General features: G+C 70.7%; 44 protein-coding genes and 1 tRNA gene (1 of these 45 running past the window's edge). 19 read left to right on the forward strand and 26 right to left on the reverse strand.

Annotated elements, in window-relative coordinates:
- Nucleotides 1-73 precede the first annotated feature (73 nt).
- The 10 genes from MFF04_RS12365 to MFF04_RS12410 all read left to right on the forward strand — a co-directional run bounded on the left by MFF04_RS12365 (nt 74) and on the right by MFF04_RS12410 (nt 11,161).
- Nucleotides 74-1,285, forward strand: a complete 1,212-nt coding sequence (locus tag MFF04_RS12365) for an aminotransferase class V-fold PLP-dependent enzyme (RefSeq protein WP_238276177.1) — start codon at nt 74-76, stop codon at nt 1,283-1,285.
- A 103-nt stretch (nt 1,286-1,388) separates the two neighbouring features.
- Complete coding sequence (locus MFF04_RS12370) at nt 1,389-2,333, forward strand: D-2-hydroxyacid dehydrogenase (protein ID WP_238276179.1); 945 nt, start codon at nt 1,389-1,391, stop codon at nt 2,331-2,333.
- Between the two features lie 65 nt (nt 2,334-2,398).
- Complete coding sequence (locus MFF04_RS12375; RefSeq protein WP_238276180.1) at nt 2,399-3,259, forward strand: NADP-dependent methylenetetrahydromethanopterin/methylenetetrahydrofolate dehydrogenase; 861 nt, start codon at nt 2,399-2,401, stop codon at nt 3,257-3,259.
- 11 nt (nt 3,260-3,270) lie between these two features.
- The gene (fchA, locus tag MFF04_RS12380) at nt 3,271-3,897 is read left to right on the forward strand and encodes a methenyltetrahydrofolate cyclohydrolase (protein ID WP_238276181.1); all 627 of its coding nucleotides are present in this window, start codon (nt 3,271-3,273) and stop codon (nt 3,895-3,897) included.
- A 190-nt stretch (nt 3,898-4,087) separates the two neighbouring features.
- Nucleotides 4,088-5,281, forward strand: coding sequence for a malate--CoA ligase subunit beta (locus MFF04_RS12385; RefSeq protein ID WP_238276182.1), 1,194 nt, complete (start codon nt 4,088-4,090; stop codon nt 5,279-5,281).
- Between the two features lie 22 nt (nt 5,282-5,303).
- Nucleotides 5,304-6,191, forward strand: a complete 888-nt coding sequence (gene sucD / locus MFF04_RS12390; RefSeq protein ID WP_238276183.1) for a succinate--CoA ligase subunit alpha — start codon at nt 5,304-5,306, stop codon at nt 6,189-6,191.
- 248 nt (nt 6,192-6,439) lie between these two features.
- Nucleotides 6,440-9,202 (forward strand): phosphoenolpyruvate carboxylase, encoded by a 2,763-nt coding sequence (locus tag MFF04_RS12395; RefSeq protein WP_238276184.1) that lies wholly within the window; start codon nt 6,440-6,442, stop codon nt 9,200-9,202.
- Between the two features lie 130 nt (nt 9,203-9,332).
- Nucleotides 9,333-10,307: an HpcH/HpaI aldolase/citrate lyase family protein gene (locus tag MFF04_RS12400; RefSeq protein ID WP_238276185.1), complete on the forward strand. Its 975-nt coding sequence runs from the start codon at nt 9,333-9,335 to the stop codon at nt 10,305-10,307.
- Between the two features lie 151 nt (nt 10,308-10,458).
- On the forward strand, nt 10,459-10,893 hold the full coding sequence (locus MFF04_RS12405; RefSeq protein WP_238276187.1) for a GlcG/HbpS family heme-binding protein: 435 nt from the start codon (nt 10,459-10,461) through the stop codon (nt 10,891-10,893).
- Nucleotides 10,894-10,984: 91 nt separating this feature from the next.
- Complete coding sequence (locus tag MFF04_RS12410) at nt 10,985-11,161, forward strand: hypothetical protein (protein WP_238276189.1); 177 nt, start codon at nt 10,985-10,987, stop codon at nt 11,159-11,161.
- A 9-nt stretch (nt 11,162-11,170) separates the two neighbouring features.
- Here the strand turns inward: MFF04_RS12410 and MFF04_RS12415 are convergent, their stop codons facing one another.
- The 6 genes from MFF04_RS12415 to MFF04_RS12440 all read right to left on the reverse strand — a co-directional run bounded on the left by MFF04_RS12415 (nt 11,171) and on the right by MFF04_RS12440 (nt 24,054).
- Nucleotides 11,171-11,509 carry a hypothetical protein gene (locus MFF04_RS12415; RefSeq protein WP_238276191.1) on the reverse strand — a complete coding sequence of 113 codons (339 nt, stop codon included), beginning with the start codon at nt 11,507-11,509 and terminating at the stop codon, nt 11,171-11,173.
- Nucleotides 11,510-11,625: 116 nt separating this feature from the next.
- Nucleotides 11,626-12,993: an aminotransferase class I/II-fold pyridoxal phosphate-dependent enzyme gene (locus tag MFF04_RS12420; RefSeq protein ID WP_238276192.1), complete on the reverse strand. Its 1,368-nt coding sequence runs from the start codon at nt 12,991-12,993 to the stop codon at nt 11,626-11,628.
- Nucleotides 12,990-20,414 carry a type I polyketide synthase gene (locus MFF04_RS12425; protein WP_238276193.1) on the reverse strand — a complete coding sequence of 2,475 codons (7,425 nt, stop codon included), beginning with the start codon at nt 20,412-20,414 and terminating at the stop codon, nt 12,990-12,992. Before MFF04_RS12425 ends, MFF04_RS12420 begins: the two co-directional genes overlap by 4 nt.
- Nucleotides 20,415-20,727: 313 nt before the next feature.
- Nucleotides 20,728-22,032, reverse strand: a complete 1,305-nt coding sequence (locus tag MFF04_RS12430) for a UDP-glucose dehydrogenase family protein (RefSeq protein WP_238276194.1) — start codon at nt 22,030-22,032, stop codon at nt 20,728-20,730.
- Between the two features lie 85 nt (nt 22,033-22,117).
- Nucleotides 22,118-22,942, reverse strand: a complete 825-nt coding sequence (locus MFF04_RS12435; RefSeq protein WP_238276195.1) for a hypothetical protein — start codon at nt 22,940-22,942, stop codon at nt 22,118-22,120.
- A 239-nt stretch (nt 22,943-23,181) separates the two neighbouring features.
- Complete coding sequence (locus MFF04_RS12440) at nt 23,182-24,054, reverse strand: class I SAM-dependent methyltransferase (protein ID WP_238276196.1); 873 nt, start codon at nt 24,052-24,054, stop codon at nt 23,182-23,184.
- 401 nt (nt 24,055-24,455) lie between these two features.
- Between MFF04_RS12440 and MFF04_RS12445 the strand changes: the two genes are divergently transcribed.
- A tRNA-Val gene (locus tag MFF04_RS12445) sits at nt 24,456-24,530 on the forward strand.
- A gap of 580 nt (nt 24,531-25,110) precedes the next feature.
- Here the strand turns inward: MFF04_RS12445 and MFF04_RS12450 are convergent.
- From MFF04_RS12450 to MFF04_RS12480, 7 genes are all read right to left on the reverse strand, one after another.
- Complete coding sequence (locus tag MFF04_RS12450) at nt 25,111-25,710, reverse strand: hypothetical protein (RefSeq protein WP_238276197.1); 600 nt, start codon at nt 25,708-25,710, stop codon at nt 25,111-25,113.
- A gap of 18 nt (nt 25,711-25,728) precedes the next feature.
- Nucleotides 25,729-26,904, reverse strand: coding sequence for a zinc-dependent alcohol dehydrogenase (locus MFF04_RS12455; RefSeq protein WP_238276198.1), 1,176 nt, complete (start codon nt 26,902-26,904; stop codon nt 25,729-25,731).
- A gap of 483 nt (nt 26,905-27,387) precedes the next feature.
- Nucleotides 27,388-27,840, reverse strand: a complete 453-nt coding sequence (locus tag MFF04_RS12460) for a cupredoxin domain-containing protein (RefSeq protein WP_373320036.1) — start codon at nt 27,838-27,840, stop codon at nt 27,388-27,390.
- A gap of 209 nt (nt 27,841-28,049) precedes the next feature.
- Nucleotides 28,050-30,248, reverse strand: a complete 2,199-nt coding sequence (locus MFF04_RS12465; RefSeq protein ID WP_238276200.1) for a 3-hydroxyacyl-CoA dehydrogenase NAD-binding domain-containing protein — start codon at nt 30,246-30,248, stop codon at nt 28,050-28,052.
- Nucleotides 30,249-30,297: 49 nt separating this feature from the next.
- The gene (locus MFF04_RS12470) at nt 30,298-30,789 is read right to left on the reverse strand and encodes a DUF2059 domain-containing protein (protein WP_238276202.1); all 492 of its coding nucleotides are present in this window, start codon (nt 30,787-30,789) and stop codon (nt 30,298-30,300) included.
- A gap of 112 nt (nt 30,790-30,901) precedes the next feature.
- Nucleotides 30,902-32,110 carry an acetyl-CoA C-acetyltransferase gene (locus tag MFF04_RS12475; protein WP_238276204.1) on the reverse strand — a complete coding sequence of 403 codons (1,209 nt, stop codon included), beginning with the start codon at nt 32,108-32,110 and terminating at the stop codon, nt 30,902-30,904.
- 267 nt (nt 32,111-32,377) lie between these two features.
- A complete protein-coding gene (locus tag MFF04_RS12480) occupies nt 32,378-34,171 on the reverse strand; it encodes an acyl-CoA dehydrogenase C-terminal domain-containing protein (protein ID WP_238276205.1) in 1,794 nt (597 codons plus the stop codon).
- Between the two features lie 258 nt (nt 34,172-34,429).
- Between MFF04_RS12480 and MFF04_RS12485 the strand changes: the two genes are divergently transcribed.
- Nucleotides 34,430-37,621, forward strand: a complete 3,192-nt coding sequence (locus MFF04_RS12485) for an SEL1-like repeat protein (RefSeq protein WP_238276207.1) — start codon at nt 34,430-34,432, stop codon at nt 37,619-37,621.
- Nucleotides 37,622-37,719: 98 nt separating this feature from the next.
- A complete protein-coding gene (locus tag MFF04_RS12490; RefSeq protein WP_238276209.1) occupies nt 37,720-38,157 on the forward strand; it encodes a DUF3429 domain-containing protein in 438 nt (145 codons plus the stop codon).
- Nucleotides 38,158-38,163: 6 nt separating this feature from the next.
- On the opposite strand, the gene pdeM is transcribed toward MFF04_RS12490, so the two are convergent.
- From pdeM to MFF04_RS12505, 3 genes are read right to left on the reverse strand one after another with little or no spacing between them, the layout of a single operon-like run.
- On the reverse strand, nt 38,164-38,877 hold the full coding sequence (gene pdeM / locus MFF04_RS12495; RefSeq protein WP_238276211.1) for a ligase-associated DNA damage response endonuclease PdeM: 714 nt from the start codon (nt 38,875-38,877) through the stop codon (nt 38,164-38,166).
- A gap of 50 nt (nt 38,878-38,927) precedes the next feature.
- On the reverse strand, nt 38,928-41,576 hold the full coding sequence (locus MFF04_RS12500) for a ligase-associated DNA damage response DEXH box helicase (RefSeq protein WP_238276353.1): 2,649 nt from the start codon (nt 41,574-41,576) through the stop codon (nt 38,928-38,930).
- Complete coding sequence (locus MFF04_RS12505) at nt 41,573-42,535, reverse strand: alpha/beta hydrolase (protein WP_238276213.1); 963 nt, start codon at nt 42,533-42,535, stop codon at nt 41,573-41,575. Before MFF04_RS12505 ends, MFF04_RS12500 begins: the two co-directional genes overlap by 4 nt.
- Before the next feature lie 309 nt (nt 42,536-42,844).
- Between MFF04_RS12505 and MFF04_RS12510 the strand changes: the two genes are divergently transcribed.
- Together MFF04_RS12510 and MFF04_RS12515 are read left to right on the forward strand one after the other, a co-directional pair.
- Entirely contained in the window at nt 42,845-43,180 is a 336-nt protein-coding gene (locus tag MFF04_RS12510) for a DUF6460 domain-containing protein (RefSeq protein ID WP_373320037.1), read from the forward strand.
- Nucleotides 43,181-43,190: 10 nt separating this feature from the next.
- Nucleotides 43,191-44,558, forward strand: coding sequence for an MATE family efflux transporter (locus MFF04_RS12515; RefSeq protein WP_238276214.1), 1,368 nt, complete (start codon nt 43,191-43,193; stop codon nt 44,556-44,558).
- Here the strand turns inward: MFF04_RS12515 and MFF04_RS12520 are convergent.
- Both MFF04_RS12520 and MFF04_RS12525 read right to left on the reverse strand, forming a co-directional pair.
- Nucleotides 44,523-44,846 carry a hypothetical protein gene (locus MFF04_RS12520; protein ID WP_238276216.1) on the reverse strand — a complete coding sequence of 108 codons (324 nt, stop codon included), beginning with the start codon at nt 44,844-44,846 and terminating at the stop codon, nt 44,523-44,525. The two genes, MFF04_RS12515 and MFF04_RS12520, sit on opposite strands and share 36 nt — an antisense overlap.
- Before the next feature lie 78 nt (nt 44,847-44,924).
- The gene (locus tag MFF04_RS12525) at nt 44,925-45,314 is read right to left on the reverse strand and encodes a tautomerase family protein (RefSeq protein ID WP_238276218.1); all 390 of its coding nucleotides are present in this window, start codon (nt 45,312-45,314) and stop codon (nt 44,925-44,927) included.
- Nucleotides 45,315-45,531: 217 nt separating this feature from the next.
- Here MFF04_RS12525 and MFF04_RS12530 point away from each other — a divergent pair, with 217 nt between their 5' ends.
- The gene (locus MFF04_RS12530) at nt 45,532-46,416 is read left to right on the forward strand and encodes an HpcH/HpaI aldolase/citrate lyase family protein (protein ID WP_238276219.1); all 885 of its coding nucleotides are present in this window, start codon (nt 45,532-45,534) and stop codon (nt 46,414-46,416) included.
- 48 nt (nt 46,417-46,464) lie between these two features.
- On the opposite strand, the gene MFF04_RS12535 is transcribed toward MFF04_RS12530, so the two are convergent.
- From MFF04_RS12535 to MFF04_RS12550, 4 genes are all read right to left on the reverse strand, one after another.
- Nucleotides 46,465-46,746 carry a GCG_CRPN prefix-to-repeats domain-containing protein gene (locus MFF04_RS12535; RefSeq protein ID WP_238276221.1) on the reverse strand — a complete coding sequence of 94 codons (282 nt, stop codon included), beginning with the start codon at nt 46,744-46,746 and terminating at the stop codon, nt 46,465-46,467.
- Nucleotides 46,747-46,832: 86 nt separating this feature from the next.
- On the reverse strand, nt 46,833-47,921 hold the full coding sequence (locus MFF04_RS12540) for a quinone-dependent dihydroorotate dehydrogenase (protein WP_238276223.1): 1,089 nt from the start codon (nt 47,919-47,921) through the stop codon (nt 46,833-46,835).
- Nucleotides 47,918-48,265 carry a DUF952 domain-containing protein gene (locus MFF04_RS12545; protein WP_238276225.1) on the reverse strand — a complete coding sequence of 116 codons (348 nt, stop codon included), beginning with the start codon at nt 48,263-48,265 and terminating at the stop codon, nt 47,918-47,920. The genes MFF04_RS12540 and MFF04_RS12545 overlap by 4 nt, the downstream gene beginning before the upstream one ends.
- 72 nt (nt 48,266-48,337) lie before the next feature.
- Nucleotides 48,338-48,661 carry a hypothetical protein gene (locus MFF04_RS12550; RefSeq protein ID WP_238276226.1) on the reverse strand — a complete coding sequence of 108 codons (324 nt, stop codon included), beginning with the start codon at nt 48,659-48,661 and terminating at the stop codon, nt 48,338-48,340.
- Nucleotides 48,662-48,878: 217 nt separating this feature from the next.
- Here MFF04_RS12550 and MFF04_RS12555 point away from each other — a divergent pair, with 217 nt between their 5' ends.
- The 3 genes from MFF04_RS12555 (at nt 48,879) to MFF04_RS12565 (ending at nt 51,957) form a co-directional block, all read left to right on the forward strand.
- Nucleotides 48,879-49,511, forward strand: coding sequence for a S24 family peptidase (locus MFF04_RS12555; RefSeq protein ID WP_238276227.1), 633 nt, complete (start codon nt 48,879-48,881; stop codon nt 49,509-49,511).
- Between the two features lie 281 nt (nt 49,512-49,792).
- Nucleotides 49,793-50,896, forward strand: a complete 1,104-nt coding sequence (locus tag MFF04_RS12560; protein WP_373320047.1) for an ATP-binding protein — start codon at nt 49,793-49,795, stop codon at nt 50,894-50,896.
- 71 nt (nt 50,897-50,967) lie between these two features.
- A complete protein-coding gene (locus MFF04_RS12565) occupies nt 50,968-51,957 on the forward strand; it encodes a Tim44 domain-containing protein (RefSeq protein ID WP_238276229.1) in 990 nt (329 codons plus the stop codon).
- Between the two features lie 37 nt (nt 51,958-51,994).
- Here the strand turns inward: MFF04_RS12565 and rsmA are convergent, their stop codons facing one another.
- The 4 genes from rsmA to lptG all read right to left on the reverse strand — a co-directional run.
- Nucleotides 51,995-52,855, reverse strand: coding sequence for a 16S rRNA (adenine(1518)-N(6)/adenine(1519)-N(6))-dimethyltransferase RsmA (gene rsmA / locus MFF04_RS12570; RefSeq protein ID WP_238276356.1), 861 nt, complete (start codon nt 52,853-52,855; stop codon nt 51,995-51,997).
- 2 nt (nt 52,856-52,857) lie between these two features.
- Nucleotides 52,858-53,988: a 4-hydroxythreonine-4-phosphate dehydrogenase PdxA gene (gene pdxA / locus MFF04_RS12575; RefSeq protein WP_238276230.1), complete on the reverse strand. Its 1,131-nt coding sequence runs from the start codon at nt 53,986-53,988 to the stop codon at nt 52,858-52,860.
- Nucleotides 53,989-54,027: 39 nt separating this feature from the next.
- Nucleotides 54,028-56,619, reverse strand: a complete 2,592-nt coding sequence (locus MFF04_RS12580) for an LPS-assembly protein LptD (RefSeq protein ID WP_238276231.1) — start codon at nt 56,617-56,619, stop codon at nt 54,028-54,030.
- A gap of 107 nt (nt 56,620-56,726) precedes the next feature.
- Nucleotides 56,727-57,671, reverse strand: partial view of an LPS export ABC transporter permease LptG gene (gene lptG / locus MFF04_RS12585; protein WP_238276358.1) — the 3' portion only. The gene runs 144 nt beyond the window's last position; the window shows 945 of its 1,089 coding nt (coding positions 145-1,089); its start codon lies off the right edge, out of view; its stop codon occupies nt 56,727-56,729.

A 57,671-nucleotide genomic window follows, 5' to 3' on the forward strand; every position in this document is an offset into this window, starting at 1 on the left:
ATCGAACGCACGCGTGCGGGCCAAGCCAGAGGCACCGCACGCGGACCTGGACACGGTACCCGGAGGAAACACCATGGCGGAATACAAGAGGCCCGGCCGCAACCACCTGTTCGTGCCCGGCCCGACGAACATCCCCGACCGCGTGCAGCGGGCGATGCTCGTGCCGTCCGAGGACCACCGCTCGGTCGACTTCCCCTCTCTGACGAAGCCGCTCTTCGAGGAGACCAAGAAGGTCTTCGGCTCGAAGGAGGGCACCGTCATCCTGTACCCGTCCTCGGGCACGGGCATCTGGGAGTCGGCGCTCAGCAACACGCTGTCGCGCGGCGACAAGGTGCTGACCTCGCGCTTCGGCCAGTTCAGCCACCTCTGGATCGACATGGCCCGCCGCCTCGGCCTCGACGTGATCGTGCAGGAGGAGGCCTGGGGCACCGGCGCCGACCCGGCCAAGATCGAGGAGGTGCTGCGCGCCGACAAGAACCACGAGATCAAGGCGGTGATGACGGTCCACAACGAGACCGCCACCGGCGTCACCAGCGACATCGGCGCCGTGCGCAAGGCGCTCGACGCCGCCGGCCACCCGGCGCTGCTCTTCGTCGACGGCATCTCCTCGATCGGCTCGCTGCCCTTCAAGATGGACGAGTGGAAGGTCGACTGCGCCATCGCCGGCTCGCAGAAGGGCTTCATGCTCCCGGCCGGCCTCGGCCTGATCTGCATCAGCCCGAAGGCCCTCAAGATCGCCGAGGGCGGCGCCGGCGGCAGCAACGACCGTCTCGCCCACGTCTACTTCGCCTGGGCCGACCACCTGAAGCAGAACCCTTCGGGCTACTTCCCCTACACGCCGTCCCTGCCGCTGCTCTACGGCCTGCGCGAGGCGCTCGCCTGCATCAGCGAGGAGGGCCTGGAGAACGTCTACCACCGTCATCACGTGCTCGCCGAGGCGACCCGTCAGGCGGTGGCGGCGTGGGGCCTGAAGACCTGCGCCAAGGATCCGAAGTGGAACTCCGACACCGTCACCGCCATCGTGGTGCCGGAGGGCGTCGACGCCGCCAAGATCATCAAGCACGCCTACGAGCGCTACAACCTCGCCCTCGGCGCCGGCCTCTCGGAGGTCGCGGGCAAGGTGTTCCGCATCGGCCACCTCGGCGACCTCAACGAGCTGTCGCTGCTCGGCGCCATCGCGGGTGCCGAGATGTCGATGCTCGACAACGGCGTGAAGGTCACGCCCGGCTCCGGCGTCGCCGCCGCCTCGAGCTACCTGCGCGAGAACCCGCTGCGCAAGGCGTGATGGACGATCGGGGCCGGCCTCGCGCCGGCCCCGCTCTCCCGTGATACGACAAGAACAGGGGCCGTCCGACGCCGGGACAGGCCGAGATCACAGGGCCGGATCCATGACGCAGAAGATCGTCTTCCTCGACCGCGAGTCCCTCGACGCGAAGGTGCGGGCGTTCAGCTTCCCCCACGAGTACAAGGAATACGACTCGACCTGGACGCCGGAGGAGATCGTCGAGCGCCTGAAGGACGCCGAGATCGCGCTCATCAACAAGGTTCCGATGCGCGCCGAGACCCTGAAGCAGTTGCCCAAGCTGAAGCTGATCGCGGTGGCCGCCACCGGCACCGACGTGGTCGACAAGGCTGCCGCCAAGGCCCAGGGCATCACCGTCTCCAACATCCGCAACTACGCCTTCAACACTGTGCCCGAGCATGTGATCGGGCTGATGTTCGCCCTGCGGCGCGCGATCGTGCCCTACGCGAACTCGGTGAAGCGGGGGGATTGGAACAAGTCGACCCAGTTCTGCTACTTCGACTACCCGATCCGCGACATCGCCGGCTCGACGCTCGGCATCGTCGGCTACGGGGCGCTCGGCAAGTCGATCGGCAAGCGCGCCGAGGCGCTCGGCATGAAGGTCATCGCCTACGACGTCTTCCCCCAGGAGGGCCTCGTCGACTTCGACACGATCCTGCGCGAGTCGGACATCATCACGCTGCACGTGCCGCTGACGCCGGACACCAAGAACCTCATCGGCCGCGACGAGCTCGCGAAGATGAAGAGCCACGCGCTCCTCATCAACACGGCGCGCGGCGGCCTCGTCGACGAGGCGGCGCTGCTGGAGGCGCTCAAGAACGGCACCATCGGTGGCGCCGGCTTCGACGTGGTCGCCCAGGAGCCCCCGAAGGACGGCAACATCCTCTGCGAGGCGGACCTGCCGAACCTTATCGTCACGCCGCACGTCGCCTGGGCTAGCAAGGAGGCGATGCAGATCCTCGCCGACCAGCTCGTCGACAACGTCGAGGCTTTCGTCGCCGGAAAGCCGCAGAACGTGGTCGAAGCCTGAAGCGCTGCGATCCCCCGATACAGAACAACAACGCCGCGCCCGTCGCGGGTCACAGGGTAGAAACGATGAAGAAGCTGCTGTTCCTCTTCGACACGGATGCGGTGCCGAGCGTGTTCGACACCGTCGTCGGCTACGACGGCGGCGCGGACCACATCACCGGCTACGGCAACGTGACGCCGGAGAATGTCGGCGCGCTCGTCGACGGTACGATCTACACCCGCGGCGGCTCCGAGAAGAAGTCGACGGCGATCTTCGTCGGCGGCGGCAACCTCGTGGCCGGCGAGGCGGTGCTCGCGGCGGTCCGCAAGCGCTTCTTCGGGCCCTTCCGCGTCTCGACCATGCTCGATTCGAACGGCTCCAACACCACCGCCGCGGCGGGCGTGGCGCTGGTCGCCAAGGCCGCGGGCTCGCTGGAGGGCAAGCGCGCCATCGTGCTCGCCGGCACCGGCCCCGTCGGTATGCGCTCGGCGGCGCTGCTCGCCAAGGAGGGCGCCGAGGTGACGATCGCCGCCCGTCAGCTCGCCCGCGCCCAGGACGCGGCCGATGCCGTCAACAAGCGCTTCAATGTCGCCGTGAAGGCCGCCGAGACGCCGGATGCCGGCTCCCGCGCCGCCGCCGTGAAGGGCCAGAACGTCGTGTTCTCCGCCGGCGCCATCGGCCTGGAGCTGCTCTCCGAGGACGCCTGGAAGGACGAGGCGGGCATCGAGTTCCTGGCCGACTACAACGCCCAGCCCCCCATGGGCATCGGCGGCCTCGATGCCATGGACAAGGCCAAGGAGCGCCACGGCAAGAGGACCTTCGGCGCACTCGGCATCGGCGGCCTCAAGCTGAAGCTGCACCGAGCCTGCGTCGGCCAGCTCTTCGACAACACCGAGCAGGTGCTCGACGCCGAGGAGATCTACGCCCTCGCCAAGAAGATGGCCTGAGGGGGAGCGCGATGGCCGCAAACGAGACGATCGCAGCGTTCCTCGACGGGCTGGCGAGCTCGGCCCCGACGCCGGGAGGCGGCGGCGCCGCCGCCATCTCCGGCGCCATGGGGGCGGCGCTGGTGTCGATGGTCTGCAACCTCACCATCGGCAAGAAGAAGTACGTCGAGGTCGAGGCCGAGCTGAAGGAGGTTCTGGCCAAGTCCGAGGGCTTGCGCGCCACGCTTACCGGCATGATCGCCGACGACGTGGAGGCCTTCGACGCGGTGATGGGCGCCTACGGCCTGCCCAAGGACACCGACGCGCAGAAGGCGGAGCGGGCCGAGCGCATCCAGGCGGCGCTGAAGACCGCCACCGACGTGCCGCTCGCCTGCTGCAAGGTTTGCCGAGAGGTGATCGACCTCGCCGAGATCGCCGCCGAGAAGGGCAACCTCAACGTCGTCTCGGACGCGGGCGTCGCCGTGCTCTCGGCCTATGCCGGCCTGCGCTCGGCGGCGCTCAACGTCTACGTCAACGCCAAGGGCCTCGACGACCGTGCCTTCGCGGAGGAGCGGCTGAAGACCCTCGAGGGCCTTCTCGGCGAGGCCGGCGCGCTCAACGAGAAGGTCTACGGCATCGTCAAGGGCAAGGTGTCCTGACGATCGCCCTGATCAAAAGCTCTCCGGCGAGGCTCTTTCCGGAGAGTGTTATGTATTCAAAAGGAATTGACTGCGTGTTCAAGGGGCGGTTGACGACGAATTAAAAAAATATGACCGCCGGCGGGCATTTTCGTGAACGAAACTTTGCGGGATAACCCTCGCAAGGCATGGAAACGTCGGGAGGTCTCAGATGGACGTGCACGAGTACCAGGCCAAGGAGCTGCTCGCGAGCTTCGGTGTGGCCGTCCCCAAGGGCGCCGTCGCCTTCAGCCCCGATCAGGCGGTCTACGCGGCGACCGAGCTCGGCGGGTCCTTCTGGGCGGTGAAGGCCCAGATCCACGCGGGCGCCCGCGGCAAGGCCGGCGGCATCAAGCTCTGCCGCACCTACAACGAGGTGCGCGACGCGGCCAAGGATCTCCTCGGCAAGCGGCTCGTCACCATCCAGACCGGCCCCGAGGGCAAGCCTGTCCAGCGGGTCTACATCGAGACCGCCGACCCCTTCGAGCGCGAGCTCTATCTCGGCTACGTCCTCGACCGGAAGGCCGAGCGCGTGCGCGTCATCGCCTCGCAGCGCGGCGGCATGGACATCGAGGAGATCGCGGCCAAGGAGCCCGAGGCCCTGATCCAGGTGGTCGTGGAGCCGGCGGTCGGCCTGCAGCAGTTCCAGGCCCGCGAGATCGCGTTCCAGCTCGGCCTCAACATCAAGCAGGTCTCGGCGGCGGTGAAGACCATCATGAACGCCTACCGGGCGTTCCGCGACTGCGACGGCACCATGCTGGAGATCAACCCGCTCGTCGTCACCCGCGACGACCGGGTGCTGGCGCTCGACGCCAAGATGAGTTTCGACGACAACGCCATGTTCCGCCGGCGCAACATCGCCGACATGCACGATCCCTCGCAGGGCGATCCCCGCGAGGCCCAGGCCGCCGAGCACAACCTCAGCTACATCGGCCTCGACGGCGAGATCGGCTGCATCGTCAACGGCGCCGGCCTCGCCATGGCGACCATGGACATGATCAAGCATGCCGGCGGCGATCCGGCGAACTTCCTGGACGTCGGCGGCGGCGCCTCGCCGGAGCGCGTGGCCACCGCCTTCCGGCTCGTGCTGTCCGACCGCAACGTCAAGGCGATCCTCGTCAACATCTTCGCCGGCATCAACCGCTGCGACTGGGTCGCGGAGGGCGTCGTGAAGGCCGCCCGCGAGGTCGAGATCGGCGTGCCCCTCATCGTGCGGCTGGCCGGCACCAACGTCGAGGCCGGCAAGCGTATCCTGGCGGAGAGCGGCCTCGACCTCATCACCGCCGACACCCTGTCGGAAGCCGCCCGCAAGGCCGTGGAGGCCTGCAACGCCGCCAAGGCCGGCGGCGACCACGGCAACCCCTGAGCGAAGAGAGGGAGATCACGCCATGAGCATCCTCATCGACGAGAAGACCCCGATCATCGTCCAGGGCATCACGGGCGACAAGGGCACCTTCCACGCCAAGGAGATGATCGCCTACGGCTCCAACGTCGTCGGCGGCGTCACGCCGGGCAAGGGCGGCAAGACCCATGTCGGCGTGCCGGTGTTCAACACCGTCAAGGAGGCGGTCGCGGCCACCGGCGCCACCACCTCGATCACCTTCGTGGCGCCCCCCTTCGCGGCGGACGCGATCATGGAGGCGGCGGATGCGGGCCTCAAGCTGGTCTGCTCGATCACCGACGGCATCCCCGCCCAGGACATGATGCGGGTGAAGCGCTACCTGATGCGCTACCCCAAGGACCGGCGGACCATGGTCGTCGGCCCGAACTGCGCAGGCATCATCTCGCCGGGCAAGTCGATGCTCGGGATCATGCCGGGCCACATCTACCTGAAGGGCAATGTCGGCGTGATCTCACGCTCGGGCACGCTCGGCTACGAGGCGGCCTCCCAGCTCAAGGCGCTGGGGCTCGGCATCTCGACCTCGGTCGGCATCGGCGGCGACCCGATCAACGGCTCCTCCTTCCTCGACCATCTCGCCCTCTTCGAGAAGGACCCGGAGACGGAAGCGGTGCTGATGATCGGCGAGATCGGCGGCCCGCAGGAGGCCGAGGCCTCGGCCTGGATCAAGGAGAACTTCTCCAAGCCCGTCATCGGCTTCGTCGCCGGCCTCACGGCCCCGAAGGGCCGCCGCATGGGGCATGCCGGCGCCATCATCTCCGCGACCGGCGACAGCGCCGCCGAGAAGGCCGAGATCATGCGCTCCTACGGCCTCGCCGTGGCACCCGATCCCGGCTCCTTCGGCGAGACCGTGGCGAAGGTGCTGAAGGCCGCGTGACCGCCCTCGGAACAGCGCGCGCCGCAGGCCCTCCCCCCCTTGCGGGGGAGGGCGGCGGCCGAAGGGCGACGGGAGAGGGGCACCCGGCCTCCGGAAGAGGTGCGACCGGCGGGACGGGCCCGGCCTTCGACGGCAGCCTCGCTCCCCTCTCCCGATCCCTGCCGACGCAGGGGCCACTCTCCCCCGCAGAGGGGGGAGGGAATGCACCTGGTTTCGTCTCGATAGAACATGCGCCACGAGGTGGCCCGATGCCCCACACGCTCCACGCCTCCCCCGGCCTCGCCGCCGAAAACACCTTCGCGCCGCCGGTGATCACCGGGACTTCCTCGAAGGAGGCGCTGGACATCCTGTTCCACGCGCTCCTCGAGGTGGCGCGCCGGCACGAGCCGGAGCTGGAGGACGTGCTCCACGGCAACGCCGACATCTCCGCCTTCACGCCCCAGCTTCTCGCCCGCGCCCTCCAGGTGCAGGGCATCTGGTTCCAGCTTCTCTCCATCGCCGAGCAGAACGCGGCCATGCGCCGGCGCCGGCAGATCGAGCGCACGGAGGGCCGCGGAGCGCTGGGCGGCAGCTTCGCCAAGGTGCTCGCCGATGCGAAGGCGGCCGGCCTGAAGGCCCCGCAGATCCAGGGCCTGCTCAAGGACCTGCGCATCCGCCCGACGATCACCGCGCACCCCACCGAGGGCAAGCGCGTCACGGTGCTGGAGAAGTTCCGCCGCATCTACCTCGTGCTGCGCGAGCTGGAGCTGCCCCGCTGGACGGAGCGCGAGCGCAACGGGCTCATGAACGAGCTGCGCGACCAGATCGAGCTCGTCTGGATGACGGGCGAGCTGCATCTCGAGAAGCCGACCGTCGAGCGCGAGGTCGCCTGGGGCCTGCACTTCTTCGACGAGACGCTCTTCGAGATGCTGCCCGAGGTGCTCTACTCCCTCGAGGAGACCCTGGCGCATCTCTATCCCGACGACAGCTTCGAGGTGCCGCCCTTCTTCCAGTTCGGCTCCTGGATCGGCGGCGACCGCGACGGCAACCCCTACGTGACCTCGGCGGTCACGCGGACGACCCTGCAGCGCAACGCGCTCGCCTCCCTCTGCCGCTACCGTGAGGGCGTGAACGGGCTCGGGCGGATGCTCTCGATCACCGAGCGCTCGCTGCCGGTGCCCGAGCGCTTCCGCGAGGAGCTGGCCGCGCAGCTCGCCGAGAGCGGCGACGCGAGGGCCATCGCCGGCCGCAACCCCGGCGAGGCCTACCGGCAGTTCCTCACCTGCGTGCTGCGCAAGCTCGACGCGACCATCGCCCGCAACGAGGGCCAGCCCTTCAAGGGGCCGGACTATCCGAGCGCCGACGGGCTCATCAACGACCTGCGCACCCTGGAGCGGGGGCTGACCGACGCGAAATGCGCCTCGCTCGCCGTCGACCTCGTGCGGCCGGTGCGGCGCATGGTCGAGATCTTCCGCTTCTCGACGGTGCGCCTCGATCTGCGCGAGAACTCCACCCGAACGACGCGGACGCTGGAGGCGCTCTGGCGCCGGCGCAATCCCGGCCGGGGCGAGTCGCCGGCGGTCGACTCGGAGGCCTGGAAGTCCTGGCTGCTGACCGAGCTCGCCCGCCCCCGCGACCGCGATCAGAATTTCGACGCCCTCCCCGAAGACGCCCGCGAGACGCTCGCCACCTTCGCCCTCGTCGGCGAGATGCGCGACACCCTCGACCGGGAGGCCTTCGGCGCCTTCATCCTGTCGATGACCCGCTCCGTGCAGGACGTGCTCGGCGCCTACCTGCTGGCCAAGGAGGCGGGCATCTTCCTCGACGGCGCCGGCACCGAGATCTGCCCGCTGCCGATCGTGCCGCTGTTCGAGACCATCGAGGACCTGCGCGCCGCCCCCGTCATCATGAAGGAGCTGCTCGCGGTCCCCGTCGTGCGCCGCTCCACCCGCTGGCAGGGCGGCGTGCAGGAGGTGATGATCGGCTACTCGGATTCGAACAAGGACGGCGGCTTCGTCGCCGCGAACTGGGAGCTGTACAAAGCGCAGGCGAAGCTCACCGTGCTCGGCAAGCATGTCGGCGTGCCGATCGCCTTCTTCCACGGCCGCGGCGGCTCCGTGAGCCGGGGCGGCGCGCCGACGGCGCGCGCCATCGCCGCCCAGCCTGCCGGCTCCATCAACGGCCGCTTCCGCACCACGGAGCAGGGCGAGGTGGTCTCGTTCAAGTACGCCAACCGGGGCACGGCCGCCTACCAGATGGAGCTTCTGGCCTCCTCCGTCTTCGAGCACGCGCTCGCCTCCGAGCGCGAGAAGGAGGCGCCGGCCCGCGGCGAGTTCGACGACGCGCTGGAGGCGCTCTCCGGCGCCTCGCGAGCGGCCTACGTCAACCTCATCCAGCACCCGGACCTCGTGACCTACTTCGGCGCGGCGAGCCCGCTCGACGAGATCGCGCTCCTCAACATCGGCTCGCGGCCGGCAAGGCGCTTCGGCGCCCGCTCGCTGGGGGACCTGCGCGCCATCCCCTGGGTGTTCGCGTGGTCGCAGAACCGCCACGTCGTTACCGGCTGGTACGGCGTCGGCTCGGGCCTCCAGAGCTTCCTCGACGTGCGCGGTGCGCAGGGGGAGGCGCTGCTCCGGCGGATGTTCCACGAGTGCAAGCTGTTCCGGCTGATCCTCGACGAGGTCGAGAAGACGCTGCTCATGGTCGATCTCGACATTGCCCGCGACTACGCCGGCCTCGTCCCCGACGAGGCCGCGCGGCAAAACATCTTCGCGCTGATCGAGGCCGAGTACGCGCTCACCCGCGCGATGGTGCTGCGGATCAGCGGGGCCGAGCGGATCGCCGAGCGCTTCCCCCTCTACCGGGAGCGCCTGGAGGAGCGGCTGCCGACCATCAACCAGGTCAGCCGGGAGCAGGTCGAGCTCCTGCGCCGCTTCCGGTCGGAGGAGGACGAGGACGAGCGCGAGGCGGTCAAATCCGCCCTGCTGCTCTCCATCAACTGCATTGCCGTGGGCTTCGGCGCCACCGGCTGAACGAGACGCGGGACGGCATCCGTCACGGATCGGCGCCGTCCCCGCGTTGCAAGCCCACCGACAAGCGCCCTAGCTGCCCGCCTGCGCGGGACAAGGGGCCCGAGATCCCGTCTCAGAGGAGAGAAACGACATGAGCTTCACGCTGATCCCCCAGGCCAAGGCGCGCCTGCACCGCTCCGAGCTGGCGGTTCCGGGCTCGAACCCGACCTTCATGGAGAAGGCCGCGAGCGCCAAGGCCGACGTGATCTTCCTCGACCTCGAGGACGCTGTGGCCCCCGACGACAAGGAGAAGGCCCGCACCAACATCATCCAGGCGCTCAACGAGATCGACTGGGGCAACAAGACCATGATGATCCGCATCAACGGTCTCGACACCCACTACATGTACCGCGACGTCGTCGACATCGTCGAAGCCTGTCCGCGCCTCGACATGATCCTGATCCCCAAGGTCGGCGTGCCGCAGGACGTCTACGCCATCGACGTGCTGGTGACGCAGATCGAGCAGGCCAAGAAGCGCGACAAGCAGATCGGCTTCGAGGTGCTGATCGAGACCGCCCTCGGCATGGCCAACGTCGAGGCCATCGCCCAGTCCTCGAAGCGCCTGGAGGCGATGTCCTTCGGCGTCGCCGACTACGCGGCTTCCGTGCGCGCCCGCTCGACCGTGATCGGCGGCGTCAACCAGGACTTCTCGGTGCTCACCGACAAGGACGAGGCCGGCAAGCGCGAGACCCACTGGCAGGACCCGTGGCTGTTCGCCCAGAACCGGATGCTCGTCGCCTGCCGCGCCTACGGCCTGCGCCCGATCGACGGCCCCTTCGGCGACTTCTCGGACCCGGACGGCTACATCTCGGCGGCCAAGCGCTGCGCGGCGCTCGGCTACGAGGGCAAGTGGGCGATCCACCCCTCGCAGATCGAGCTCGCCAACGACGTGTTCACCCCCTCCGAGGCCGAGGTGAAGAAGGCCCGCCGCATCCTCGAGGCGATGGAGGAGGCCGCCCGCGCCGGCAAGGGCGCCGTCTCCCTCGACGGCCGCCTCATCGACATCGCCTCGATCCGCATGGCCGAGGCGCTGATCGAGAAGGCCGACGCCATGACGGGGAACTGAGGACGGCCCCGCCGCCCTCGCTTCGAGGCCGTCCCGGACCTGCCGGGGCGGCCTTTTCTTTCACAACGCCGCGCTTGTCAGTCCCGGCGCCCGGCGCCATCTCGCGTTCGCTACGCGGCCGGTCGGCCGCACAGTCGCAGGAGAAGCATCCATGCACGTCACCATCGAGCAGGCCGACAAGGCCATCGCCGCCGCCCGCGCCAAGGCCGCCGAGCTCGGCACGCAGATGTGCATCGCGGTCGTCGATTCCGGCGGCAACCTGAAGGCGTTCCACCGCATGGACGGCGCCTGGGTCGGCTCCATCGACATCGCGCAGAAGAAGGCCAAGACCGCCGTGTTCTTCGGCATGAAGACCGGCGCCATCGGCGCGCTCTCCCAGCCCGGCGGTCCGCTCTACGGGATCGAGCACTCGAACGAGGGGCTCATCACCTTCCCCGGCGGCATCCCGATCGTCGACGCGGACGGCGAGATGTCCGGCGCCATCGGCGTCAGCGGCTCGACGGTCGAGGACGACCACGCGGTCGCCGAGGCCGGCGCCAGCGCCATCGGCGCCACCGAGCTGCCGGCCCATCCCTGGCGCACCTGAGCGCCTCTGGCGCTCCCCCGGAAAAGCAGGTGTTAAGCATGAGGCCCTATCAGGGCCTCACTGCTTTCATGGCCACCAGCGAGGAGCGCCGATGACCCGCGAACAGCTCGCCGCCGCACTGAGACGCATCGCCGCCGAGCAGGTCGAGGACATCGAGCGGGCCGTGCGCGACGGCCACAAGACCATCGCGCTGAACGAGCTGGCCGACCTGACCCGCCAGTTGAAGGGCCTGTCCGCCGCCCTCAAGAAGGCGCCCGCCCGGGCCTGACTGTGCGCCCTACCAGCGCGGCCCGTCCCAGGGCCGGGCCGGCGGAGGCCCGTCGAAGCCCTCCGGACCGTGCCGGGGCCCGAAGGCCGGGCGCTCGTCGCAGATGCGGACCCGGCGCAGCACCGGCTCGCCGTCCTCGTCGTAACGCCGGCGCACGAAGGTCCGGCAGCCGCCCTCGCGGGGCCCGAAGCCCTCGCCGGTGAAACGATGCCGATGAGGCGGCGCCTCGTAGCCCGGCACCGGGCCGCGGGGCGGGCCGTAGGGCCCGTCGAAATCGGCGGCGAGCGCCGGCGTCGCGGCGAGCGCGAGCCCGGCGAGACCGATGCGGGAGAGGGTTGGGAACGGCACGGCGGCGCATCCTTCGCGAGCGGGCCCGCGATGACGGGCCTCATGATCGCAGGATGCGCGCCGGGGCCTGAACCGCGCCGCGCCGGCGGCGACAGCGGCGGTTCAGGATCGAAGGCTCAGCCGCGCTTGGCCAGCAGCTGCTCGATCAGCGAGCCGCCCTTCTCGATCTCGCGCAGCTCCTCGGCGACCGCCGTCACCGTCTCGCGGATCTGGTCGGGCGTGTGCTCCGAGGTCATGAAGAAGCGCAGCCGCGAGGCCCGCTCCGGCACGGCCGGATGGATGATCGGCTGCACGTTGATGCCGCGCTTGAACAACCTATCGGAGAGCGTCACCGACTTCAGCGAGTCGCCGACGATCACCGGGATTACGGCAAGCCCCAGGCTGGTGCCGGTGTCGAGCCCGACCTTGCGGGCGAGCGCCAGGAACATGTTGCCGTTCTGGCGCAGGCGCTCGACCCGCTCCGGCTCGGCGTGCATCACCTCCAGCGCGGCCTCCGCCGCGGCGGCGAGCGGCGGCGACATGCCGACGCTGTAGAGGAAGCCGCCGGCGGTGCACTTCAGGTACTCGATCAGCGCGCCCGCGCCGCAGATGTAGCCGCCGCAGGTGGAGAGCGTCTTCGAGAAGGTGCCCATCCAGATGTCGACGGCGGTCGGATCGACGCCGCAATGCTCGAACAGGCCGGCGCCGGTCGGGCCGAGCACGCCGAGCCCGTGGGCGTCGTCGACCATCAACCAGGCGTTGTAGCGCTCCTTGAGGGCGACGAACCCGGCGAGGTCCGGCGCGTCGCCGTCCATGCTGTAGAGACCCTCGATCACGATCAGCGCCCGGCGATGCTCGTGGCGGGTCGCCGCAAGCAGGCTCTCCAGGGCGTCGAGGTCGTTGTGGGCGAAGGAGCGCCGCTGGGCGCCGGAGAGCTGCGCGCCGGTGACGACGCTGTTGTGGATCAGCGCGTCGTGGAAGATCACGTCGCCGGGCTCCATCAGCGCGCCGATGGTGGTGACGTTGGTGGCGTGCCCGCTCACCATGACCACGCACGCCTCGGTGCCGTAGTGGCTGGCGAGCGCCTTCTCGAGCGAGAGATGGCCCGGCCGCTCGCCCGCGACGATGCGGCTCGCGGAGGCCGAGGTGCCAAAGGCGTCGATCGCCGTGCGGGCCGCTTCGTTGATCCGCGGATGACCGTTGAGGCCGAGATAGTCGTAGGACGAGAAGTTCGTGAACGAACGTCCGTCGATCCGGGTCGTGGCACCGGCCCTGGTCTCGTGCACCCGGAAGAACGGGTTGCCGAGGCCGATCAGCTCGGCGGCCGAGCGCTGGAGCTTCAGCTCCTTGTAGCCCGGCAACGACTCGAAATCCTGGACGTCCGGCTCGCCGGTCTTGGGCTGGGCGCGGGCCGGCGCGGGGCGGGTCGAGCCCCGGCCGAGCCGGTTGGTGACGAAGCCGGCGAGTGCCGCGCGTCCGCCGTCCGGTCGTGTCGACTGGGTCATCGGGTGATCTCTTTGATCTCCAGGCTCTTCTCTTCGACCATCGTCTGGAAGGGCGCGAGCGCCTCGGCGCCGAGGTCGCCGACATGCTTCTGGGCGAGGGTCGCCGCGACGCCGGCCGACTCGTCGACGGGTGCGGAGACGGACTGGATCAGGGTTTCGGAGAGTTCGTTGACGGTCAGCCCCGAGGAGATGCCCGACGGCGGCGCCTCGAGGGCGAAGCGCTCCTGGAGGCTCGCGCCGAGCTCGACGCCCATCAGCGAGTCGAGGCCGATCTCGGAGAGCTGGCGCACGCGGCTGATGTCGTCCTTCGGCAGGCGCAGGATGCGGGCGATCTCCTCGACGATGGCGTCGGCGACCGTCTTGCGGACGGTGTCGACATCGGCCGCCTTGAGGAGCGCGGCGATGTTGATCGCCGCGACCGCGCCGGTCTCCGCCTGCCCCTCGCTGCCGAGCTCGGCATAGCTCGGGGAGCGCATGGTGGCGAGGCGCTCGCGGGCCTTACCCCAGTGCATCGCCGCGATGGCGATGACCGCCTCGTCCGGGTCGGAGCCCTGGCCGCCGAGCGCCTCGGCCATGAGGTCGAGGCACTTGCGGGCCTCCATCGGCGTCACGCCGACGCGGCCGGCCAGCGTCTCCATGACCGCCTTGTTGCGGGCGAGCACGCCGACGTCGCCGATGGCGCCCCAGGCCACCGCCATCGCCGGCAGGCCGAGCCGGCGGCGCTGGCGGGCCAGCCCCTCCATGAAGCCGTTGGCGGCGACGTAGGCGCCCTGGCCCGGGTTGCCGATGAAGGTCGTGGCCGAGGAGAACAGCACGAAGTAGTCGAGCGTCCTGCCCCGTGTCGCGGCGTCGAGGTGCTGCGCGCCGACCACCTTCGGGCGGATCACCGCGTCGAGCGCCTCGGCGTCGACGTTGGCGATGAGCCCGTCCTGAAGGACCATGGCGCCGTGGATGATCCCGGCGAGCCGCCGGCCGCCCTTCTCGATCCCCGCGATGAGGGCATCGACCGCCTCGCGGCGGGTGATGTCGCAGGAGGCCGCGTCGACGTTCACGCCGCGCGCGGTCAGCTCGGCGACGAGGGCCTTGGCGGTCTCGGTGTTGGCGCCGCTGCGGCCGACGAGGACGATCTCGCGGGCGCCCTTGTCGGCGAGCCAGCGGGCCGCCTCCAGGCCGAAGCCGCCGAGGCCGCCGGTGACGAGGTGCACGCCCTCCGCCGAGACCGTGAAGCCCTGCGACGGGCTCGCCGTCACGCGGCCGGGGGCCGGCGGGGCGATGACGATCTTACCCACGTGGCCGGACTGCTGCATCAGCCGGAAGGCGTCGGAGGTCTCCTCCGCCGTGAAGGGCTGGTAGGGCAGGGGCTTGAGGCCGCCGTCGTTGAACAGCGCCATCACCTCGCGGAACATCTTGGCGCCGTCCTCGCCCTGGTGCTGGAGCACCTGATCGAGGTCCACGCCGAAGTAGGAGAGGTTCCGCCGGAACGGCCGCAGGCCGATATGGGTGTTGGCGACGTAGTCGCGCTTGCCGAGCTCGATGAAGCGCCCGAAGGGCCGCAGCACGTTGAGGCTGCGCTCCATCGCCTCTCCGAAGAGCGAGTTCAGCACCACGTCGACGCCCGCGCCGGTGATGCGGCGCACGTCGTCCACGAAGGCCAGCGAGCGGGAGTCCAGCACGTGCTCGGCGCCGAGCGCCTTCACGAGCGCCCGCTTCTCGCGGGAGCCGGCGGTGGCGATGACGCGGGCGCCCTTCAGCTTGGCGATCTGGAGCGCGGCGAGGCCGACGCCGCCGGCACCGCCATGGACGAGCACCCACTCGCCGCGCCGCAGGCGGGCGCAGGAGACGAGGCCGTAATAGGCGGTGAGGAAGGCCACCGGCACGGTCGCCGCCGCCATCGGGTCGAGCCCGCGGGGGCAGGGGGCGACGACGAGCTCCGGCACGACGATATGCGTGGCGAAGCCCGACTGGGCGAAGGCCACGACGGGATCGCCGACCCGGAACGCCCGGACGCCCTCGCCGACCGACACGACCCGGCCCGAGACCTCGAGGCCGAGGCGAGGGCCGGCGAAGCCGTCCTCGAGGATCTCCTCGGGCAGCATCGAGAGCGCCCAGAGCACGTCGCGGAAGTTGAGGCCGGTGGCCTCGACCGCGATCTCGACCTCGCCGCGGGCGGGCGCCCGGCGCTCGGCCGGGCCCCAGGCCATCTCGTTGAGGCCGCCGGTGTTGCTGCGCTCCAGGCGCGCGGCCTCGGCGGGCTCGGCATCGCGCTGTCCGCGGCGGGCGACCTGGCCGGGCGCGAAGCGGACGACGCGGGTGCGGTCCTCGTCGAGGATGATCTCGGTCTCGGCGGTGCCGGAGAGGATCAGCTCGCGCAGGCGCTCGGCGGCCCGCTTCGAGGAGAGGCTGCCGGCGATGTCGATGCGGCGCACGTCGAGGTTCGAGACCTCGTTGGCGAGGGTCCGGGTGAAGGCCCAGACGCCGGCCTCGACGGAGGCGGCCGAGCCGCCCTCGTCGCGGGTCGCACCGGGGGAAACCACCCAGAGGCGGGTCTGGCGGCTGCCGAGATGCTCGACGCAGCGCTTGAGGCTGAGGCAGCGGTCCCGCAGGCGGCCAGCCGCCTCGCCGCGGGTGAAGGCGCCTGCCAGGAACACCACCGTGTCCGGGGTCTGGCGCTCCAGCTCCTGAAGGCAGGATTCGGAGTCGAGGATGATCGAGACGTGCACGCCGCTGGCGACGAGGAGCGTCGCGAGGGAGGAGGCGGTCTCGGCGCCGAACTCGTCCTCGGAGCCGACCACGAAGGCGAAGCTCTGCGCGGGCGCCGGCACCGGCCGGGCCGGGGCCTCGGCGACGAGCAGCAGGTCGTCGCCGTTGCCCGAGGCGGCGCGGTCGGCCGAGACGCTGACGAGGCCGTTGGCGCTGAGCGAGCGCTGCCAGCCCTCGATGTCGTCGAGGCGGCCGATCGGCATGCCGTCGACGCTCTCCTCGAACCAGTCGGGCCTCAGGCCGAAGACGAGGTCGCGGAACAGGGAGGCGCCGGGCTCGACGGCGACCAGCACGCCGCCGGAAGCGAGAGACTCGCCGAGGCGGGCGAGGACGGTCCCGTCCATCAGGTGCAGCACGCCGCTGGCGAGCATGAGATCGTAGGCGTTGGCCGCAAGCTCCTCCGCCGCATCGATCACGGCGACGCCGCGGGGAAGCGACAGGCGTGCCCGCTCGGCGAGGCGACGGTCCGCCTCGAACAGGCTGAGCTGCGCCTCCACCGAATCCGCGAAGGCCGCGACCTGCGCGGAGAGGGGCCCGAAGCCGACCTGAAGGATGCGCAGCGCGCGGTCCTTCGGCAGCCGGCCCTTGGCCGCCTCGACGATCTTCACCGCCGTATCGGCCGAGGCGCGGGCAGTGGCGCTGCGCAGGGCGAAGGCGTCCAGCGCGTTCTGGTTGAGGGTCGGATGCTCGGTCAGCTCACCGGCGAGCAGCTTGGCCGTCAGCGCTCCGACATCGGCGACGAGCACCAGCTCGGCCGACAGCTCCGGATGGTCGGCCGCGATCCAGCGGACGATCTCTTCGACGGCCGGCAGCGACACGTCCTCGCGAAGCGTCCAGCGGTCGCCGTCGCGGGTGGCGAGGTCGCTGCTCTCCAGCGCGTAGAGGGCGTTCGTGACCCAGGGACGCATGTCGTCGGGCACGCGGGCGTCGAGGACGATGCGGCCGCCCTTCTGGAGGCCCGAGGCGAGGCGGTAGGCGAGCGAGGTCGCCCAGCCCTCCAGCAGCAGATGGCCCGGCGAGAGCGGCGCCTCGGCGGCGGCGCGGGCGGCGCGGGCCTTCGGCTGGATCACCGCGGCGAGGCTCGGCCGGCGCTCCATGGCGATAGCGGTCGGCTCGGTGGCGAGCTCCGCCCGCTGGCTGATGGCGAAGGCGGCGAGATCGCCGCCGCCCTTGGCGCGGAGCGCCTGGAAGCGGCCCTCGCGGATCGTGGCGATCACCTCGCCCTCGGCGTCGAGGACGGTGAAGTCGGCCAGGATGCTGCGCTCGTTGCAGCGGCGGGTGCGGATCACCGCCCGCGCGATCGAGGCGCCGGGCTTCAGCAGGCGAACCTCGCCGAAGCGGACGGGGATGTAGGCCTTGGTCGAGCCCTCGCCGAGAAGGTCGGTGAAGAGCAGGATCAGGCCGTGGAAGCAGGCGTCGAGCCGCGCGGGCAGGAGCCCGTAACGGGCGTCGGCCTCGGCGGGGACCAGCTCGGAGACGATGGTGGTCTCGTCGAGCCGGGCGCTCAGCGCGACCTGGCGGAAGGACGGGCCGAAGCCGAGGCCGGAGGCGAGCGCGCGGGCGTAGAGCTCCTCACCGGCCACCGCGTTCTCGGCCGGGATCTCGATCGACTGCCGCTCGGGCGCCGGGAAGGTGCCGTCGACGATCTTGGCGGAGGCGTGGAGCTGCCAGGGCGCCTGGGTGAGACGCGGACGGCTGAGGATCTGGATCCCGTTGCCGCTTCCCGAAAGACGGGTCGAGACCTCGCGCAGCGCGTCCTCGGCGAAGACCATCGGCGCGTGGATCTCGAACTCGGCGAGCACCACGGTGTCGTCGCGGGCGGCCTCGCGGGCGGCGGCGAGCGCCATCTCCACGAACCCGGCGCCGGGCATGATCGCCTGGCCCTCGATGCGGTGGTCGTCGAGCTCCGGCACCGTGGCGACATCGACGTAGCCGTGCCAGTCGAGGCTGTCGGGGGCGACGCGGGCGCCGATCAGCGGGTGATAGCTGCGGGCCGCCGTGCCGCCGACGCTCTCCGTGGTGTCGGCGAGGCGGAAGCTGCGGCGCTGCCAGGGGTAGGTCGGCAGGTCCACGACGCCCTTCGGCGCGGCACCGAACACGGCGGACTCGTCGATGCGGGCGCCCTGGACGAGGGCGGTCGCCAGCGTGCGGCCGATCGGGTCGATACCGGCATCCTTGCGGGGCATCACGCCGATCGTGGCGATGTCGATGCCGAGCGGCTCGACGGAATCGCCGATATGCGAGAGCAGCACCGCGCGGGGGCCAACCTCGATGAAGACGCGGGCGCCCTGGCGGGTCGCCTCCTGCACAGCCTCGCTGAAGCGCACCGGCTCGCGGATGTTGCGCCACCAGTAGGTCGCGCCAAACTTCGACCCTTCGAGCACCTTGCCGGTCACGGTCGAGACCATGGCGACGCTACCGGCGGAGGGCTTGAGACCGGAGAGATCGCGCAGCAGCGGCTTCTCGGTCGGGTCCATGATCCGGCCGTGGAAGGGGTATTCGAGATCGAGCTTGCGGCCCCGGCGGCGCTTGCGGGACAGCGCCTTCATCGCGGCGTCGATGTCGGCCTCGGGGCCGGCGACGACGACGGCCTTCGGGCTGTTCCAGCCGGCGATGTCGAGGGTCGGGAAATCCTTGAGGAAGGCCTCCGTCTCCTCGGCCGGCGCCAGCAGCACCGCCATGGTGCCGGTGCCCCGCGTCGTCTCCTGGTGGTGGCTGCGGTAATAGATGACCCGGACGGCCTGCTCCAGGCTGAGGATGCCGGCGGCCTCCGCGGCGGCGATCTCGCCGACCGAGTGGCCGAGCACGTAGTCCGGGCGAAGGCCCTTGGCGCGCAGCGCCGCGGTCGAGGCGGCCTGGATCGCGAAGATCAGCGGCTGCGAGACGCTCGTCAGCGCGAGCCGCGCCTCGAGGTCGTCGGCCTCCATCGCCGCCCTGAGCGACCAGTCGGCGTGCTTCGAGAACAGGGCGTCGACCCGGTCGAAGGTCTCGCGGAAGGTGTCGTTGAGGGCGTAGGCCTCGCGGCCCATACCCGCCCACTGGCTGCCGTTGCCGGAGAAGACGAAGGCGACCTCGGCGTTGCGCTCGACGGCGGTGCCGGAGACGGCCGCGGCGCTCTCCTCGCCCTCGCCGACGGCGCGCAGCGCCTCGACGAGGGTGTCGGCGCCGGCATCGAGGGGGAGCGCGAGGCGGCTGTTCTGCCGCTCCCGGCGGTGGGCGGCCGCCGCCGCGATGCGGGCGGCCTGGGCCGGCGCGGCGCCGTCGAGGCGCTCGGCGTAGTCGAGGGCGAGTTCGGCCAGCGCCGCCTTGCTCTGGGCGGAGAGCAGCAGCACCTCCGGCGCCTTGCCGGCCTCCGCCTTCGCGTCGGCGCGGACGGGCTTGGGGTCCGTGAGGACGACGTGGGCGTTGGTGCCGCCGAAGCCGAAGGAGTTGACGCCTGCGAAGCGTTCCTTGCGGCCGCGCTCCAGCCTGCGGGGCTCGCGCACCACGTCGAGGTTCAGCTCGCCGAAGGGGATCTCCGGGTTCAGCTCGGCCGCGTGCAGCGAGGGCGGCACGAGGTCGTGCTCGAGGGCGAGGCTGGCCTTGAGCAGGCCGGCGAGGCCGGAGACCGGCTCGGTATGGCCGATATTGGTCTTGATCGAGCCGATCGGCAGCGGAGCGGAGCGCTTGCGGCCGATGCGGCCGCCGATGGCGCTCGCCTCGATCGGGTCGCCGACCGGCGTGCCGGTGCCGTGGGCCTCGACAAAGGCGACGCGGTCGAGGTCGATCCCGGCCTCGCTGTAGACCTTCTCCAGGAGCGCCCCTTGCGCATAGCCCGAGGGCAGGGAGATGCCGGTGGTGCGGCCGTCCGAGTTGACCCCGCTCGCAGCGATGACGCTGCGCACTGTGGTGCCGGCGCGCCGTGCGGCCTCCGCCGTCTGCAGGACGAGCACGACGCCGCCCTCGGAGCGCACGTAGCCGTCGGCGTTCGCCGAGAAGGCCTGGCAGAGGCCGGTGCGCGAGAGCATCTGCGCGCTGGAGAAGCAGATGAAGTTGAACGGGCTCGCCAGCACGTTGACGCCGGCCACCACCGCCGTGTCGACCCTCCCCGAGTGCAGCGCCGCGACGGCGTTGTCGAGGGCGACGAGGGACGAGGAGCAGGCGGTGTCGACCGTGAAGCTCGGGCCCTTCAGGTCGTAGATGTAGGAGATGCGGTTCGAGAGGATCGAGAGCGTGTTGCCGGTGGCCGCGTAGGCGTCGCCGGAGGCGGCGTCGAGGATGCGCAGGTTGCCGTAGTCGAGGGAGGAGGCGCCGACGAAGACGCCGATAGGCTCGCCCGCCACCTGCGACGGGCGCAGGCCCGCATCCTCCAGCGCCTCCCAGGTCAGCTCGAGCAGGAGCCGCTGCTGCGGATCCATCTGCTCGGCCTCGCGGGGCGAGATGCCGAACACCGCCGGATCGAAGGACCACACGTCCTCGATCGTGCCCGCCGCCCAGGTGTAGCTCTTGCCACGCTCGTGGGCGCGGGGGTGCCCGAAGCGTTCGAGGGACCAGCGCCCTTCCGGGATCGTGGAGACGGCGCACCGCCCTTCGGAGAGAAGCTGCCAGAGGCCGCTGACGCTCGGAGCGCCGGGAAGCCGGCAGGCCCGGCCGACGATGGCGATGTCTGTCCGCTCAGTCACGTTCGATTCGCACACGCTGTTGGCAGGTGGCACGGCGCCCGGCCGGCATCAGGCTCCATCGCCCCTTAGTGTGGCGCCATTGCGGTGTCCAACCGCGCCCGGCGCCTTTCCGGGGTGGAACGATTCGATTGTACCCGCCTGTGTCCTGTATTCCTCGGATCACAGGAAAACTGACGCTTGAGGAAAGCACGGCCGTTTCTGATCTGGTCGTGCAGAAATGAACCGACATCCTCGGGCCGCGAGCGTTTTCGGCGACGATGCGGCGGCGCTCATCTGGCGCGGACAACGCGATTTCCCTTCTCGACCTCAAGGTTCAGGGGCGGCCGATGCTGGTGTAGCGGAAGCCCCGGCGCTCGAGCTCGTCCGCGCGGTAGACGTTGCGCAGGTCGACCACGACCGGTGCCGCCATCGCGGCACGCAGGGCCTCCCAGTCCAGCGCCCGGAAGGCGTCCCACTCGGTGACGAGCACCAGGGCGTCGGCGCCCTCCGCACAGGCGTAGGGGTCCTCCGCGTAGGCGATCTCCGGCAGCAGCGGCCGGGCCTGCTCCATCCCCTCGGGATCGTAGGCGCGGATGCGGGCGCCGGCATCGGTCAGGCCTGTGATGATCGAGAGCGAGGGCGCGTCGCGCATGTCGTCGGTGTTCGGCTTGAAGGTGAGGCCGAGCACCGCGACCGTCTTGCCGCGCACGCTGCCGCCGCAGGCCTGGACCACCTTGCGAGCCATGGCGCGCTTCCTCTGGTCATTGACCGCCACCACGGTCTCGACGAGGCGCACCGGCGTGCCGGCGTCCTGGGCAGTCTTGACCAGCGCCAGGGTGTCCTTGGGGAAGCAGGACCCGCCGTAGCCGGGCCCCGCGTGCAGGAACTTGCCGCCGATGCGGTTGTCGAGGCCGATGCCGCGGGCGACCTCCTGAACGTTCGCGCCGACCTGCTCGCAGAGGTCGGCGATCTCGTTGATGAAGGTGATCTTCGTGGCGAGGAAGGCATTGGCCGCGTACTTCGTCAGCTCGGCCGTGCGCCGGCCGGTGACCAGGATCGGCGCCTGGTTGAGGTAGAGCGGCCGGTAGACCTCGCGCATCACCATTTCGGCGCGCTCGTCCTCGGCGCCGATGACGATGCGGTCGGGGCGCTTGAAGTCCGAGATCGCCGCGCCCTCGCGCAGGAATTCCGGGTTCGACACCACCGAGAATTCGGCCTCCGGCGCCGTCTCGCGGATCGCCCTCTCGACCTCGTCGCCGGTGCCGACGGGGACGGTCGATTTGGTGACGATCACCGCGTAGCCGGTGAGCGCGCCTGCGATCTCGCGGGCGGCGGCATAGACGTAGCTGAGATCGGCGAAGCCGTCGCCGCGCCGCGACGGCGTGCCGACGGCGATGAACACCGCCTCGGCCCCGGCGACCGCGGCCTTGAGGTCCGTGGTGAAGGACAGCCGGCCCTGGCGCACGTTGTCGGCGACGAGCGCCTCGAGCCCCGGCTCGTAGATCGGGATGCGCCCGGCCCTCAGCGCCTCGATCTTGGCGGGATCGCTGTCGACGCAGACGACGCTGTGCCCGAAATCGGCGAAGCACGTCCCCGAGACGAGCCCGACATAGCCCGAACCGACCATCGCGATGCGCACAGGCTGTCACCCTCCGCTGGTGCGCCGCGGCCGCCGCCTCGACGCTGCGGCGCACACATATCGGGGAACCGACCGCCGCGCGAGCCTATCGGCTCCAGCTCTTCGACACCGAGGAGAGCACCGCGTCCGCCATGGCGATGTCGAAGACGAGCATGTCGGCGACTGCCTTCACGCCGCGCAGCCGGTCGGCCAGGGCCAGCACCTCGGCCGGGATCGGATCCGGCTTCGGCACGGTGTCCTGGATGCCGAGCTCGTCGAGCAGCGTGGTCGCGAAGGCCTCGAAGTAGCTGCGGTGCCCGACGATGCCGACGCGTGCGAGAATCTCGATCGCCACGATCGAGTTGCCCGGATGCACGCGGTCGTCGGGAAGACGGGTGCCGAACTGGCGCGTCAGGGGGTTGTAGAGGAAGTGGTAGGCGGGCTCCGGCAGCATCCGGAACAGGCGCTTGAGGCTCTTCACATCCGCGAGATCGTACTCGGTGGTGAAGGCGGCCGCCTCCGCGAGACGTCCGAGACGCCAGCGCCGCCCCGGGTCGGCGGCGGCCTCGGCGCGGTCCCGCAGCCAGCACAGGCGCGTCGCCATCTCGACATGGGGATCGTGGATCAGCGCCGTCGAGAGCATCAGATCCGGCGGGAACAGGTGCTCGTAGCGCGGGATCGAGAGGGCGCCGGAGAGGAAACACGAGCTGAGCGCCCGGCCCTCCAGCGTGCTCTTGAGGATCTCCTCGCTCATCGCGCCGATGCCGAAGGAGGATTGCTGGAAATGCCGGAAGAGCATCCCCTGGAGGGCGGTCTCAGGGTTCACGCTGGTGTTGATGAGCAGCAGCCGGCGCTGCACGCACTCCGCCGCAGGCTTGCGGCGGTAGAGCAGCACGTTGGTGTCCGCCTCGTAGATCTCGAGATGGGACAACTGCGGCAGGCCTGGCACATGCGCTTCAGTGATGTGAAAGGCGCATTGTCCTGTCGAATGCCAGCCCATCGCCCTGAAGGCGTCTTCCGTCAAGGACGCCTCAAGAGGGACATTGCGGCGCCCGTCGATCTTGATCACGATCCGGCTTATTGCGATCGGATTGTCCGGCACGACCCAGCAGCGGATCATGTCACCGGTATCGAAATCAACACAGAACTTCATCGCCAACCGTCGCCACATCAGGCTCCGGCGACACCTCTCCACCAGGCGGCGGCAGCCTCGCGGAACCCCAACTTGAGCCGCTCTTCTACCGCGGGCTCGGGAGATGCCAACACCAGCAGCCGATCCGCCTCTACCCGACGCACGAACCAGACGTCGTGGAGACCGAGACCGGGCGACCTCAGGCCCTCGACATGAACCGGCAATCCCGCGAGTTGCCCGATGACGAAGCCCGCGCTCGTCACCGTGTTACCATACTCTTCGACGTCAAGATCATGCTGCTCACTTTCCGCACGGAAGAAGAAGCCGTCCGGTTCGAGCGTCGGCCGTCCCATAAGCGGCCAGATGGCTTGGCCGTGGGTCGTGAAGATCAGCAATCCGTTGATGTCCAGGCTCGAGACGAGCGCCGTCAACCAGCGGCCCCAACTCGAACGCGGCATATGCGTGAAGAACGAAATTGAGAAGATGACGTCGAATTTCCTCGGCCCCTGAAAATTCTCGGGTACGGAACTCGATACGAATGCATCAGAGCCGAGGGACCGAATGAAATCGACGGCATCAGGATGGATATCGCTTGCGCAAACCCTGGCCGCGGGCATCGCCTCGTTCAGGAATCGCGTTACGCGGCCATACCCGGACGCAAAATCGAGAATGGAAAAGTCTTCGCGCGAAGGACGATGCGCCTGCAGCCAATCTCGGATGATATGAGCCGAGGCCCGGCCGCCCTGGATATACGAACGAGCCGCATGAGCTTGATCATGTTCAGGAGAAATCTTGCGCTCGTGCCAGTAGATGAAATCACGATCGTGAATAGTGCCGTCCACACCAAATTCGGATGCCATATTCTTGGCAATCCTCTGGTGCTCATCGGGAATGGAACCCCAGTCCGTCATGGTTTCCCCTCATAGAGACCTATAGCCTAAATGAAAGATCCGCTTCGTAAGCATGAGTCTACGACGAAAGCTTCACTCAAATCTCTTCTGAATTCAATTGTATTGATGAAGCTCGATGGAATTAAAAAAATATGATACGTGACATTTTTCTTACGCACGTTGTTATGACCTTGAAACTCAGACCTCTCATCGGCAAAGGATATCCATTATACCCGTTAAAACGCAAGACAATATCGTCTTCTTACATGAGCTATCTTTGCTCGTAGGGCTGAGCTAGGGTCGAGAACGTATGGCGGGGCGCCTTCACCCGGAGTTATCAACGGTGAAAGAATCGCGCTTGCGCCCCCTTTTGGCAGAGGCTATAGCGCCCTCCTCGCCGGAGCCGATGGGTTCCGCCGGAAGGGCGCGTAGCTCAGCGGGAGAGCACTACCTTGACATGGTAGGGGTCACAGGTTCGATCCCTGTCGCGCCCACCATCCCCAGATGACTGGGATGGTTGAGAGAAACAGCGGCCTTTCGTGGAGGCCTCGTTCCTTCGATCTGAAAGTTGCCTGCGCAACGCCGCGCGGACCGGGTCCGGCGGGGTTTTCGTCGCCACGGACGGGGGCCCAGGGCCCTGACGGTCACGCGCCAGGCTGCTCAACCGCCGCTGGCAGAGCCAAGCCCGGACATGTCCGTTTTTCGCGCAGACGCCGCCCCTTGCTCGGGCCGCTGCCGAAGCGCATCCCCTACGGCCTCGGGCACCGGCTCCGCACATGTGCCCGAACACTCCCCCTGTCGCGCCGGGCAGGAGCCGTCCCGTGCGGACCACCGACGTCGAGGCCTTCGTCCGCGAGGTTCTGCTCCTCGCGGCACCTGATGCGCTAAACCCGATCCTTGCGCGCCTGCCGACCGCCCCCCCGCGCAGCAGCGCGGCGACAGGGTGATGGCCGTAGCTTCCGTACCCGGACACCAGGGCGATGACGGACGGCGCGGGCCAGTACGGCCCTCGCCGCCCGGCATGGCGGGCGGCCTTCGGCGACGCCCGATGCCGCGAGGATCGCGATCGGGCCGGCCTCAGGCGGCAGAGGTATGCTGCGAGACCGCCGCGAGGGGCGGGGCATGTCGCAGGTCGGGCGGCGTCTTGAAATCCCGGGCGGCGCCGCGGGACGCCTGGACGCCGCGCGGAAAACCGCTGCGATCCTGGTAGGATCTCTGCCGACCCACCTTACGGCTGTGCCGTGCCGTGCTGGACCGAGCATCGATCAGATCGATCGCCGTGATGCCGACCAGCAGTGCCAGGGCGATGCCGACATTGTCGCGCTTCGGGTTGTCGGACCGCAGCGCCGTCAACACCGTCGCGATGTCGAGGCCGTCGCCTGCGACCCGGCTCCAGAGGCCGAGATTCTTGTCGACGGAGAGCGAGAGGATGCCGCTCCCGATCTCGCGGGCTCCATAGACGCGTACCAGGGCCTCCTTCCCCTCCATCCCGAGCGCCTGCGTGATACGCCGGGGCGCCAGGAGCTCGGTCAGGCCGAGGCCGAGACTGAACCAGCCGAGCGCCTTGGCGAGGCTGTCGGGCACGCCGCGCGAGCTCGGTCCGGAATGGATGACCTTCGGATCGCCCTCGGACCGCGTGATGTTCGAGAGGCTCGTGATGCTCAAGATGTTCGTCATGATCTCTCTCTCGAAATGTCAGGGGTTGAGAACGACCTTGATGCAGCTGTCCTGCTTGTCCCGGAAGGTCCGGTACATCTCGGGTCCCTGGTCGAGCGGGACCTCGTGCGTGATGACGAACGAGGGATCGATCTGCTCCTCCTCGATCCGGCGCAGGAGATCGGCGGTCCAGCGCTGGACGTGGGTCTGGCCCATGCGGAAGGTGAGGCCCTTATTCATGGCCGCGCCCATCGGGATCTTGTCGACCAGGCCGCCGTAGACCCCCGGGATCGAGATCAGGCCGCCCGGTCGACAGACGTAGATCATCTCTCGCAGCACGTGCGGCCGGTCGCTTTCGGCCAGCAGGATCTGCTTGGCCCGGTCGTAGACCGTGTCCGGCATGGTGGGCGTGACGTGGCTTTCCATGCCGATGCAGTCGATGCACTTCTCCGGGCCCTCGCCCTCCGTCAGCTCGTTGAGCCGTTCGACGACGCTCTCCTCGTCGAAATTGATGGTGATGGCGCCCGCGGCCTCGGCCATCTCCAACCGCTCGGGAATATTGTCGATGGCGACCACCTGCTCGGCGCCCAGGAGGATGGCCGAGCGGATCGTCATCTGGCCAACCGGACCGCACCCCCAGATCGCCACGGTATCGGTCGGCTGGATGTCCGCCTGCACGGCCGCCTGCCAGCCGGTCGGGAAGATGTCCGAGAGGAACAGGAGCTTCTCGTCCGGGATGCCCTCCGGCACCTTCTGGACGGTCGTATCGGCGAACGGCACGCGCAGATACTCGGCCTGGCCGCCGGGATAGCCTCCGGTGAGGTGCGAGTATCCGAACAGCCCTGCGGTGGCATGACCGAAGACCTTGTCGGCGAGGTGCTTCTTGCGGTTGCTCTTCTGGCACACGGAGAAGTAGCCGCGCTTGCACTGATCGCACTCGCCGCAGACGATGGTGAAGGGCACTACGACCCGATCACCCTTCTTCAGCTTCCCTTTGACCCCGCGGCCGGTCTCGACGACTTCGCCCATCGTTTCATGACCCAGGACGTCGCCGGGCAGCATGGCGGGAATGAAGTTGTGGAACAGGTGCAGGTCCGAGCCGCAGATCGCGCAACTCGTGACCTTCACGATCACGTCTCGCCCGTCCTCGATTTCCGGATCGGTGACGGTATCGCAGCGAATGTCCTCTTTCCCGTGCCAGACCAAAGCGCGCATGGCTTTCTCCCGTCGCCTAGATGCGGAAGTCGAGTTCCAGATTTCTTAATCTAGGTAAGCCATGCCCCGGTCAGGCTGATGGCTGAGCTTGTATTCGGAACGCGTCAGGCTCTCGTCGAAGGTGCGTCAACTACACTTGGAACGCGTATCACACGGGTCCAACTACGGCAGGGCCTGATAGTTTCCGATGAGATCATTTTGATTTCAGAGAAGGAACACAGGGCGAACGCGACTTTCATGCCCATATCCGCAGCGATAACATGCGTTAGTGCTCTATGATTTCCCTTGGACTGGCGATCGCTGCGGATCGCTCCCGTCTGGCGAGGAGAGGGATCGTCGGCCACGACGTCACGGCCGGTGCTGCCGCGAAGGCGACAGCTCTTTCGGGTCAGCCCCGAATGGCGCCCGACACGAATTCGGGCCGCTCACAGTCACCCGCGACGTCGCGGTTCGCATCCACGGTCTGGGATCGGCCGATCCGCCTCACCCGGCGGGCGGGGTGAGCACGAGCTTGCCCTTGGTCGGCGCGCTCTGGTTGCGGGTGCTGGTGCAGGCGTACTCGTAGGTGCCCGCGCCCATGGTGCGCAGGCGGAGCGTGCCCCGGCCGTTCTGCTTCACCGTGAAGCCCTTCTCGCTCATCACATGGCCGAGGTCGCCGTCGTGATGGAGGACGCGTCCGTTCTCGAACTGCTCGCCCATGGTGAGGACGACCGGCGCGTCGGCGGTGCTGGCGATCGTCAGCGCGACGTTCGTGTCGGCCGGAAGCCGCAGCTCGTTCGGCTCGCAGACCGGCTTGCCGTCCTTGAGCGAGATCGCAAGCTCCGTCGGCGGCATCGCGTCGGAGGCGGGCGGCGGCAGCGGCTTGCCCTGCGCGAGGGTGGGTCCGCCGAGGATCGACAGCGAGGCGATGCAAAGTCCGAGACGTGCCATCCGCATGGGGTCCACTCCGAGCGATCAGTCACCGGAGGAATCGAGCGGAAGACGACAGGTTTCCGGGCTGCGCGCACGCGTCGCGACGCGTGGCCGACGGCCGTCCTGCGCCGGGAGGCAAAGCTGCGCTGCCGGGCGCGATCCGAAATGCCCAGAAAACGAAAGGGCTCGCGATCGGGGATCGCGAGCCCGGGAAGCGGTGCCGCCCTGATCGCTCAAGCCGCCTGGGCGGGCGTGTCGTAGAAGCGGCCGCCGCGCTCGGCCATGTCGAGGAGGTTCTGCGGGACGGCGAAGCGCGCGCCGTGCCTGGCCTCCAATCCCCGGGCGATCTCCACGAAGCGCTTCGCGCCCATGAAGTCGATGTAGGAGAGGGCGCCGCCGGTGAAGGGCGCGAAGCCGAAGCCGAGGATCGAACCGACATCGGCCTCCCGCGGGTCCGTGACCACACCCTCGCCGACCGTGCGGGCCGCTTCCAGCGCCTGCACCACGAGGAAGCGGTGCTTCAGCTCGGTCACGTCGAGGCTGTCCGGGTCGAGGCGCTCCGGCTGGAATTCGGAGAGGCCCGGCCAGAGCCGCTTCGGCGCACCCTCGGGGTAGTCGTAGAAGCCCTTGCGGTTCTTGCGGCCGAGCCGTCCGTGTCCTTCCACGAGGTCGGTCAGGAGCTTCTTCTGGCGCTGGTCGACGGCCTCCGGGCCGAGCTGCGCCTCCGCGGCGCGGGCGATCTTGAGGCCGAGGTCCAGGGCGACCTCGTCGTTGAGGGAGAGCGGCCCGACCGGCATGCCGGCCATGCGGGCGACGTTCTCGATCATCGCAGGCGGCACGCCCTCGAGCAGCATCTTGTGGCCTTCGAGGAGGTAGGCAGTGACGCAACGGTTGGCGAAGAAGCCTCTGCTGTCGTTGACGACGATCGGCGTCTTGCGGATGGCCCGCACGTAGTCGAGGGCGGTCGCGATCGCACGGTCGCCGGTGGCGCCGCCCTTGATGATCTCGACGAGCATCATCTTCTCGACGGGCGAGAAGAAGTGGATGCCGACGAACTGCTCCGGCCGGGCGCTCGCCTTGGCGAGGCCGGTGATCGGCAGCGTCGAAGTGTTGGAGGCGAAGATCGCGTCCTCACGGATCACGGCCTCGACACGCGCGATGACCTCGGCCTTCACCTTCGGATCCTCGAACACCGCCTCGATCACGAGGTCGCAATCCTTCAGGTCGGCGTAGTCGGCGCTCGTGGCGATGCGGGCGAGCAGCGCGTCGCGGTCGGCGGTCTTGGCGCGGCCGCGGTTGATCTGGTTGGTGACGAGGGTATGCGCGTAGGCCTTGCCCTTCTCGGCGGCCTCCGCCGACTGGTCGACGAGCACGACCTCCATGCCGGCATTGGCCGTCACGTAGGCGACGCCCGCGCCCATGAAGCCGGCGCCGACGACGCCGACCTTGCGGATCGCGGTCTGCGGGACGTCCTTCGGGCGGCGGGCGCCCTTGTTCAGCTCGCCCATGGAGATGAACAGCGTGCGGATCATCGCCGCCGCCTCGGTGGTGCGCAGGATGTTGGCGAAGTACCGGCTCTCGACCCGCAGGGCGAGGTCCATCGGCAGCTGCAGGCCCTCGTAGACCGAGGCCAGGATGGCCTTGGCGGCGGGGTAGTTGTCGTGGGTCTCGCGGCGGTAGATGGCGTTGGCCGGCGGCCAGATCATCATGCCGGCGGGCGAGTAGACCTTGCCCGAGGGCGCCTTGAACTTCGGCACGTCCCAGGGGGCCACGGCCGAGCCGCCGCCCTTGATCCAGGCCTTGGCCCGCTCGACGATCTCGGCCTTCGGGGCGACGTCGTGGACAAGGCCCATGCCCTTGGCCATCGCCGGGCGGATCTGCTCGCCCTTGAACAGCATCTGCAGGGCGTCGCCCGTCTGCATCAGGCGCGCGACCCGCTGCGTTCCGCCGCCGCCGGGGAAGAGGCCGACCTTGATCTCGGGAAGGCCGACGCGGGTCTTCTCGTCGTCGGAGACGACCCGGTGATGGCAGGCGAGCGCCAGCTCGAAGGCGCCCCCGAGACAGAGCCCGGTGACGGCCGCCGCGAAGGGCTTGCCGCAGGTCTCGAGCTTGCGGAACACCAGGGAGAGCCGACGGGAGCCGCCGAAGAGCGCCTGCATGGCCGCCTCCTCGCCGCTCTCCCGCTTCATGCGCTCGAAGGTGCCCCCCAGGCTCTGGAGCATGGTGAGATCGGCGCCGGCGGAGAAGTTGTCCTTCCCCGAGGCGATGACGCAGCCCTTGATGGCGGGGTCGGCCACAACGGCGTCGACGATCTTTTCGAGCTCGTCCATCACCTCCATGGAGATGACGTTCATCGAGCGGCCCGGCATGTCCCAGGTCGCCAGCGCGATCCCGTCGGCGTCGGTCTCGAAGCGGAAGTTCGTCAGGTTCATCGCTGGTCCTGGGGTTCGAGAGCCTTGAGGGATCGCGCCGGGCCTGCGCTCAGCGCGGCGGCATCGGCGCGGGGGAGGGGCCCTTGTCGCCGGCCGCGGCGACGGAGAGCATGTTGATGAGCTTGGCGACGGCGTTCTGCGAGATGCCGGTCACGGTGGAGTTCGGGTCGGCGTTGATCGCCTGGAACTTCTGGTAGACCTTGTCGTCGTAGATGCCGTTCAGGTGCTTCAGCTCGTCGAGGCTGAACTTGTCGGCGTATTCCTTCGACAGACCCTCGACCATGACGTCGCGCTGGCGGCCGAACTCGGCGTTGATCTCGGTGCGGACGGCGGTGGCCTTGTCGTCCGGCATCGCGGCCACGGTCTTCTCCAGGGCGCCCGCGAAACCGGTCTCCAGGTTCTTGATGACGGTCTTCTGTACGAGGGTCTTGGCCTCGGCGAGCTTGTCGGCCGCCTCGTCGGCGCGCGCCGTGAGAGGCAGGGTCACCGCGGAAATAGCGAGGGCGGTCGTCAGGCAGAGCGTGGCGAGGAGGCGGTTCATCGGGGCGTTCTCTCCGGGTGGTTCCTGAGCCGGCCGCCCGCGGGGGCTTGGCCGGCGCGCCCTCTTACAGCCTTCCGCCGGGATTGGGACACGCCCCGCCGAAGGCCGCCCATCACACCCGCTCGATGATCGTGGCGGTGCCCATGCCGGCGCCGATGCAGAGGGTGACGAGCGCCCGCTCCTTGCCGGTGCGCTCCAGCTCGTCCAGCACCGTGCCGAGGATCATCGCGCCGGTGGCGCCGAGCGGATGGCCCATGGAGATGGCGCCGCCATTGACGTTCACCTTGGCCGGGTCGAGGTCGAAGGCCTGCTGGAAGCGCAGCACTACGGAGGCGAAGGCCTCGTTGATCTCGAAGAGGTCGATGTCTGAGAGCTGCATCCCGGCCCGGGCCAGGACCTTCTTCGTCACGTCGACGGGTCCGGTGAGCATCAGGGCCGGATCGGAGCCGATATTGGCGAAGGCGCGGATCCTCGCACGCGGCTTGAGGCCCGCACCGTCGCCGGCCTCCCGCGATCCGATCAGCACCGCGGCGGCGCCGTCGACGATGCCCGAGGAGTTGCCGGCGTGGTGGACGTGGTCCACCGCCTCGACGTCGGGATGCGCGTCGATCGCCACCGCGTCGAAGCCGCCCATCTGGCCCATCTGCACGAAGGAGGCCTTGAGCTGCCCGAGGGACTGCATGTCGGTCGAGGGCCGCATGTGCTCGTCCCGGTCGAGCAGGGTGAGGCCGTTCACGTCGCGCACCGGCACGACCGAGTCTTTGAACAGGCCGGCCTCCCAGGACTTCGCCGAGCGCTTCTGCGACTCGACGGCATAGGCGTCGCAATCGTCGCGGGTGAAGCCGTACTTGGTGGCGATGAGGTCCGCCGAGACCCCCTGCGGCATGAAGTAGGACTTCACGGCGATGGCCGGATCGACCGGCCAGGCGCCGCCGGAGGCGCCGAGGCCGATGCGGCTCATCGATTCGACGCCGCCGCCGACCGTCATGTCGTGCTGGCCCGACATCACCTGCGCGGCGGCGAAGTTCACGGCGTCGAGGCCGGAGGCGCAGAAGCGGTTGATCTGCACGCCGGGGACGTGGATGCCGTAATCGGCCACCAGCGCCGCGGCGCGGGCGATGTCGCCGCCGGCCTCGCCCACGGGATCGACGCAGCCGAGGACCACGTCGTCGACGCGCCTGGTGTCGAGGCCGTTGCGGTCCTTGATCGCCCGCAGCGCCGTCTCGGCGAGGCGCAGCGCCGTCACCTCGTGGAGGGCGCCGTCCGGCTTGCCGCGGCCGCGGGGGGTGCGGACGTGATCGTAGATGTAGGCGTCGGCCATATGAGCCTCCAATTAGCGCAACAGGACCCAAACACCGCGCGGACTGTCGTCGACTGGCAGCAGTCGACGCTCATTCCTCAGTACGTTTGCAGCCCACCGCATTTCGTATTGCCACGTGTAGAAGCGATCACCCGATCCCTTAAGATCAGATTCGTGCTTCTCCCAAATGTGTTTTGCCACTTGGACGATCGTAGCCTTACCACCGTAATGGCTTATCGCAGCGACAACAGCTTCCTTTAGATCGTCCTTCGTCAAAGTCAGTCCCCGTCAGAACGCCTCGACCGGCAGCGCCATCGTGGTCTCGGCGCCGGCCTTGATGCGGGCGAGCCGCAGCGCCGTCTCGGGCAGCATCCGCTCCATGTAGAAGCGGCCGAGGGTGCGCTTGGCCTCCCACACCGCCTTGTCGCCGGTGCCGGCCGCGGCGTTGGCGTCGGCCGCCTTCACGATCCGGCCCCACATGTAGCCGATCGCCACGAGGCCGAGGAGGTGCATGTAATCGGTGGCGCCGGCGCCCGCGTTGTCGAGGTTGGCCATGGCGTTCTGCATGAACCACATCGTCGCACCCTGGAGGTCGTTGAGACTCGCCTGGAGCGGCGCGGTGAAAGGCTTCATCGCCTCGTCCTCGCCGTGGTCCTTGATGAAGGTCTGGACCTCGCCGAGGAAGGCCATCATCGCGCGGCCGCCGTCCTTCGGGAGCTTGCGGCCGATGAGGTCCATGGCCTGCACGCCGTTGGCGCCCTCGTAGATCATGGCGATGCGGGCATCGCGCACGAACTGCGACATCCCCCATTCCTCGATGTAGCCGTGGCCGCCGAACATCTGCTGCGCCTCGACGGCGTTGGCGAAGCCCTTGTCCGTGAGCACGCCCTTCACCACCGGGGTCATCAGGCCGAGATGGTCGTCGGCGGCCTGCCGCTCCTTGGCGTCGGGCGAGCGGTGGGCGATGTCGGACTGGAGGGCGGTCCACAGCACCAGGGCGCGGGCGCCCTCGTTGAAGGCGCGGATGCCCATGAGCGTGCGGCGCACGTCCGGGTGGACGATGATCGGGTCGGCGGCCTTCTCAGGCGCCTTGGCGCCGGTGAGCGCGCGGCCCTGGAGCCGGTCCTTCGCGTAGGCGAGCGCGTTCTGGTAGGCGACCTCGGACTGGCCGAGCCCCTGCACGCCGACGGCCAGCCGCGCCTCGTTCATCATCACGAACATCGCGGCGAGGCCGCGGTTCTCCTCGCCGACGAGCCAGCCCTTCGCCCCGTCGTAGTTCATGACGCAGGTCGAGTTGCCGTGGATGCCCATCTTGTGCTCGATCGAGCCGCAGGACACGCCGTTGCGCGCGCCGACCGAGCCGTCCTCGTTCACCAGGAACTTCGGCACCACGAAGAGTGAGATGCCCTTGGTGCCCGCCGGCGCGCCCTCGATGCGGGCGATGACGAGGTGGACGATGTTCTCGGAGAGGTCGTGCTCGCCCGCCGAGATGAAGATCTTGGTGCCGGTGAGGCTGTAGGAGCCGTCGCCGTTCGGCACGGCCTTCGTCTTGAGGAGGCCGAGATCCGTGCCGCAATGGGGCTCGGTGAGGTTCATGGTGCCGGTCCAGGCGCCCTCGACCATCTTCGGCAGGTAGGTCTGCTTCTGCTCCTGCGAGCCGTGGACGAGGAGCGCCGCGATCGCCCCCTGGGTGAGGCCCGGATACATGCCCAGGGCGAGGTTGGCGCCGGAGACGAATTCCTGGATCGCGGTGTTGAGCGTGTGCGGCAGGCCCTGGCCGCCGAACTCCTCGGGGACGGAGAGGCCCATCCAGCCGGCCTCGGCGTAGGCGTCGTAGCCGGCCTTGTAGCCCTTCGGGGTTGTGACGGAACCGTCCGCGTTGCGCCGGCAGCCCTCCTGGTCGCCCGAGAGGTTGAGGGGCGCGAGCACGGTGTCGGCGAGCTTGCCGCCCTCGGTCAGCACGGCCTCGACCACGTCGGGCGAGGCGTCGGCGAAGCCGGGCAGGTTGTCGCGGCTGTGGAAGCCGAGAACGTCCCTCAGCAGGAACAGCACGTCTTCGACCGGGGCGCGGTAGCTCGGCATCTGACATCCTCCACGGCGTCGCGCGGTCGCCGGATCCACCGCGCCGCTCGTTAGTTCATATGTAAACTATCTCGCCGGGGCGGCGCAAGGGGTACCGAGGCGAATCGGCCATTCCCGAATTGGTCCGCCGTTTAACGCGACGTTTACCAAGAACTTTAATCATCCCGCCGAGCGACCGTCGGAGGCGCCTCTCGGGATACAACCCCAAGTGGCATTTTCGGACCCGGCCGCGGATGATGCCGCTCGAAGGTCACGATCATGAGACGCCACGCGACGCCGAGCCTCGACAACCTGGATCCCGAGGTCCTCGCGGCCGCGCGGGATGTCGCCAAGCGCGCCGGGGTGCCCGTCGAGACCTGGATCGCCTCCGTCATCCCCTCCGAGAAGGCGCCGGCCCGACGCCGCCGTCCGGCTGCGGCCCAGAGCCAGGCTCCCCTCGCACCGGCTAAGACGCAGGCCGCGCCGCCGCCCGCCGCGAATCTCGACGGCCTCCTCGACGCGCTGCTCGGGCGCCTCGACACGATCGACCGCGCCATCGCCGACGAGCGCGAGGCGGCCCAGTTGGAGGCCGAGCATCGCCTCGCCGCCATCGAGGCCCGGATGAGCGCGCTCGCCGGGAACGCCCCGTCCGCCGCGCTCTCCGATCGCCTCTGCGCCATCGAGGCGCGCATGGGCGAGATCGGCCAGCAGCTCGCCGCCCGGCCGGGCCGGCGCGGTCGCGGGGCCAGCGTCGAGATCCGCGAGGTGGTGGAGGAGATCCGCCAGCGCCAGCGCCAGATCGGCGCGCCCGAGTCGGACGAGGGCATCGTCGCGGCCATGCGCCGCGACCTCGCCCGCCGCCTCGACGTCTCCGAGGAGCGCTCCTCCTCCGCGGTGGCCGTCGCGGAGCTGCGCGACGAGATCCTGCGCCTGCGGCAATCCGTGGGCACGCTGGCCACCGGGCGCGACGTCGGTGCGCTGGAGCATTCCATCAAGGCCCTGGCCGAGGACGTGCGCAAGGCCCGCGAACCCGCCGACCTCGAGGCGGTCACCGCCCCGATCGAGGCCATGCGCGCCCGCGTCGACGCCCTCGCGGACGACGTGTCGGAGACGGTCTACGCCCGTATCGCCGGCGAGGCCGAGCGCCTCACCGCCCGCGTCGAGGCCGCCATCGCCGAGAGTCGCGGCGCGAGCGCCGACGGCGACGCCGTCGCGGGGCTGTCGCGGGAGCTCGAGGAGACGCGCAACGCGGTGGCGAGCCTCGCCGGCCCCGAGCGGGTGCAGGGCCTCGTGCAGGCGGTGCAGGGGTTGAGCGGTCAGGTCGAGGAGCTGCGCACCGGCTTCGCGAAGCAGGCCGCGGCGGAGGTCGCGGGCCTGCGTCCGCTGCTGGAGGAGATCCGGTTCGGGATCGGCAACCGTCCGCTCTCCGAGGAGGTCGCCGCGCTGGCGGCCAAGCTCGATACCCTGCAGGGCGGCCAGGGCGGCCTCGACGCCGGCCAGTCCCGCGCGATCCTCGGGCGCATCGACGCGCTCGCCGACAAGGTCGATCAGGTCAGCGCAGAGCCGGTCGGGCAGCTCCTCGATCGCCTGGAGAGCCTCGGCGCCCATCTCGGACGCGGGTCCGACAAGGAGATCACCGCGATCCAGTCGATGCTGCGCAGCCTCGCCGAGAAGGTCGACGGGGTCGGCCGCCAGTCTGGCGGCGCGGCGCTCGACGCCCTGGAGCGGCACGTCCTCGACCTCGCCGAGCGCGTCGACGCCCGCGGCACCGATCCGGCCATCGTCGCCCTCCAGCGCAGCATGGGCGACCTGATGGGCCAGGTCTCCGCCCTTCGCCAGGAGGCGGCCACCGTCGGCACCGCCGGAACGGGCGGAAACCGCGAGTTCGACGCCCTGCGCAGCGGCATCGCTGAACTCCAGGCTCGGCAGAACGCCTCCGAGGAGCGCATGCAGGCGACCCTCGACGGGGTGCACGCCGCCATCGAGCGCCTCGCCGGACGGATGTCGGCGGAGACGGCGCCGGCCGCCCTGGACGAGCGGCTGAAGTCCACCGTCCGCGTGCAGCCGCCGCGCAGCCGGCGCGGCAACCGCGACGAGGCGCTGCCCGCCCTCGACACGCCCGCCGCCGAGCGCCTCTCCGACGACCGCCTGGCCGAGGAGTTGCTGGAGCCCGGCGCCGGCCGCCCCGGCCGCAGCCGCGGAACGCCCGAGGCCGAGCCGGCCGAGAGCCAGGGCGACATCAAGACGAGCTTCATCGCCGCCGCCCGCCGCGCCGCTCAGGCGGCCCAGGCCGAGATGGCGAGCGAGGCGGCGGAAGCCGCGGTTCGCCCCGGCCGTCCCCAAGCGGCCCGTCTCGGCGGGCTGGCCGAGCCGCCCCGGCGCGGCGCGGCGCTCCGCGCGGCGATCGACAAGCGCCGCAAGCCGCTGCTCCTCGGGCTCGCCGCCATCGTGCTGCTGCTCGGAGCCCTCCAGGCCCTGACCACGGACCCCGCAACGCCGCCGGCCGCGCCGAGCCGTCCGCCCGTGGCCGAGACCCGGCCCGCGCCGGAGGTTCCCCCGGCGCCCTCCCGTCAAGCCGCCGAGAAGGCGCAGACCTCCGGCGAGGCCGGCGCGGAGACGAAGGCCGAGGACGGGCGCCCGCCGATCGCGGATCCGCAGACCACCCAGGCGATCACCGAGGGCCAGCAGTTCAAGCCGGCCGCGAAGGCCGCCGGTGCGCTGCCGGCCGTGGCGGGGATGCAGACCCTCTCGGGCGACCTCGCCGGGCTGCCGCCGGGCCTCGCGACCCTCAAGCAATCGGCGCTCGCCGGCGACGGGGCGGCGGTGTTCGAGCTCGCCGTGCGCGCCGCCGACGCCCGGGGCATGCCCCGCGACCTCGGCCTCGCCGCGAAGCTCTACGAGAAGCTTGCCCAGGCGAACTACGCGCCGGCCCAGTACCGCCTCGCCGGGCAGTACGAGAAGGGCTCCGGCGTGGCCCGCGACCTCGCCCAGGCGAAGCTATGGTACGGCCGCGCCGCCGAGCAGGGCCACGCCCGCTCCATGCACAACCTCGCGGTGATCTACGCCGAGAATCCCGGCCCCAACGGCAAGCCGGACTTCGCCTCCGCAGCTTCCTGGTTCCGGCAGGCCGCCGAGTACGGCGTGCGCGACAGCCAGTACAACCTTGCCGTGCTCTACGCCCGCGGCCTCGGCCTCTCGCAGGACCTCGTCCAGTCCTACGCCTGGTTCGCAGCCTCCGCCGCGCAGGGCGACACCGAGGGCGGCCGCAAGCGCGACGACGTGGCCGGCAAGCTCGGGGCGGAAGACCTCGCCAAGGCGAAGGCCATCGTCTCCGGCTTCAAGCCGCGCAAGGCCGACCCGGCCGTGAACGAGCCGCCGGCCCAGAAGGAGGCGCCCATGAGTCTCATCGGCGCACCGGCCCCGAGCGCCTCGCTCTCGAGCTTCACACCGGCCCCGAAGCGCGCCATCTAAGCGCCTCGTAAGCCCGAGCGCCCGGCGGAACCCAGCCGGGCGCCGAGCCGTAGACGACCGGTGGCCGCCCGTTCGGCGGCATCCCGACGGGAGGAGCAATGGCCCGCGGAAGCCCGGTCCCCGTCAGCGCCGTCCTGCTCGGCATCGCCGGGCTGATCCCCTTCCTCGGCTTCGCGGCGCTCGCGGTGAGCGGCAGCGACGGGGGCCTGAGCAACCTCGGTCTCTCCCCGCGCACCATCCTCTCGGCCTACGGGGCGGTGATCGCCTCCTTCCTCGGCGGCATCCGCTGGGGTGCGGCGGCGGCCGGCGGCGGCGGCGGCAAGGACTACGGGATCGCGATCCTGCCCTCGCTCCTCGCCTGGGGGGCGCTCGCGGCGCCGATGCCCTGGGACCTGCGCATCCTCGGCATCCTGGTGCTCGCCTGGGGCGTCGTCGATCTCGACCTGCCCCGGCGCGGCCTCGTGCCCGCTTGGCTCGGCCATCTCCGGCTCGGGCTCTCGACCGTCGCGGGAGCCGCGCTGCTCGTCGCCGCCTGACGCGCGTCAGTCCTTCGCCAGCATGGTCCGGCCGATGGCGAAGATGCGCCCGTCGCCGAGGAGATGCGCGGTGAAGCCCGCCGGGAACAGCGCCTCGAAGGCCGTGTCGCGCACGTTGAGCCCGCCGGTGTAGGCGCCGAAGGCCGGCATCACGAGACGCTTGCCATCGGTGACGAAGCAGCGCCGCCGCACGGCGCGCCCGCGCATTGCGACCTTGCCGCAGGGGTGGAGATGGCCGGCGACCTCGCCCTCGGGGGCGCCGGGTAGGGGCTCGTGGCGCAGCGTCAGCCCGCCGAGGCTGAGCACCTCCGCGTAGCGCCCGCCGACGCCCTCGCTGACGGCGGCGTCGTGGTTGCCGGCGATCCAGACCCAGTCCCGGCCCTCCTGCAGGGCGGCGATCATCGCCCGGTCGCCCGGCGCCATGCGCTCGGGGCCGCGGGCGTCGTGGAAGGAATCGCCGAGCGCCACCACGCAGGCCGGATCGAGCCGCACCACGAGCTCGTGCAGGCAGGCGAGCGTCTCGGCGGTGTCGTAGGGCGGCAGGAACTGGCCCGAGCGGGCGGCGAAGGCCGAGCCCTTCTCGAGATGCAGGTCGGAGACGATCAGGGTGCGGTGCGCCTCGAGCCAGGCGCCCCCGCAGAGGTCGAGGGTCAGGATCTCGCCGGCCAGCGTCAGCTGCGGGGATTTTTGAGTCTTCTCGAGTCTGAGGCCGAGGGCCACGGCAGCATCCCTGTCGAACGATCCGGATCGGTCAGGGGATCTCGAATCGCTCACCCCAGCGCCTCTTCGAGAAGCTGCGCCTCGGCCTCGGCCAGAATCTCGTCGGCCCCCTCGCCGTAGACCCGCTCACGCCCGATCTCGAGCATCACGGAGACGGAGAGGGGCGAGACGCGGTCGAGCGCCCTGTGGATGATTCGCCCCTGGATGCGCTCTAGCATCACGCCGAGGCGCCTCACGTCGAGGAGTCCGGTTGCCGCATCCTGCCGAGCGGCGCGGAGCAGCAGGTGATCGGGCTGGTGCTTGCGGAGCACGTCGTAGATCAGGTCCGTCGAGACCGTGACCTGCCGGCCGGTCTTCTTCTGGCCCGGGTAGCGGCGCTCGATCAGCCCGGCGATCACAGCGCATTGCCGGAAGGTGCGCTTCATCATCGCCGATTCATCGAGCCAGGCCTCGAGGTCGTCGCCGAGCATGTCCTGCGCGAAGAGCGCGTCGAGGAAGCCGGGATCGAGGGCCGCGCGCTCGCTCACGTCCCGCGTCGTCCAGACGGCGATGCCGTAGTCGTTGGCGGCAAAACCCAGGGGCCGCAGCCCCGCCCGCTCCAGCCGGCGGGTGAGCAGCATCCCCAGCGTCTGGTGGGCGAGCCGTCCCTCGAAGGGGAAGGCGGTGAGGTAGTGCCGGTTCGCCCGCGGGAAGGTCTCGACGAGGAGGTCCCGCTCGCCGGGCAGCACCGAGCGGCGCCGCTGCTGGAGCAGGTAGCGCGAGACCTGCTCCGGCAGCCGGTCCCACTCGAACGGGTCGGCGATGAGCGCCCGCACCCGCGCGGCGAGGAAGGTCGAGAGCGGGAACTTCGAGCCGGCGTAGGAAGGGATGGCCGGGTCCGTGCCCGGCCCGGCCCGGGTCGCCATCAGCTCGTCCTCGGCGAGCCCCTCGAACCGCAGCACCTCGCCGGCGAAGAGGAAGGTGTCGCCCGGCGTCAGGGTCTCCGCGAAATCCTCCTCGACCTCGCCGAGGACGCGGCCGGTGCGGGGCACCACCGTTCCGGGGCGGCCCCGGAGCGTGCGGGCGAGGCGCACCTTCACGCGGGGCGCCTCGATGATGGTGCCGACGTTCATGCGGTACTGCTGCGCGACCCGCGCGTCGCGCACCCGCCAGACGCCGTCGGCGCCGCGCAGGATCTTGGCGAAGCGCTCGTAGGCTCGCAGCGCGTAGCCGCCGGTCGCCACGTAGTCGACGACCTGCTCGAACTCTTCCCAGGAGAGCCCTGCGTAGGGCGCGGCGGAGACGATCTCCTCGTAGAAAGCCACCGGCTCGAAGCCCCCGGCGCAGGCCATGCCGAGGACGTGCTGGGCGAGCACGTCGGGCGCGCCGATCCGGGCGTCGGGCGTGTCCTGCGCGGCCTCCTCGACGGCGTCGAGGGCGGCGCGGCATTCGAGCATCTCGAAGCGGTTGCCCGGCACCAGCACCGCCTTCGAGGGCTCGTCCATGCGGTGGTTGGCGCGGCCGATCCGCTGCATGATCCGGCTCGCGCCCTTCGGCGCACCGATGTTGACGACGAGATCGACATCGCCCCAGTCGATGCCGAGATCGAGGGTCGCGGTGCAGACGATGGCCCGCAGCTGGCCCGCCGCCATCGCCGCCTCGACGCGCCGCCGCTGCGTGGCATCGAGCGAGCCGTGGTGGAGGGCGATGGGCAGGCTCGCCTCGTTGATCCGCCACAGCTCCTGGAAGGTGTACTCGGCCTGAAGGCGCGTGTTGACGAAGACGAGCACCATGCGGTGCGCGAGGATCAGGTCGTAGATTGCCGGCATCGACTGCCAGGCGGTGTGCCCGGAGAGCGGCAGCGTCGCGTCGATCTCCAGCATGGCGAGGTCCGGCCGGGCGCCGCCCTGCACGACGACGAGGTCGGCCATGGGCGGGGACGGGGGTATTCCTCCCCCCTCTGCGGGGGAGGGTGGCCCTCGCGTCAGGGAGGGTCGGGAGAAGGGAGCGCCCTCTCCGGAAACGTCGCTCCCCTCTCCCGACTCGCTACGCGGGCCACCCTCCCTCGCAGAGGGGGGAGGGAGCGCGGGCGTCTGCGGGACGAGATACTTCCGCAGCTCGTCGGGCTCCCGCACCGTCGCCGAGAGCCCGATCGCGGTCAGCCCCGGGCTCAGCCGATGCAGCCGCGCGACGGCCAGCGAGAGCAGGTCGCCGCGCTTCGAGGTGACCAGCGCGTGCAACTCGTCGAGGATGAGGCAGCGCAGCCCCGCGAACAGCGCCTCCGCCTCCCGGTGGGCGATGAGGAGGGCGAGCTGCTCCGGCGTCGTCAGCAGGATGTCGGGCGGCCGCGAGACCTGCCGGGTGCGCTTGTGGGACGGTGTGTCGCCGGTCCGCGTCTCGATGCGCACCGGCAGGCCCATCTCGGCGACCGGCATCTCCAGGTTGCGGGCGATGTCGACGGCGAGCGCCTTGAGCGGCGAGACGTAGAGCGTGTGGAGCCCCTTGCCGCGCCGCTCCCCGCCCGCGAGCGAGACGAGGCTCGGCAGGAAGCCGGCCAGCGTCTTGCCGGCTCCCGTCGGCGCCACGAGCAGCGCCGAGCGCCCAGCGCCGGCGATGCGCAGGAGGTCGAGCTGGTGCGGCCGGGGCTGCCATCCCCGCCCGGCGAACCAGGCGGCGAAGCGGGGCGGGAGCGGGCTCCCCTCGGCCGGATCGCCGCTCAGGCGAGCGCCGTGAGGAAGCGGTCGATCAGCTCCAGCGCCCGCTCGCTCATCGCGCCGGGGTAGCGGATGAAGACGTGGCAGCCGCCGGGATAGATCGCGGTGTGGCCGCCATTGCCCGCCGCGGCCCAGCGGGCGGACATGTAGAGCGTGTCGTCGAGGAGCGGATCCGCGGTGCCCACCGTGAACAGGGCCGGTGGCAGGCCCTTCAGCTCCGCGTAGATCGGCGACACGTCCGGCCGGCGGCGCTCGACGCCGGCGCGGACGTAGTCGTCGGCGAAGCGCGTCAGGTCGCGGGTGTTCACGACGAGGCGCTCCTCGCCCCAGTTGCGCACGCTCGGCGTCAGCCCGAGGTCGAAGAAGCCGGCATTGAGGTTGGCGCCGCGGAAGGCGCGAGGCATGCGGTGCCGATCGCGCAGGCGCAGCAGCACCATCACCGCAAGATGGGCGCCGACCGACTCGCCGCCGATGGTCAGCGCCGTCACGCCGAGCTCCGCCTTGCCGGGGCCGGCGAGCCAGAGGGCGGCGGCCTCGCAATCCTCGAGCGCGGCGGGGTAGGGATGCTCCGGCGCCAGCCGGTACTCGACCGAGAGGCAAACGAAACCGCAGCGGTCGGCGATGCGCTCCAGCCACGGGTCCTGCTCGTCGGCAGAGCCCCAGACCCAGCCGCCCCGGTGGATGTGCAGGTAGGCCCCCCGCGGCGCCTTGCCGGGAGCGAGCTTAGGCCGGATCACGCGCAACTGCAGCGGTCCGCCGGGGCCGTCGATCGTGAGCATCTCGGCGCGGGCGCTGCGGGGCATCGCGGGCGAGGCCTGCGTGCCGCGGCGGCGGCGGGCGCGCACCTCGGCGATCGGCAGGGACCAGGGGTCCTCCTGCGCCGCATGGGCCGCGACGATCTCCTCGTTGAGGCGCTTGGTCTCGGGATCGATCGCCGCCGGATCGAAGAGGGCGTGGTCGATCATGCGGGTGCCGTCATGGCTGGATTCATGGCTGGCATCGGTCTCGTCCCGGTTTCATGCCGTCTTGTCGCGATGCCGCCGGGCGAGGCAAGAGCCGGCCGCTGCGCAGAGATCCGCTTTTGCACAATGCTCTGGCGGCCGTCCGGCAGTTCCCGCCATCTTGGCCCGGAGCGGTGCCGTTGCCATCTCGTCCCGGCGGGCAGGAACGCTCAACGCCGCAACCGGCGCGCGGTTTCCGGACGACCTGTGACGCGGGCGTCACGTTTCCGCCGGGTTCGGGCCGGGATACGGGCCTAGGGTGCGGGGCATCGGGTGAAGGATTCGGGGATCGTGGAGCATTTCCAGCAGCGGCCGCCGCAGGCGGCCTATCCCGGGCGCGACGGGCGCGGATCGGGCCTGCGGCGCTTCATCGGCGGCTCGCCGGCCGCGGTATTCCTGCGGCTCCTGTTCCTGTCGGTCCTGGTCGGCGCGGTGCTGGCGATGCTCGGGCTGACGCCGGAGCGCCTGTTCTGGCACGCCTACGAGACCATCCGGGCCCTGTTCGACCTCGGCTTCGAGACGCTCCACGATTTCGGCCGCTGGATCCTGGCCGGCGCGGTCATCGTGGTGCCGATCTGGCTGATCTCGCGCCTCTTCGCCGCCCGCTGAACGGGATGCCATGACCACTCCGCTCCCCGTGACGGGCCGGCGCGTCCTCGCGCTCGCCCTGCCGATGACGCTCGCCCACGTCACGACGCCGCTCCTCGGCTTCGTCGGCGCGGCGGTGATCGGGCGGCTCGGCGACGCGGCGCTGCTCGGAGCGGCAGCGCTCGGCGCGGTGATCTTCGACGCGATCTTCTGGTCCTTCGGGTCGCTGCGCATGGCGACCGCCGGACTCACCGCGCAGGCGGTCGGTGCCCGCGACGCCGCCGAGGTCGACCGCACGCTCGCCCGCTCGCTCGCTGCCGGAGCCGCCGCCGGGCTCTTGCTCGTGCTGCTTCAGGTGCCGCTCGCGGCGGTCGCCTTCGCGGTTGCCGGCTCCAGCGAGGCGGTGACGGCAGGGCTCGCGACCTACTTCCACGTGCGCATCCTCGCCTCGCCCTTCACCCTGGCGAACTACGCCGTGCTCGGCTCGGTGCTGGGGCGCGGCCGCACCGATCTCGGGCTGGCGATCCAGGTCGCGATCAACCTCGTGAACGTGGGGCTGACGCTGCTGCTGGTGCTCGGCTTCGGGCTCGGGCTGACCGGCGCGGCGCTTGCCACGGTGATCGCGGAGGCCTCGGGCCTGATGCTCGGACTCCTCATCCTGGCGCGGCTCGGCTCGCGGCCCTTCTCCGTGAAGCTCGCGGAGGTGCTCGACGGGCCGGCGCTCCGGCGGACGCTCAGCGTCAACGTCGACGTGATCGTGCGCACGCTCGCCCTCGTCGCGGCGATCATAATCTTCTCGGCCCTCGGGGCGCGCTCCGGCGACACCATCCTCGCGGCGAACGCCGTGCTCTGGAATCTCTTCCTGATCGGCGGCTTCTTCCTCGACGGCTTCGCCACCGCCGCCGAGACCCTGTGCGGGCAGGCGGTCGGGGCCCGCGACGAGGAGGCCTTCCGCAAGGCGGCTGCCTTGAGCCTGCGCTGGTGCCTCGGCTTCGGGGTGGCGGTGAGCGCCATCGCCTGGTTCGGGGGCGGCCCCTTCATCGACGCGGTGACGACGAGCCCGGAGGTGCGCGAGGCGGCCCGCCGCTACCTGCCGGCCGCCGCGCTGGCGCCGCTGATCGCGGCGCTGCCCTTCGCCTTCGACGGCATTTACATCGGCGCCACCTGGACGCGCGCGATGCGCGACCTGATGCTCGCCGCGCTCCTCGCCTACGGCGGCATGCTCGTGGTCGCGCGGCTCGGCGAGTTCGGCAACGGCGGCCTCTGGGCGGCCTTCCTCGGCTTCCTCGCCGCCCGGGGCATCGGCCAGGCGCTCGCCTATCCCGGCCTCACCCGCCGCACCTTCCCCGGCGGCGCGCCCGCCTCAGCGGGGATCGCGCCAGGCCGCGCCGCCGACTGAGCCGGTCGCGGCGGGCGCCGCCCGGCGCTCCTCCGCGGCCCGCACCGGACGGCGGACCGGCGCCTCGCTGCGGCGCATGCGGGCCCGGCGATACCTGCGAGGCCGCTCGGTCGAGGAGCCCACCACGCCGCCGACGATGGCGCCGGCCACCGCGCCGATGGGTCCCCCGACGAGCGCCCCCGCCACGGCGCCGCTGCCGACCCCGAGGGTCGTGTTGCTCGCCGCCCGCGCGGGCCCGCCGAGGCAGAGCGCCGCCGCCACCATCGCTCCGAGGCAGATGCCCTTCATGCGTTCTTCCGTCCCTCGTTCACAGGATCCTGTGATCCGCTGTGTCGGCGGAATGGGACGAAACGCGGGCAGCGGCCCCTACAGCTCGCCGGTGAGGAACTGCGCGCGGCCGTTGCCGAAGCTCCAGTCGGCGTCGGAGTTGACGATGCAGGAGACCATCACGTCCGAGGGCGCGATGCCGCAGCGCGCCTCCAGCTTCTCGGTGAGCAGCCGATAGAAGGTCTGCTTGGCCTCCTCGGGGCGGGGCCGCGTGACCATCTGCACCACCACAACGTCGCGGGTGCGGGGGATGCCGAGGCCGGTATCCTCGACGATCATCCGGCTCGGCTTGTGCTCGCTGACGATCTGGTAGCGGTCGCCGGGCGGCACCTTGAAGGCTTCGAGCATCGCCTCGTGGGCGGCGTCGAGCAGGGTCTTCAATGCCTCGTCCGTGCGGCCCTCGACGACGTGGAAATGAAGGAGCGGCATCTCGAACTCTCCGTTGCGGGGCGTGGCGGATCAATGGAGCGGCCTTCCTCCCGCGGCAACCGCCCCCGGAAGGCGCGGATCGCGCTCCAGGGTGTCAAACCGCCCCGATCCTCGCCTGTGCAGATGCGAGAGGGCTGGTGCGCAGCGCAACATCAGCTAGGCTTCCGCCCGACACCGGGCCCGTAGAACCCGGGCGACTCGATCAAGGGAAAACGCCATGTCCGACCTGCGCCTGCGCCGAAGCGTCCTCTACATGCCGGGCTCGAATCTTCGCGCCCTGGAGAAGGCCAAGACGCTGCCCGCCGATTCGCTGATCCTCGACCTCGAGGACGCGGTGGGCGCCGAGGAGAAGGAGCTCGCCCGCGAGCAGGTCTGCGCCGCCGTGCGCAGCCGGGCCTACGGCGACCGGGAGCTGATCATCCGCGTCAACGCCCCGGCCACCCCCTGGGGCGAGGCCGATCTCCGGGCGGCGATCGAGGCGCGGCCCGACGCCATCCTGATGCCGAAGGTCTCCTCGCCGGCCGTGCTCGAGAGCATCGCCAACCATCTCGAGGCCCTCGACGCGCCCGACGACATCGACGTCTGGGCGATGATCGAGACGCCCGCCGCGATCCTCAACATCCACGAGATCGCCAAGGCCCGCCGCGACCGCCGCACCCGGCTGACCTGCTTCGTGCTCGGCACCAACGATCTCGCCAAGGACACCTGGGCCCAGCTCGTGCCCGGCCGCGTGCCGATGCTGCCCTGGATCATGATGTCGCTCGCGGCCGCCCGCGCCGAGGGCCTGACCATCCTCGACGGCGTCTGGAACGACATCTCGGACGTGGACGGCTGCCGCGAGGAGTGCCGCCAAGCCCGCGACCTCGGCTTCGACGGCAAGACGCTGATCCACCCGAACCAGTTGGAGCCCGCCAACACCTGCTTCGCGCCCACCGACGAGGAGGTGCGCCGGGCCCGCCTCGTCATCGACGCCTTCGGCCTGCCCGAGAACGCCAAGCGCGGCGCCATCAAGGTCGAGGGCCGCATGTACGAGCGCCAGCACATCGGCATGGCCAAGCGCGCCGTCACCTGGTCCGAGGCGATCGCCGCCAAGGGGTTCTAGGAGCTCGAAAGGCCGCGGCCCGCGAGAGCGCGGCCGCGGCCTCTCCGATCACCAGCGGTGGTGCCAGCCGCCCCACGGGCGATGATGCCAGCCGCCGCGCCAGCCGGCATGGTGCCACCCGCCCCAGTGGGGACGATGCCAGCCGTAGTGCCAGCGCGGGCCGTAGGCGGGGCGCCAGCCCCAGCGGGGACCGTAGAGGTTCGGCCGGCAGTAGCCGTAGTAGCCGCGGTGGAAGCCGGGACCGCAGCCATCGCGGGCCTCGGCGACCGTGGCGGTGCCGGCGAGGGTTCCGAGGGCGAGAAGGGCCGCTCCGGCCAGTCTCAGATGCATGATCGCCTCCCGTTCCAGAGGGGCCGCGCCTTGCGGCCGCCCATGGAATGCGGAGGCGCTCCGCACCGTTTCAAGATGACGAATCTTTAACCTTCCAGCTCTCCGCCGGCGGCGAGCGCCTCCGCCTCGCCGCCGACCGCCCGCGCGATCGAGCCGAGGCCGGAGGCAGCGAGCCGGGCGGTGAGCCCCTGCTTGATCTCGTCGACGAGACCGGGACCGTCGTAGACGAGCGCCGAGTAGAGCTGCACGAGGCTCGCGCCGGCGCGGATCTTGGTCCAGGCGGCCTCGGCCGAGTCGACGCCGCCGACGCCGATCAGCGGCACCTGGTTGCCGACCCGCAGGCGCGCCTGCGCCAGGAGCCGGGTCGAGGGGCCGAAGAGCGGCCGGCCGGAGAGGCCGCCGGCCTCGGCGGCGAGCCCGGTCTCCCGCAGGGTGGGAGGCCGCGCGATCGTGGTGTTCGAGACGACCAGTCCCGAGACGCCCCGGCGCCCGGCGGTCATGCAGATCGCATCGAGGGCCTCAAGGCCGATATCGGGGGCGATCTTGAGGAGCACGGGCGTCGCAGGGGCCGCCTCGTCCCGAGCCTCCGAGACGCGGGCCAGCAGCTCGTCCAGGAAGGCCTCGCCCTGGAGGTCGCGCAGGCCCGGCGTGTTCGGCGAGGAGACGTTGACGGTGACGAAGCCCGCGAGCGGCGCCAAGCGCTTCGTGCAGGCGACGTAGTCGGCGAGCCGGTCGGCGGATTCCTTGTTGGCGCCGATGTTGACGCCGACGATGCCGGGCCGGTCGCGACGCGCCTCCAGGCGCCGGGCGACGATGTCGAGCCCCTCGCTGTTGAGGCCGAAGCGGTTGATGACCGCGCGGTCGCGGGAGAGGCGGAAGACGCGCGGGCGGGGATTGCCGGGCTGGGGCTCGGGCACCACCCCGCCGACCTCCACGAAGCCGAAGCCGAGCCCGAGGAGGGCGTCGGCGGCGACCGCGCCCTTGTCGAAGCCGGCGGCGAGCCCGACCGGGTTCGGGAAGCGCTGCCCGAACAGGTCGACCGCGAGGCGCGGATCGTCGGCGGCGGGCGCGCGCGGCGGCAGCATCGAAAGCGCCCGCAGGGTGACGGTATGCGCCTGCTCGGGATCGAGCCGGTGCAGGAGCGGGCGGGCGAGGGGGAAGAGCGCGGCGATCACGGCGCGTCTCCATCCGGGAACAGGTGGCGGCCTTCCGGCCCGAGGGGCAGGGGGCGCACGGAGCGGACCGCCGCGACCGGCAGCGGGCCGTAGAGATGCGGGAACAGGTCGCCGCCGCGCGAGGGCTCGTAGCGCAGGGCGTTGCCGAGGGCATCGCCGTCGACGGCAACGAGCAGCAGGCCGTCCTGCCCGGCGAAGTGGCGGGCGGCGGTCTCGCGCATCTGCGTGGCGGTGGAGAAGTGGATGAAGCCGTCCGCGCGGTCGACCTCGGAGCCCTCGAAGCGGCCGGCGGCCTCGGCGGCGCGCCAGAGCGGGGCGGGGCAGATCTTGTAGACGAGGCTCATGGCGGGGCCGACGGGCGGGGAACGGGTTCGGAGCGGCTGCGATAGTCCGCCCCGCCGGCCGCCGCAACGGCGTCAGCGCGTGCGGCTCTCCCGGCGCTGGCGCACCGTCGCCAGGATGGCCTTGTGCGGGACGGGCTCCGGCCCGCCGCTGCGCGCCGCCGGGGGCTCCGCGAGGGGCACGGGCGGCTCCTCGATCACCGGCCGCCGCTCGAGACGCATGACGCTCACCGTGCGCTCGCGCTTGCCGAACAGCGACAGCACGCAGAAGCCGAGCAGGCAGGCGACCGCGAACAGGATCGCTCCGCCGTTCGGCCGCTCCTGCACCATCACGGCGAGGAGGCCGAGGACGGCGAGGGCTGCGGCAAGTCCGCGCGGCGAGAGGGGATCGGACGACATGCCGGTACGGTACGGCCGGCCCCTCACAGCCCCGTGAAAGGGATGGGCCGCATTTGAGCGATTCTTCCACGATGGTGAATCGTTCCGCGCCGGGCGGAACCGATGACGCGGTTCCGCATATCTAGCCGGGACCCGCGATTGCCCACGGCGCAGGTTCAGCATATATTCCTATATGTAGGTCTCCCGTCTCAGGAGGCCGATCAATCCCGAGCCTGCGATGCTGTCCCACGAGCAGATCTGGACCGCGATCGACCGTCTGGCCGAGCGCTACGGTTTCTCGGCGTCGGGGCTCGCCCGCCACGCGGGGCTCGACGCTACGAGCTTCAACCGCTCGAAGCGCGTCGGGGCCGACGGGCGCAAGCGCTGGCCCTCCACGGAATCGGTCTCGAAGGTGCTCGCGGCGACGGGCGCCCAGCTCGACGATTTCCTCCGCCTCATCGAGCCGGGCGAGCGCGTCCGGCGGGCCACGGTGCCCCTCGTCGGCATGACGCGGGCCGGCTCGGGCCGGGTCTTCTCCGACGACGGCGTGCCGGTGGGCGGACCGGGCTGGGAGGAGATCGACTTTCCCGACCTCACCGACGAGCGCGCCTTCGCCGTCGAGGTCCAGGGCGATTCGATGGAGCCTCTCTACCGGGACGGGGACGTGCTCATCGTCTCCCCCTCCGCCGACCTCCGGAAGGGGGACCGGATCGTGGTGCGGCTTGGCAACGGCGAGGTCCTGGCCAAGGAGCTGAAGCGGCGCACGGCCCGCACCATCGAGCTCGCCTCCCTCAATCCCGCCCATCCCGACCGGGTCGTCAATCTCGGCGAGGTCGCCTGGATGGCGCGCGTGATGTGGGTGCGGCAGTAATCCGACGCCTCGGCCGCCTTCCGGGCACGGCGCCCGTCTCCCGCGACGATGGAACGTTCTGAATACGTGGTGGTCATCTAGGAATGCTTCCGACGATCCATCGATCGGTCGGGCAGAGGCGACGTTCCATGTCACCGGCCGGTGAGGTCGAGCCTCGGTCCGATCGCCGGGCCCGGGGCGCCCCGCTTCCCGCGCCCTTCCGTTGCGGATATCCATGACGGGATGGCCCCGGCCGCCCTGCGAGAGGTGACGTGGAACCGCCCCAACCGGATGCCCCCGCCTTGGCCGAGAACGCGCGGGACCCCGCGGCGGACCCCGCCGAGATCGCCCGAAGAGACCTCCTCGCCGCCGCCGCGATTCCCTCCTATCTGGCCGACGCCTCGCGGCCGGGCGCGCCGCTGACCTACGCCAACCCGGCACTCCTCGCCCTCACCGGCCGGAGCGAGGCGGAGCTTCTCGGGCAGGGCATCGGCAGCCTCGCCATGCAGCCCCGCGAGGACATGCCGGACGGCGACTTCCTGGCGCGGCGGGCCGACGGCGCCTCGTTCTGGGCGAGCCTCACGACCGCCGAGCTTCCCGGCACGGGCCTGCGCCTCGGCCACGTCCTCGACGCCAGCCGCCGCCGCGACGCGGAGGATGCGCTCGCTCTGTCCCGGCAGCGGGAGGCGCTGGGGCTGCTCACCAACAGCGTCGCCCATGAGTTCAACAACTTCCTCCAGATTCTCGTCGGCTACATCGACGGCCTGCGCCGCCGCCTCGGGGATTCGCCGGAGCCCTTCGTACAGCGGGCGGTGGTGCGGGCGACGGACGCGGCGGAGCGGGCGACCGTCCTGACCCGCCAGCTCCTCGCCTTCTCGCGTCGGATCGCTCCGGACGTGCGGCCGGTGGACCTCGACGCCCTCGTTGCCGGCTTCGCGGAGCGGCTGCGGCCGATCTTGCCGCCGGGCGTGCGCCTCGAGGTGCAAGGCACGCCGGACCTCCCCAAGGCGCTGAGCAACCCGACGCAGGTCGAACTGGCCCTCGGCCACATCGTCGCCAACGCCTGCGAGGCGATGGCGGGCAGCGGCACGATCACGCTGGCGACCTGCCGGATCGAGAGCGGCGACCGCACGGCGATGGGCTCGCCCTCCGGCTCGGTCGGCCTCGTCGTGACCGATACGGGGCCGGGGATGTCCCCGGAGATGGCAGCCCGGGCGCTCGCTCCCTTCGCGACGAGCCGCGAGGCCGGTCGCGGCGTGGGGCTCGCCATCGTCCACGGCCTCATGAAGCGGCAGAACGGCACCGTCGCCCTCGACAGCCGGCCGGGGGAGGGCACCGGCGTGCGCCTGATCTTTCCCGCGGCGCAGGCGGAGCGGATGCATCATTCATCCATTCGGCCGGACTAAAACGCGCGCGCAGCCGTCTCCATATATGGGAAGCGGCCGCGTATCGCGCCGCTCTGTGACAGGGACCCTCGATGCGCTCCAACACCACGCGACGCCGGTACACCGCCCTGGCGCTCGCCGTCGCAGCGGCGCTCACCGTCTCCGCCCCGGTCGTCGAGGCCCGGCCCGGCGGCGGCGGCAGCGCCGGCTCGCGCGGCAGCCGCACCTTCAACGCGCCCGCCGCGACCCCGACCGCGCCGACGGCGGCGCCGATGCAGCGCACCCAGGCCCAGCCCGGCATGACCAACCCCGGCATGCAGGCGAACCAGGGCCGGCGCTTCGGCGGCGGCTTCTTCGCGGGCCTGCTCGGCGCGGGCCTGCTCGGCGCCCTCATCGGCGGCGGCTTCTTCGGCGGGCTCGGCGGCATCGCCTCCTTCCTCGGCCTGCTCCTGCAGGTCGGCCTGATCGCGGGCCTCATCTTCCTCGCCGTGCGCTTCTTCCGCCGCCGCCAGCAGGGCACCCCGGCCGCGGCCGGCCCGGCGCCCTACGCCCGCAACGATCTCGGCGGCCAGGGTCCCGGCGGGCAGGGCTACGACCAGCGTCCTTCGCCGGCCGGCAACACCGGCATGGGCGGCGGCATCGGCGGGATGGGAATCGGCGCCCAGCGGCCGGCGCAGCAGCGTCCGGTCCAGATCGGCCCGAACGACTATCAGGCCTTCGAGCAGCTGCTCGGCGAGGTCCAGGACGCCTACTCGCAGGAGGACGTGAAGGCGCTGCGCAACCTCGCGACGCCGGAGATGGCCGGCTACTTCGAGGAGGAGCTGCGCGCCAACGCCGCCCGCGGAATCGTCAACCGCATCTCCGACGTGAAGCTCCTCCAGGGCGACCTCTCGGAGGCCTGGGGCGAGGGCGCGCAGGACTACGCCACGGTCGCCATGCGCTACGCCCTCAAGGACGTGAAGCTCGACCGCGCCAGCAACCGCGTCGTCGGCACCGAGCCCTCGGAGGCGACCGAGCTCTGGACCTTCACCCGCCGCCCCGGCGGGGCCTGGACGCTCTCGGCGATCCAGCAGACCGCCTGACCACGGTCGCGACGTCAGACCATCGAGGCCGGTCCGCTCAGCGCGGGCCGGCCTTTCTCATGTCGTCGAGGGCGTTGGCCAGCGCCACGAATCCTTCCACAGGCACCTCCTCGGCCCGCGCGGTCTCCGCGATCCCGACGCCTGCGAGCAGCGAGGCGGGATCGGGGGTGATCCCCTTCAGGCTCTGGCGCAGCATCTTGCGGCGCTGGCCGAAGGCGGCGCGGGTGAGGACCTCCAGCGTGGCGGCGCGGCAGGGCAGGGGCGCGGCGCGCGGCACCAGCCGCACGATGCTGGACGTGACCTTCGGCGGCGGCACGAAGGCCGAGGGCGCCACGTCGAACAGGATGTGGGCGTCCGTCCGCCAGCCGCAGAGCACGCCGAGACGGCCGTAATCGGCCCGCTCCTCGGGCGTCGCGACGATGCGCTCGGCCACTTCCCGCTGGAACATCAGGGTCAGCGAGTCCCACCAGGGCGGCCAGGATTCTCCCTCCAGCCAGCCGGTGAGGAGCGCAGTGCCGACGTTGTAGGGGAGGTTGGCGACGATCCGCGCGGGACCATCGCCGATCATCGGGCGCGGATCGAAGGCGAGGGCGTCGGCCTCCACCACCTCCAGCCGGCCGGGATAATGGGCGGCGATCTCCGCGAGCGCCGGCAGCGCCCGCGGGTCGCGCTCGATGGCGATGACCTTCCCCGCCCCCTCGGCCAGCAGCGCCCGGGTGAGCCCGCCGGGGCCGGGCCCGACCTCGACCACGGTGACGCCGTCGAGCGGACCGGCGGCGCGGGCGATCCGGCCTGTGAGGTTGAGGTCGAACAGGAAATTCTGGCCGAGTGCCTTGCGCGGCTCCAGATCGTGGCGCCGCACCACGTCGCGCAGGGGCGGCAGGCCGTCGGGGCTCAGGCTCACAGCTCGTCGGTCGGGTCGAAATGCGTCGGCCGCGCCGGACGGGGCCGGTCGGCGTAGGCGCTGATCGGGATGACCTGCGCCGTCGCCGGCCGGGCGATGCGCGCCGCCTCGGCGCGGGCGAGGCGGTCGGCGAGGCGGATCGCGGCGATCAGGCTGTCGGGCCGGGCGATGCCCTTGCCGGCGATGTCGAAGGCGGTGCCGTGATCCGGCGAGGTCCGGATGAAGGGCAGGCCGAGGGTGACGTTGACGCCCTCGTCGAAGGCCAGGGTCTTCGCCGGGATCAGCGCCTGATCGTGGGTCGGCGCCAGCGCCACGTCGTAGGTCTCGCGGGCGCGGGCGTGGAAGAGGGTGTCGGCGGGCAGCGGCCCCCGGATGTCCAGCCCCTCGCCGCGCAGCAGCGCCACGGCGGGCTCCAGCACGTCGCGGTCCTCGGTGCCGATGGTGCCGGCTTCGCCCGCGTGGGGATTCAGCCCGGCGAGGACGAGACGGGGGGAGGCGAGGCTGAAGCGCTGCCGCAGGTCGCGGGCGACGATGCGCACCGTCTCCATCACCAGCTCGCGGGTGAGGAGCCGCGGCACCTCGGCGACGGGCACGTGGATCGTCACCGGCACCACCGCCAGCGCCTCGCTCCAGATCATCATCACCGGCCGGGGCTGCGGCTCGCCGGCGGGCACGCTGAGGGCGGCGAGGAACTCGGTATGGCCGGGATGGGCGAAGCCGACCGCGGTGAGCACGTGCTTGGCGATCGGGTTGGTGACGACGGCCGAGGCCCGGCCGGCCCGCACGAAACCGACCGCGGCGGAGATCGACTCGATCGTCGCGCCGGCCTGGGCCGTGTCGGGGCGGCCGGGCTCGGCCTCGATCGCGGCGCCGCTCGGCAGGGGCACCACCGGCAGTGCCCGGGGAAAGACCTCGGCGGCAGTCTCCGGATCGATCGCGGCGACCGGCACCGAGAGCCCGAGCCGGTTGGCGGCGCGCTCGACGAAGTCCGGGTCGGCGACGAGGAAGAAGGGCGGCAGCATCGGCTGCGCCACCCGCATCCGCCAGGCGGCGAGCGCCAGCTCCGGGCCGATGCCGGCGGGATCGCCCAGCGTGAGCGCGAGCGGGGGGATCGCGGGGTCCGTCATGCCTGCCTCGCCGGGGCTCTTACCGTCGCCGCGCCCGGCTCAGCGGACCGCGGAGATGCCGTCGGCGGTGGAGACGGTGCCGACGTTCTGGCGCAGGTCGGCCTCGCCCAGGGTCTTCAGCTCGACGCGCAGGAGCACCGTCTGGTTGCGCTCGCGCACGCCGATGGCGGTGGCGATCGGCGAGACGATGTAGTTCAGCGACACCGTGGTGCACTCGTCCTGGTAGCCGCCGCCGAAGCTCATGCCCGAGAGGTAGAAGCGCCCCGGGTTCTGGTAGATCGGCGCGATGCCCACCGGGTTCGAGAGGTAGGAGCGGAAGGCGTCCGCGTAGAGGTCGCGAGTGTCGAGGTAGTGGGTGAGGTCGACGAGCGCGGAGCCGGTCACGAACCAGTTCGGCGTGATGTTGTAGGTCGCGGTCGCGGTGATGCCCTCGCGCCGGTGCGAGAAGCCGAGCAGGGGCTGCGCCTCGTAGTAGGAGTAGAAGGCCGAGACCGAGAGCGGCAGGAACGGCGCGAAGCGCGCGGTGACGCCCGCCTCGAAGCGGTTGACCTTGAAGTCCGCCTGATCGAACCGCGCCCGGCTGATGAAGCTGATGTTCTGGTTCGGCGAGACCTGGAAGCGGCCGACGAAGTCGGAGCGGCGGGTCTCGAGGCCCGATTCGAGGCCGACATTGGCGAGGTCGCCCCGGCGGAACGAGTTGACGCCCGCGACCTGGATCGACTCGCCGAAGAGCACGTTCGCGTACCAGCCGGCCGGGGTGACGACGGAGTACTGGCCGCCGAGATTGGCGCGCACGCCGCCCTCGACCCGGTCGTAGCCTGAGAACTTGTCCCACTCGAACAGGGAGGTGTCGTCGAAGACGAGGCTCTGGGCGTCCTCGTTCGGCAGGCGGCCGATCCGGGTCTCGCTCGGGCGGGCGACGATCTGGGCGATGGGCTCCAGGGTGTGGACGCCGAGATTCCCGAACTCGCCGACGAAGGGATAGCGGTAGTCGAGGCCGACCGCCGGCATCACCCGGCCCGAGAAGCCGTCATGGACGTTGGCGATCGTCGGCACGAGGGCGTTCTGGTAGCCTGAGAGGCTCGGGTTCACGAAGAACGCATCCGTGCGCAGGTAGGCGAAGGGCGTGAAGACCTGGCCCGAGGGGTCGATGAAGCTGCGCCGCCAGGACAGCATCGCCGAGGCGCGGGTATCCGTTCCGGCCAGCCCCCGCACCAGGCAGGAGGCCCGGTTGAAGGCCGAGCAGGTCTCGTAGAGCGGGTAGCTGATGCCGTTGTAGCTCGGGCTGAACAGGTAGCTGCCGCTGCGCGGCAGGCCCTGGAAGTCCGTCGCCTCGCGGGTCAGGCTGGTGAGGTTCGCCTCGAAGCGCACCTCGCCGCCGAGGGGGGCGGGGCCGTTGATGCGCTTGTCGTAGTCGATCACCGGCGCGACGATCGGCTGCTCCTTCTGCCAGTCGAAGCTCGACAGGCCCTTGAAGTAGTAGCCCCGCGCCTCGAACCAGGAGCGGTCGCCCTGGCCGATCAGGTAGCCGGTGGAGACCGCCTCGCGGAAATAGTCCGTGGTGATGGTCTGGTTGCGGATGCGGTAGTTGTCGAGGAACCACTTGTCGGTGACGCCGACGAGATCCCAGCCCGTGCGCCAGCGGTCGTTGATGTAGAAGCGGCCCTTGCTCTCGATGGAGCCGCGGAAGTCGCGGTCGCCGGCACCGAGCGGACCGGGCAGGAAGGCGCTCGGCGTCGTCTGGAAGATGCCCGAGAGGCGCAGCGAGTAGGATCCGGTCTCGAGCCGGTGCCGGAACTCGGCCTGGCCCAGCACGCCCTGCCGCGACAGGAAGGCCGGCGACAGGGTGAGGTCGTAGTTCGGCGCGAGGTTGAAGAAGAACGGCACCGCGACGCCGCTGCCGAGCGCCGTCGAGGAGATGAAGCGCGGCGTCAGGAAGCCGGTCTTGCGCTTCACCGTCGGGTCCGCCGCCTCGAAATAGGGCAGGTACGCGACGGGGATGCCGGCGAGTTCGAGGGTCGATTCCTCGAAGGAGATCGTGTGGGTGACGTTGTCGTGGATGATCTTGGCGGCGCGCACCTGCCAGAGCGGGGGCACCTCCGGGCGCTCCTTGCACGGCTCGCAGGCGGTGTAGGTGCCGTAGTCGAAGCTGGTCTGGTCGCCGTTCACCCGCTCGGCGCGGGGCGCCGAGAACCGGGTGCGGACGGTCTCGCCCTTCTGCTCGACGGTCTGCTGGATGCGGAGCGAATCGATGAAGCCGTTCTTGAAGTCGTCCGTCAGCTCCATGCGGTCGCCGGTGACGACGGCGCCGTCCTGGTCGGTCAGGCGGACGTTGCCCTCGGCGAAGACCCGCGAGGAGGCGCGGTCGTAGCGCACGCTGTCGGCCTGGAGGGTGCGCGGGCCGTAGTGCAGCTCGGCGTTGCCGCGGGCGGTGACCGTGTTCTTGTCGTTGTCGTAGATCAGCTCGTCGGCCTCGACGAGGAGCTTGTCGCCAGGCTTTCCGGCCGCCGCCTTCGGCGTGGCCTGGGTGCCGGCCGGGCGCGCGGCCGCGCCGGTCGCGGCGAGCGGCGCCACGGCCAGGGTCAGCGCCAGCAAGCCGGCGGCGATCGCGATGTCGGCGACCCTACGCAACGCGCGTCCCAACTCCTGCCACGACCCGATCCCCTGCGGCGCCGGCCCGGCGCCCTGGTCTTCCACGCCCCCCGACGTGCCCGCGGCCGAAGCCTGTCCGCGGGAGCCTAACCGTCCTCCTGGTACAGAAGCGTGACCGTACCGAGGAGGCTTCCTACCACGGCCGGGAACCACGCGGCGATGCCCGGCGCGACGATTCCCGAGGCCCCGAGCCCTTCCATCACCTGGCGCACGACGTACAGGGCGAACCCCGCGGCGACCCCTCCGAGCACGAGCTTTCCCACGCCACCAAAGCGGAAGAAGCGTAAGGAAACGGTTGCGGCGACGAGGACCATGGCCACGAAGAGCATGGGCCTCGCCAGCAGCACATCATACTGGAGTCGGTAGCGGGTGGCATCCAACCCCGCCCGTTCGTTGCGCGCGATGGTCTCGGGAAGTTGCCAGAAAGGCACAGACTCGGGAGGGGTGAAGCGCTGCCGCACCTGACCCGGGTCGAGGGTCGAGGCGATGAGGTAGCTGCCGAAGCTCTCCGGCGGCGCGCCCGCACTGAGGAGGCGCGCGTCCGTCAGCTCCCAATAGCCGTCGTGGAGGCTCGCCCGCGCCGCCTCGATCTGCGACACGAAGCGGCCCTCCTCGTCGAAGGTGAAGACCGAGACACCGGCGAGCGTCGTGGTGCCCTCGATCGCCGTCTCGGCGCGGAGGATGGCCTGCCCGTCGAGGCTGCGCTGGCGGATCCAGAGGTCCTTGCCGGAGCTCGCCTTCGTCGCCTTCGCGAAGATCTTGGCCTCGATCTCGGTGGAGCGCTGCTTCAGAGCGGCCGAGAGGGGGTTGTAGACGCCGACCGTGACGAGCCCGACGGCGAGCGCCACGAACACCCCCGGCTGCAGGAACTGCCAAGCGGAGATGCCGGCGGCGCGCGCCACCACCAGCTCCAGCTTGCGCGAGAGCTGGAGGAGGGCGGCCATCGATCCGAACAGCACCGCGAAGGGCAGCACCGCCTCGGCGACGGCGGGCGTCCGGTAGAGGGAGAGCTGCGCCATCAGGCCCGGCGT

This window comes from Methylobacterium jeotgali (genome assembly GCF_022179345.1).
In the GTDB taxonomy this organism is placed as follows: domain Bacteria; phylum Pseudomonadota; class Alphaproteobacteria; order Rhizobiales; family Beijerinckiaceae; genus Methylobacterium; species Methylobacterium jeotgali.

Coding starts and splice junctions, on each gene's coding strand:
- MFF04_RS12365 (WP_238276177.1), top strand. CDS start 74: ATGGCGGAATACAAGAGGCCCGGCCGCAACCACCTGTTCGTGCCCGGC.
- MFF04_RS12370 (WP_238276179.1), top strand. CDS start 1,389: ATGACGCAGAAGATCGTCTTCCTCGACCGCGAGTCCCTCGACGCGAAG.
- MFF04_RS12375 (WP_238276180.1), top strand. CDS start 2,399: ATGAAGAAGCTGCTGTTCCTCTTCGACACGGATGCGGTGCCGAGCGTG.
- fchA (WP_238276181.1), top strand. CDS start 3,271: ATGGCCGCAAACGAGACGATCGCAGCGTTCCTCGACGGGCTGGCGAGC.
- MFF04_RS12385 (WP_238276182.1), top strand. CDS start 4,088: ATGGACGTGCACGAGTACCAGGCCAAGGAGCTGCTCGCGAGCTTCGGT.
- sucD (WP_238276183.1), top strand. CDS start 5,304: ATGAGCATCCTCATCGACGAGAAGACCCCGATCATCGTCCAGGGCATC.
- MFF04_RS12395 (WP_238276184.1), top strand. CDS start 6,440: ATGCCCCACACGCTCCACGCCTCCCCCGGCCTCGCCGCCGAAAACACC.
- MFF04_RS12400 (WP_238276185.1), top strand. CDS start 9,333: ATGAGCTTCACGCTGATCCCCCAGGCCAAGGCGCGCCTGCACCGCTCC.
- MFF04_RS12405 (WP_238276187.1), top strand. CDS start 10,459: ATGCACGTCACCATCGAGCAGGCCGACAAGGCCATCGCCGCCGCCCGC.
- MFF04_RS12410 (WP_238276189.1), top strand. CDS start 10,985: ATGACCCGCGAACAGCTCGCCGCCGCACTGAGACGCATCGCCGCCGAG.
- MFF04_RS12420 (WP_238276192.1), bottom strand. CDS start 12,993: ATGACCCAGTCGACACGACCGGACGGCGGACGCGCGGCACTCGCCGGC.
- MFF04_RS12440 (WP_238276196.1), bottom strand. CDS start 24,054: ATGACGGACTGGGGTTCCATTCCCGATGAGCACCAGAGGATTGCCAAG.
- MFF04_RS12450 (WP_238276197.1), bottom strand. CDS start 25,710: ATGACGAACATCTTGAGCATCACGAGCCTCTCGAACATCACGCGGTCC.
- MFF04_RS12455 (WP_238276198.1), bottom strand. CDS start 26,904: ATGCGCGCTTTGGTCTGGCACGGGAAAGAGGACATTCGCTGCGATACC.
- MFF04_RS12460 (WP_373320036.1), bottom strand. CDS start 27,840: ATGCGGATGGCACGTCTCGGACTTTGCATCGCCTCGCTGTCGATCCTC.
- MFF04_RS12465 (WP_238276200.1), bottom strand. CDS start 30,248: ATGAACCTGACGAACTTCCGCTTCGAGACCGACGCCGACGGGATCGCG.
- MFF04_RS12470 (WP_238276202.1), bottom strand. CDS start 30,789: ATGAACCGCCTCCTCGCCACGCTCTGCCTGACGACCGCCCTCGCTATT.
- MFF04_RS12475 (WP_238276204.1), bottom strand. CDS start 32,110: ATGGCCGACGCCTACATCTACGATCACGTCCGCACCCCCCGCGGCCGC.
- MFF04_RS12480 (WP_238276205.1), bottom strand. CDS start 34,171: ATGCCGAGCTACCGCGCCCCGGTCGAAGACGTGCTGTTCCTGCTGAGG.
- MFF04_RS12485 (WP_238276207.1), top strand. CDS start 34,430: ATGAGACGCCACGCGACGCCGAGCCTCGACAACCTGGATCCCGAGGTC.
- MFF04_RS12490 (WP_238276209.1), top strand. CDS start 37,720: ATGGCCCGCGGAAGCCCGGTCCCCGTCAGCGCCGTCCTGCTCGGCATC.
- MFF04_RS12505 (WP_238276213.1), bottom strand. CDS start 42,535: ATGATCGACCACGCCCTCTTCGATCCGGCGGCGATCGATCCCGAGACC.
- MFF04_RS12515 (WP_238276214.1), top strand. CDS start 43,191: ATGACCACTCCGCTCCCCGTGACGGGCCGGCGCGTCCTCGCGCTCGCC.
- MFF04_RS12520 (WP_238276216.1), bottom strand. CDS start 44,846: ATGAAGGGCATCTGCCTCGGAGCGATGGTGGCGGCGGCGCTCTGCCTC.
- MFF04_RS12525 (WP_238276218.1), bottom strand. CDS start 45,314: ATGCCGCTCCTTCATTTCCACGTCGTCGAGGGCCGCACGGACGAGGCA.
- MFF04_RS12530 (WP_238276219.1), top strand. CDS start 45,532: ATGTCCGACCTGCGCCTGCGCCGAAGCGTCCTCTACATGCCGGGCTCG.
- MFF04_RS12535 (WP_238276221.1), bottom strand. CDS start 46,746: ATGCATCTGAGACTGGCCGGAGCGGCCCTTCTCGCCCTCGGAACCCTC.
- MFF04_RS12545 (WP_238276225.1), bottom strand. CDS start 48,265: ATGAGCCTCGTCTACAAGATCTGCCCCGCCCCGCTCTGGCGCGCCGCC.
- MFF04_RS12550 (WP_238276226.1), bottom strand. CDS start 48,661: ATGTCGTCCGATCCCCTCTCGCCGCGCGGACTTGCCGCAGCCCTCGCC.
- MFF04_RS12555 (WP_238276227.1), top strand. CDS start 48,879: ATGCTGTCCCACGAGCAGATCTGGACCGCGATCGACCGTCTGGCCGAG.
- MFF04_RS12565 (WP_238276229.1), top strand. CDS start 50,968: ATGCGCTCCAACACCACGCGACGCCGGTACACCGCCCTGGCGCTCGCC.
- pdxA (WP_238276230.1), bottom strand. CDS start 53,988: ATGACGGACCCCGCGATCCCCCCGCTCGCGCTCACGCTGGGCGATCCC.